We start from the raw sequence: 44,203 nt of genomic DNA on the forward strand, positions 1-44,203 counted from the left end.
GGCCTCCATGTCCTCGCCCTCCTCACTCCTGCACTGGACCCGCAGGATGATCGAGATCCGCAAACAGAACCCCGCCTTCGGACTCGGCTCCTACATCGAGCTCGCCTCCTCCAACGCCGCCGTCCTCGCCTTCCTGCGCGAGTACAAGGACGACCTGGTCCTGTGCGTGCACAACTTCTCCCGCTTCGCGCAGCCCACCGAGCTCGACCTGCGGGCCTACGACGGCCGCAGCCCCGTCGAGCTCATGGGCGGCGTCCGCTTCCCCGCCATCGGCGAACTTCCCTATCTCCTGACCCTCGCCGGGCACGGCTCCTACTGGTTCCGACTCTGCGAAAGAGCGCCTAGGACCGTGCGTTCCACAAAGTGATCGGACGTGACGTCATGTCTTCGCCCCTGCTGCTGTCGTACGGCACCAAGCCTCATCCGCTCGCCGGCCCGACGCTGGCGACCCTGCTGAGCCGCTGGCTGCCACGGCAAAGATGGTTCGCCCACCGGGAGCGTGCCGTCACCGGCGTCTCCGTGACGGCCGCGACGGAGCTGACCCCCGACGTCTTTCACCTGCTGGTGCGGGTCGAACAGACCGGACTCCCGCAGGACACCGCCTGTTACCAACTGCTGCTCGGCGCCGTCACCGACCTGCCGCCCCGCCTCAAAGGCTGCCTCCTGGGCCGGATGGAAGGCTCCCAGGGACAGGACCTGTGGGTCTACGACGCGCTCTACGACCCGCGGGCCACGATGCTGCTCCTGGACCGGATCCGGCGCGGCGGCGTCATGGGGGACCTGCGCTTCGAGTCGTTCCCCCGCTCGGCGGTCCCGGCGGGCCTCATGCCGCGCGTCCTGGACGTCGAGCAGTCGAACACGTCCATCGTGTACGGCGACGAGATCATCCTGAAGCTGTTCCGCCGCATCCAGCCCGGCATCAACCCCGACCTGGAGATCCCAGGGGTGCTGGCCCGGCACGGGTACACCCGGGTCCCGGAGCCCGTCGCCTGGTTCCACACCTCCCAGCCGTTCTGGGGCACCTTGGGCGTCGTACAGCGCTTCCTGCCCGGCGCGACCGACGGCTGGACCCTGGCCATGCAATCGGCCCTCGCCCAGGGCGACTTCTCCGACCAGGCACACGAGCTGGGCTGCCTGACCGGCGAGTTGCACGTGGCGCTCGCCGAGTCGTTCCCGGTGGCCGAGCCCACCGCGGACCACCACACGCGGCTGGCCGACCAGATGACCCACCGGCTTCTGCAGGCGGCGGCCAGTGTGCCCGCCCTGCGCTCGCACGTGTCGGGCCTGCGGGAGGTCTTCATCCGGCTCGCCGCGACGGACGGCGGCCTGCACCTGCAGCGCATCCACGGCGACCTCCACCTGGGGCAGGTGCTGCAAGCCGAAGGCCGGTGGCATGTCGTCGACTTCGAGGGCGAGCCCGCCAAACCCCTGGCGGAACGGCGCGCCGACCGCTCCCCGATCCACGACATCGCCGGCATGCTGCGCTCCTTCGACTACGCCGCCCACGTCGAGAAGGCGGCGCGCCCGGAATGGGCCGCGCGCTGCCGCACCGCCTTCTGTGACGGATACGGCGCGACCGGCCTCTTCGATCCGCAGGACATCCCGGTGCTGCTGCACGCACACGAGGCGGACCGCGCCGTCTACGAAGTTCTCTACGAGGCGACCCACCGCCCCGACTGGATCACCGTCCCCCTCCGGGCCGTCGCCCGGCTCGCCCGTCACCACTGATCGTCCGCCACTGATAGCCCGCCAAGGTTCGTCCGTCGGGTTCGAGGAGCAGTACATATGGCCGTCACCGAGGTGTCCCCAGCCGCCACCGCAACCGCCCCCGCAGCCGTCCGCGGGGCCTGCGCGCTGCCCCCACTGGCCGCCGACGACCGGGACCGGCTGCTGCGCGGCGCGCACCACGACCCGCACGCGGTCCTTGGCGCGCACCCCGTGCCCCACGGCGTACACCTGCGCTGCCTGCGCCCCGGCGCGCAGGCGGTATGTGCGGTGCTTGACGGCGTGGTCTGGGAGCTGCACGACGAAGGGGACGGCCTGTTCTCGGGCGGCATCCCGGTGCAGCCGGCCGCCCCCCACACGCTGCGGGTGCGCTACCCCGAGGCCGTCCTGGAGTCGGAGGACCCCTACGGATTCCTTCCCACCCTGGGCGAGCTGGACCTGCATCTCATCTCCGAGGGCCGCCACGAGGAACTCTGGACGGCGCTCGGCGCGCACCTGGGTGAGTACCAGGGGGTGCGGGGCACACGCTTCGCCGTGTGGGCCCCGAACGCGATCGGGGTGCGCGTCTGCGGCGACTTCAACCACTGGGACGGCACGGCGCTGCCCATGCGGTCCCTCGGGTCCTCGGGCGTCTGGGAACTCTTCGTACCCGGCCTGGGCGAAGGGACGATGTACAAGTTCGAGATCACCCGGGCCGACGGCTCCCGGACGCAGCGCGCCGACCCGATGGCGCGCCACACCCAGGCACCTCCGGCGACGGCTTCCGTGGTGACACGCAGCCACCACGAGTGGGGCGACGCCCACTGGATGGAGCACCGGGCCGACCGGCCGGTCCACGCGGCTCCCATGTCCGTGTACGAGGTCCACCTCGGCTCGTGGAGGCCCGGCGCCACCTACCGCGAGCTGGCACATGAACTCACGGACTACGTGAAGATGTTGGGCTTCACGCACGTCGAGCTGATGCCGGTCGCCGAGCACCCCTTCGGCGGCTCGTGGGGCTATCAGGTCACCGGCTTCTATGCCCCCACGGCCCGCCTCGGCACGCCCGACGACTTCAAGTACCTCGTCGACACGTTGCACCAGGCGGGCATCGGCGTCCTCCTCGACTGGGTCCCCGGCCACTTCCCCCGCGACGAGTGGGCGCTGGCCGCGTTCGACGGCCAGCATCTGTACGAGCCGCAGGATCCGCGGCAGGCCGAGCACCCCGACTGGGGCACCCTCGTCTTCGACTACGGGCGCAAGGAAGTACGCAACTTCCTTGTCGCCAACGCCACTTACTGGTGCCAGGAGTTCCACATCGACGGCCTGCGCGTCGACGCCGTCGCCTCCATGCTGTACCTGGACTACTCGCGCGAGGACGGCGGCTGGTCGCCCAACGCCCACGGCGGACGCGAGAATCTGGACGCGGTGGCCTTCCTCCAGGAGATGAACGCCACCGTCTACCGCCGCTGTCCGGGTGTCGTCACCATCGCCGAGGAGTCGACCGCGTGGGACGGGGTTACGAGGTCCACGGACTCTCCCTCGGCGGCCGGACTGGGGGGCCTGGGCTTCGGGCTCAAGTGGAACATGGGCTGGTCCCATGACTCCCTGGCCTACATCGCCCATGAACCCGTGCACCGCAAGTACCACCACGACGAGATGACGTTCTCGATGGTGTACGCCTACAGCGAGAACTACGTCCTGCCTCTCTCACACGACGAGGTCGTGCACGGAAAGCAGGCACTGGTGTCGAAGATGCCCGGCGACTGGTGGCAGCAGCGCGCCAACCACCGCGCCTACCTGGCCTACATGTGGGCCCACCCGGGCAAACAACTCCTCTTCATGGGACAGGAGTTCGCCCAGGGCGCCGAGTGGTCGGAGGCCGAGGGACCCCAGTGGTGGGTGCTGGAGGAGAACAACCCCGCCCACCTCGAACACCGCGCGATCCAGCACCTCGTGGCCGACCTGAACCACCACTACCGCACGGCACCGCCCCTCTGGGAGCAGGACACCTCCCCGTCCGGCTTCCGCTGGATCACCGCCGACGCCGCCGAGGACAATGTCCTCGCCTTCCTGCGCCACGCCTCCGACGGCAGCCCGCTGCTGGCCGTCTTCAACTTCTCGCCCGTGGTGCGCCACGACTACCGGCTCGGCGTACCCCCCGAGGCGGGCGAGGCCTGGGAGGAGATCCTCAACACCGACGCGTCACGCTACGGCGGCAGCGGCATCGAGAACGCACCGCTTCCGCGGGAACCCGAAGCGGGCCACGGCTTCGCCGCGTCCATCAGCCTGACGCTCCCACCTCTGACGGCCCTCTGGCTGCGGCCGGCCGCGGCTACCCCTGCGGGTCATGCACCTGCTGGTCCTGCTCCTGCGGATCCTCGCTCAGGAACTCCGTGACCAGCTCGGGCGGGTTCGCGGCACGGGTCAGGGCGAACATCGCGTCGCGGTCGAACATGTCGTAAAGGATCACGGGCACGGGCCGTCCGAGGACGCCGACGAGCCGGCCGTCGGCGTGCAGGCCGCGCGCGAGGTCGACGCACAGCTCGTGGAACTGTTCGGCGAGCACCTCGCCGCGCTCGTCCTCCTCCTGCTCGGAGAGGTCGTCCTCGTACCAGAGGCCTTGGGCCACCGACTCGGCCCGGTGCAGCTCGGAGCCGACCGGATCATGCGCGGGATCATGGCCGATGACGCGGACGCCGTCCAGCCCCACGGGCCCGAAGTAGGCGTAGTGCCAGCGACTCGCCCACGGCTCCATCCCACCCCCCTGGGCGAACTCCCGGGCCGCGTCGGTCTCGGTGTTGTAGCCGATCGCCAGGTACGGGAACCTCGGGTCCTGGTCGACGCTGTCGATCCGGAACGTGACCGCGTAGATCTCGGCGGTCAACTCCCGCGGGAACTCCGCCAGGACGCTCGCCGCCATCTCCGTCATGTGCTGCCGGAAGGTCGTCAACAGCTCTTCTCCTCACTGGGAACTCGCACCGATCACCCTAATTCAGCCGGTGTTTCGGCGAAGTCCCAGCCGCCGGTCAGTCGATGACCGCGGTGGCTTCGACCTCCACCAGGTGTTCGGGGACGTCCAGGGCCGCCACGCCGATCAACGTGCCCGGCGGCACCGGCGTGACCCCCAGCTTCGCGGCGGCCCTGGCCGCCCCTTCCAGGAAGAGGGGCATCTTGTCGGGGGTCCAGTCGACGACGTACACCGTCAGCTTCGCCACGTCGTCGAAGGAGGCGCCGACTCCGGCGAGGGCGGTGGCGATGTTCAGATAGCACTGCTCGACCTGGGCGGCGAGGTCGCCCTCGCCGACCGTGACTCCCTCGGCGTCCCAGGAAACCTGCCCGGCGAGGAACACCAGCTTCGACCCCGTCGCGACCGACACCTGCCGGTAGACGTCGATCTTCGGCAACCCGTCGGGATTCACCAGAGTGATGGCCATGATGTGTGCGCTCCTCGTCCTTGGAACCTGCGGGATTGATGCCACCGGGACCGGGCAAGTCGCCTTCGCTCTCCGGTGGTTACTTGAGAACCCTAGGAGAGCGTGCGTTGACGTGGAAGAACGCACTTTCCGGTGCCTCAGGAACCTTTTGGTGACCGAGGAGTTCGTGTGGGACCTCCCTCACCTCACTGCGGCGGTCCCGCAGCCGAGATCCGTACGCGGTCGCTCGCGTCGCCGGAGAGGAACGCCGCCAGCGCCTGGCCCTCCTCGGTGACCGCGGTGCGCTCGGCCCGCGAGAAGCGGCCCAGCGGGACGACCGTCACGGTGTCCGCCTCCACCGTCCAGGTGGCGGCGACCCGGCCGTCCACCAGGACGACGCGGGCTCCGGCGACGGACAGACCGCGGTGGGCGTCGTCGATGATGCGGGTGCGGTCCTGGTAACCGAGGATCGCGTTGTCGAAGGCGGGCAAGAACCGCACCGGGGCCGGCGTTTCAGGGTCCGGGCGCGGCGCTTCGGGCAGATCGAGCAACTCCCGGCCCCGCTCGTCCCTGAAGGTGATCAACTCCTCGCGCAGCGCGGCCACGGCTGCCGGCAGTCCGGCGAGACCGCACCAGGCGCGCAGGTCGGCCGATGCGGCGGGTCCGAACGCCGCCAGATAGCGACGCAGCAACGCCTGACCCACGGGGTCGGAGCCGTCCGGGGGCAGCGGGGCGACCTCGCGCTCCAGCCAGGCCGACAGCGGGACGTTGCGCACCCCGGCCTTCGTCCGCCACAGCCCCCGCGGCGGCAACTGCACCATGGGGACGACGGCCATCAGCATCTCCCCCAGCGCCCGCGGCCCCGGCTTCGGCCAGCGCTCGGCGAGGGCCCGCGCCAGCTGGGTCATGGAGCGCGGCTCACCGTCTGCCATGACCGCCCGGCCCGCTGCCGCGAGCTCATCGAGATCCATCCCTTCGAGCTCGCCGCGGTACACGCCGAGCACCCGTTGGCGCAGCATCGTGTCGTGGCGGGCACGCCAGGCCAGGGCGTCGTCGGCGGTGACGAGGTGGACGGTGCGGCGCATGAGGTGGGTACGCACCACGCGCCGCTGTACGAGGTGGTCGGAGAGCTCCGCGGGGTCGAACGCCCGCAACCGCGACCAGAGGCCGAAGAACGGCTCCTGCGGCTCCTGCGCCTGCAGACCGCCGAGGTGCGCGACCGCGTCGAGGGCCGGTACGTCGGCCCGCTCCAGCAGTAACTGCCGGGCGAGCGTCGCGCGGTTGAGCGCCCGGGTGTCCAGCACGGTCATCGGGGACCTCCTGCGGCGGGCCTTGACGCTCACGCCGTTCCTTTCCATCGGTTTCATCCTGCACCCGCGGCCCTCGCCCGGCCCCCGCGGCGGACCTCGCTCAACTCGACGTCCGACCGTCGAGTGCCTCGCGGAGGATGTCCGCGTGGCCCGCGTGCTGGGCGGTCTCGGCGATGACGTGCAGCAGGACCCCGCGCACGCTGCGTACGGCTCCCGGCTCGTGCCAGGGGGCTTCCGGTAGTGGGTGTGTCACCGAGAGGTCGGGTACGGAGGCGATGATCTCCTCGCTGCGGGCGGCGACCTCCTCGTAACGCGCGAGGATCCTGGCCAGCGTCTCGCCGGGCAGCATCCGGAAGCCGTTCTGGTGGTCGATCGCCCACTGCGGGAACTCGCGGGCTGTGCCTGCCGCGAGGTCCTCCCAGGTGACACCGTCGGGCAGGTCGTAGCGCATCGCCGACGGGCCGTCGAGGACGAAGCGCAGCCAGCCCTCCTCGATGGACGCGACGTGCTTGACGAGCCCGCCGAGGCACAGCGCGCTGACGGTCGGCTGCCGGCCCGCCTGCTCGTCGCTCAGCTCGCGCACCGTGTTGATCAGGGCCGATCGCGCGCCGGCGAGTCCGGCGAGCAGGTCGGCGCGTTCGGCGTCGAGAGCCGCGGCGGGGGTGCTGGGAGTACTGGAGGTGGTGGGCGTAGTGGGCGTCGTGGTCACGGTGGTCGCGCCTTCCGGTCGGTGGTGCTCGTTGCCTGGCTGGCAAGCACGACCTTCGCAAGAGAAGCGGTCAGGTTGTGGCCGCTTCTCGCGGCACCATGGAGACATGCCGAAAACCTCGGGGCGACTGCTCTCGCTGCTCTCTCTCCTCCAGGCGCGGCGGGACTGGCCGGGCGCGCTGCTGGCGGAGCGGCTGGACGTCAGCCCGCGCACCGTACGCCGGGACGTCGACCGCCTGCGGGAGCTCGGCTACCCCGTCGTGGCCGTCAAGGGACCCGACGGGGGCTACCGCCTCGACGCGGGCGCGGACCTGCCGCCGCTGCTGTTCGACGACGAGCAGGCCGTGGCGCTCGCCGTGGCCCTCCAGATCGCCACGACCTCCGGCGCGGGCATCGAGGAGGCCGCGGCGCGTGCGCTGACCACGGTCCGCCAGGTGATGCCCGGTCGGCTGCGTCGCCGCATCGACACCCTCCAGGTGACCGCCGTGGAGCGGCCGTCCGTCTCGCCGAACCCCCAGGTGGCCGGCCACGTGCTCATGGCGCTCAGTGCCGCCGTGCACGCCCGCGAGGTACTGCGCTTCGACTACGCCCCCGTGTCCATGCCCGGCGCCACCGACGCCGACCGCGCCGGGCCCCCTCCGCGCCGGGTGCAGCCCCATCACCTCGTCACCTGGGGCTCGCGCTGGTATCTCGTGGCCTGGGACCTGGACCGCGAGGACTGGCGCACCTTCCGCGCCGACCGGATCACCCCGCGCACTCCCACGGGCCCCCGCTTCACGCCGCGCGAGGTGCCCGGCGGTGAGGTGGCGGCCTTCGTCGCCGACAGGTTCCAGGGCTTCGACGGCTCGGGGGACTGGCCGTGCCGCGGCGAGGTGATCCTGGACCTGCCCGCGGCCGAGGTGTCCCGCTACACCCGTGAGGGACTCGTCGAGGAACTCGGCCCCGATCGCTGCCGACTCGTCCTCGGCTCATGGTCATGGGTCGGCCTGGCCGCCGCCATCGGCAGGTTCGACGCCGACATAGAGGTCATCGGCCCGAGCGAACTCAAGGCCGCCTTCGCCCACTTGGCCCACCGCTACGCCAACGCCGCGTCCCCCGAGCCCAGTTGCGAAGCCCGCCCGTCCTCCACCGATCAGGGCCGACCGACAGGGTAATCTCACTGCGGCTCTGCAGTGGGCCATGCCGTACACCTGCGAGGGAGTCCGGCTCCCGGCGCCACGCCCAGGGCGGGGGCGACGCCGGCGCCGCTGCCTACTTGTTCGGGTCCCGGAAGCGGCCGAACGCCTTGGTCAGGGCGCTCAGCGGGGAGCCGTCCGCCTTGACGTGGCCCGGAGCGGAAGGGCGGGGCACGCCGTCGCCTCCGGTCACCTCGGCCAGCGCGGCCTGCGCCGCCTCGGCCGCCTGCTGGTACAGGTCGCGGGAGGTCGTCATGGCCTCGAGGGCCTCGGCGTACCTGGTGACCATGTCCTGGGCGTGGGTCAGCTCCTCGTCCGGGGTGAGCAGGTGCCAGCCCTGGCGCAGCCTCGTCAGGGCCTGTTCGGCCTCGGCGCTCAACGGTCGCGGCAGCGCTGCGAACTCCTTGATCCTGTCGAGGAGTTCGGTCGGTTCCGAGCCGTCCAGGAACACGGTGCGCACCGTGAACCGCTCCGCGTCGTAGCCCGGCGTCGGCGGCGCCGTGGGCAGCACCACGGCGCCGCCGCGCGGCATCCGCACGCTCAGCTCCCGCTTCATCGCGAAGTCGGCGATCTGCGCCTGTTCCGGTGTGCCCCGGTGCTCGACCACCTGGTGGCGCAGGCTCGGCGGCAGGAACACGGAGAGCGGCCGCTCCCCGATGGCGTCCGGCGTCATCGCCTCGTGCACCACGAGATGGATGAACCAGCTCTGCCGAGTGCAGTCACGCAGCCGGTGGCGCAACTCGTCGTCGTCCTTCGGCAGGTGGTTCGCCGTCCGCAGGCGCACGCCCGGCACCGTGTCGTGGTCCCAGGCGACCCGGTCGCTGTCGGGCCAGAACATCAGGGCGGGCGACGGCCAGTGCATGTCCCACACCGCCTCCGCCTCGGCGGCGAGGACCCAGGTGACGCCCTCGCCTTCCTTGCGGCGGCTCTCGGGGTCGTACAGGGTCAGCTGCGCGCGCACCGTGACATCGTCGGCCACCCGCCAGCGGGCCTCGAAGAGGCGGCGGGCCGAGGGGCCGGGGTCGGCGGACTCGTCCCGCGGATGCAGGACGGTGGAGCGGGCCGCGTCGACGGGGTCGAGGTCCAGGAAGTCGTCGAGCACCCCGGCCGCCTTGAGGGCGATCAGGTTGCGCCGGACATCCTGCTCGGGCTCGGGCCCGAGGTGGCGCCCGCGCCCCAGCCACGCGGTGTCGGGGACGGTGGTCGAGGAGCTGCTTTTCTTGGCCATAAAGTCGTTCTGTGAGTGATCGGGGCCCGACCAGTATGGCCCTTGGATCTCAGGAGGGAAGCGGGACCCCGCCCTCGGCCGCGCCACGCCGGACGGACCGTACGTAAGGCGTCAAGCCGCTCCGATCCCGCCATCGCAGGTCAAATCGCAGGTAAAACGGGGCGTGAACTCCGCACACATCAGATCGATGTCGCCCGGACCGATGAGTCCTCGTGCGGCACGCTGTCTGAAGGGTGAGAGGGACGGCCGGTCCCCCGATCACGAAAGTGGTGCGCGATGAGGTTGGTACTGCAGGAGTTCCTGTCGCTCGACGGCGTCTACCAGGGCCCGGGGGCGCCGGACGAGGACACCAGTGACGGGTTCACCCGGGGTGGCTGGTTCGTGCCGCATCTCGACGAGGAGTTCGAAAGGCTGGCGGGTACGTGGCTCGGTCAGGCCGACGCGTTCCTGTTCGGCCGCCGTACGTATCTGAACTTCGCGCGGGACTGGCCGAAGATGACCGAGCATCCGTCGGCCGCCATCTTGAACGGGCTGCCGAAGTACGTGGCCTCCCACAGCCTGACCACGGCCGAGTGGGACCCGACCACGATCCTGTCCGGCGACATCCCCGCCCAGGTCGCCGAGCTGAAGCGGCAGCCCGGCCGCGAGCTGCAGATCCACGGCAGCGGGCGCCTCGGCCAGTCCCTGCTGGCCGCCGGCCTGGTCGACGAACTGCGCCTGGCCATCGCGCCCGTGATCGTGGGCACGGGCCGCCGCCTCCTTCCGGACGGCGGCGCGCCGGTCGGTCTGCGGCTCCTGAGCAATGAGACGACGCCGGGCGGACTGGCGATTCAGGTCTACGAAGCGGCGGGACGACCGGAGTACGGAACGTACGGGGCCGACGCGTAACCCTCCCGACGCCGCTCGCTCGGGTCAGCCGCCTCGCTTGAGGCGTACGACGACGGGGGCGCCGAAGGGGTCTCCCGACTGGTTGACCTGGACGTGCCCGGCGCCCAGCCACTCGTCGGTGCCCGGCACCCGGTGGATCTCCTTCAGCCACAGCGACTGGTTGGACTCCTTGCGGGCTCCCGACGACAGCGGCAGGCGATGGCGCTTGATCTTCACGCACCGGCCGTCGTCGGTCATGTACCAGTTGCCGTCGAGGAACAGGCCCTTTTCGTCCTGGCCCACCGGGGTCCGCAGCTCGCATCCACCGGGCGCGGCCTTCTGTTCGACCCACTTCGAGCCGTCCCAGCGCAGCCGGATGTACTGCTCCTCGGGTTCGTTCTCGACCTCGCCGTGGTTGAAGGAGTTCATGCCGTACGCGCGCACCTCGCCGCTGTCGAGCGCGAAGACCTGGCCGAGGCCGGCACCGGGCTCGGGCGGAAGCGGCTCCTCGAAGCGGAATTGCGGAGTCTCCACCGCCTTCCAGGAGGTGCCGTCCCAGTGCATCGACGCGGGCTGGCTGTACCCGCCACCGGAGCCTTCCAGCTCCGTGCCCGGCCCGGCCGAGCGGCTGCCGACCGCCCAGACGTCGTCCGGTCCCACCACGGTGAGGTCGGCTGCTTCGTACGGCAGCTGGGTGGCGACCCAGCGGGTGCCGTCCCAGTGCTGGGCGGTCCGCTCGCCGCCGAGGGCCCAGATGTCGTCCGGGCCCTCGGCATGGAGCTCGCCAGGGTTGCCCGGCGGTGGGCTGGGCATCGCGGACCAGCGGCTGCCGTCCCACTTGGCCCAGCGGCTCACGGCGGAGGCATCCTCCGAGCCCTGCGGCCGCAACCACAGCTCGTCTCCTCCTGCCTCTTCGAGCAACGGCGGGTAGACGCTGTCGCCGAGAGCTTCGGGAAGGGGTTCGCGCTTCCACGCCGAACCGTCGTAGTGCAACAGGCGGGCCTTGCCCCCGCCGTCGTTCTCGCTCCCGACGGCCCAGATGTCGTCCTCGCCCAGGACAGCGACATCGGACAGCTCCCCACTGAAGTCCGCGACGTGCTCGAACTCCCAGGTGAGCGAACCCTTGGGCCGGTCATCTTTCCCGGCAGAACGCGTACTCCGCGACTCACCGGGCTCGGCACCTGCCCCACACCCCGCCGCCCCGAACACAACGGCCAGCACAAAACCGACCGCCACTCCCCTACTGCAGATACCCCTGATCCCCACCACGCCGCGAATGATCGCTCCCCCTCGTCCCACGTCAGCGAGCGGGCAGCCTACCTGGTCCCCCGTCGAGCGCACGCGCGTGGCGTCCCTGCGTCAGGGCCGGGTTTCGCCTAGAACAAGCGCATGTGTCACTACTGCGGTTGTCGAGAGATTCCTCTGATCAAGGAGTTCATCGCCGAGCACGAGCGCGTCACCGATGCGGCGGGGGACGCGGTCCGTGCTCTGGAGCGGGGGGACACCGTTCGGGCGCGCACGCTCGTGGATCTCATGGCCCGTGAGCTGGAGACGCACTGGCGGGGTGAGGAGAACGGACTGTTCACGGTGATGCGCGAAGATCCCGAGTACGCGGACTACATCGCGGACCTGGAGCGCGAACACCGCGAGCTGGCAGCGCTGTTGCCCGCTCTCGACCTGGCCGATCCCGACGACGTACGCACTCTCGTCGAAGCCGTCGAGGAGCTGCACCGGCACATCGCCAAGGAGGAGGACGGTCTGTTTCCGGCCTCGCTCACCGCGCTGGACGGCGAGGAGTGGAACCGCTCCATGGCGGCCTGGCGTGAGGCGCACCCCTCGTGAGGGGGCGCCGGAGCATGACTGCGGCGCCTCACCTATCCCTCAGGGGGCAGGTGAGGCGCCGTAGCTAGGCCTCTAGGCCTAGAAGTCCATGTCGCCGCCCGGCTTGCCGCCGCGCTCAGGGCGTCGGTGCTCCTCGACCCTCTCGACGTCGGTCTGCTCGTCCTGCCTGCGGGGCTGCTGCTTGCTGCGCTCCTGGTCGCGAGCGCGGCGCTTGTCCCGGGGAGACTGACGTTTACCCATGGTCGATCCTTACTTTCGGTGCACACCCCCTTGCGTGCAGTGACCATTCCAGTGCAACCCCACCCCCGGCAGCTGGCCGTTACATCTACCGCCCCGCTCCGCGATCGGTGCGCATCAGTGCTGGTCAGGGCCTTGCGTCGCCCGCGACCGCTCCCGCTCCCGCCTGGAACGTCTTCCGGTACACCTGCGGCGACACCCCGATCGCCGCGTGCAGATGCTGCCGCAACGACGTACCCGTGGCGAAGCCCACCTCCGCGGCGATCCGGTCGATCGGCAGGTCACTGGACTCGAGTAGCTGCCGGGCCCGGTGCACCCGCTGCTGGATCAGCCATCGGCCGGGGCTCGTGCCCGTCTCCTCCTGGAAGCGGCGGGCGAAGGTGCGCGGGCTCAGCCGGGCGTGCGCGGCCAGCTCCCGCAGGGCGAGCGGCCGGTCGAGGTGCTCCAGGGCCCAGGCACGGGTGGCGGAGGTGCCGGTGGCGCCCTCGTCCGGGATCGGCTGCTCGATGTACTGGGCCTGGCCGCCCTCCCGCCACGGGGGTACGACACAGTGCCGGGCGACCCGGTTGGCGACCGCGCTGCCATGGTCGGAGCGCACCACGTGCAGGCACACGTCGACCCCGGACGCGGCCCCCGCCGAGGTCAACACATCACCGTCGTCGACGAACAGCACGTCGGCGTCCAGGTCGACGCCGGGGAACATCTTCCGGAAGTGGTCCGCGAGCGCCCAGTGCGTCGTCGCGGGCCGCCCGTCCAAAAGCCCGGCCGCGGCGAGCGTGAACGCCCCCGTGCAGATGGAGACGAACCGCGTGCCCGGCCTGACCCGCGAGAGCGCGTCGCGCACCGGCTCCGGCAGCTCGGCGGAGATGCGCCGCAGGGAGTACGGCGGCAGCACCACCGTGTCGGCGCTCGCCAGCGCCTCGGGGCCGTGCTCGACGGTGATGCTGAAATCGGCGTCGGTGGCCACCGTGCGGTCGTCCGTCGCCGTGCAGGTCACCACCTCGTAGGCCCCGGGGACCAACGGGAAGACCCTGTTGGGGATGCCCAGCTCGAAGGGGTAGACGCCGTCGAGGGCGAGTACGACCACACGGTGCGGGCGACCGGGGAGAAAGTCCATCGGATCCATCGAAGCCATGGCACGATTCTATCGCTGAATGGCAATCTTGCCATTGCCCAGGTCAGACCCTTGCCGCACGCTGGAGTCATGACCAACGACACCGTGACCATGAAGGCCATCAGCCAGGACGTCCTGGGCGAGCCCGACGTACTCAAGGAGATCGAGGTCGCCCGCCCCGAGCCCGGAGTCGGCCAGATCCTCGTCGCCGTGCACGCGGCGGGCGTGAACCCGACCGACTGGAAGCACCGCAGGTTCGGTGCGTTCCTGGGACAGCCTCCGTTCACGCTCGGCTGGGACGTGTCGGGCGTCGTCGAGGCGGTCGGCATCGGCGTCTCGCTGTTCGAGCCGGGCGACGAGGTGTTCGGCATGCTGCCGTACCCGTACGGGGCCGGTTCGCACGCCGAGTACGTGACCGGCCCCACCCGCGCCTTCGTGCCGAGGCCCGCGGGGTTGAGCCACGTCGAGGCGGGCGCCCTGCCGCTGGTCTCGCTGACCGCCTGGCAGGCCCTGGTGGACAACGCGCAAGTAGAGCCGGGCCAGCGGGTGTTGGTGCACGCGGCGGCCGGCGGCGTGGGCCACGCGGCGGTGCAGATCGCCAAGGCACGCGGCGCCTACGTCATCGGCACGGCCTCGGCCGCCAAGCACGACTTCGTGCGCGGCCTGGGCGCGGACGAGGTCATCGACTACCGCACCGCCGATTTCGTCAAGGAGGCCCGCGACATCGACGTCGTCCTCGACCCGCTGGGCGGCGAGGACCGGCTGCGCTCCCTGGAGGTTCTGCGTCCGGGCGGCATCCTGGTGTCGATCCTGCCCGGCAACTTCGGTGAAGTGGCCGAGCGCGCCGCCGAGTTGGGCGTGCGCGCCACGGACATGCTCGTGGAGCACGACCAGGCGGGCATGACGGCCGTCGCCGCGCTCGCCGAGTCCGGGCAGCTGCGGGTCCACGTGTCGCAGACGTACCCGCTCTCCGAGGCCGCCAAGGCACACGCGGAGGGCGAGACGGGTCGCGTCACCGGGAAGCTGGTGCTCAACGTCCGCCCGTAGGCACACCTGATCGCCTCGGTGCGAAGGCATCGGCATGGCACGAAGGCGGGGTGGGCGGCACCGATCCGGTGCCGCCCACCCCGCCTTGCCGCCATTGCCCTTCAGTCCCGCCGCACGGCCCGCCCGTAGAAGTCCGGGCGTTCGACCAGTTCCACCTCGACGCGGCCGCCCTCTCGCTGGGACACCACGCCCGCCTCGCACACCGCCGCGGCCGCGTAGCCGTCCCAGGCGCTCGGTCCTGTGACCTCGCCCCTGCGGGTGGCGTCCACCCAGGCCTGCACCTCACGGTCGTAGGCGTCCTCGAAACGCTCGACGTAGTCCGGGGGCATGTGGCCTCCCCACCGGCCGTCGACGCTCACCCGGGGCCCCTGTTCGTCCCCGATGCGCACGGTTCCCCGCTCGCAGACGGCCTCGGCCTGGACCTGGTAGCCGTAACCGCAGTGGCCGAAGATCTCGACGTCGACGAGCGCGCCCGCCGCGGTCTCGAACAGGACGAGCTGAGGGTCGTTCATGCCGGCCGGGGCGAGCGACGACGGAGCCGGGTGGTGCACGGTGACCGCCACGATCTCCTGGTCGAGCAGCCAGCGGGTCGCGTCCACCTCGTGGGCGACCGAGCTGGTGATGAGCATGTCGTCGGTGAACCCGGGCGGCATGGCCAGGTTGCGGTGGCGTTGGTGCAGCATCAGCGCCCGGCCCAGCTCGCCGCTGTCGAGCATGGCCTTGAGCTTCGCGTACTCGCAGTCGTAGCGCCGCATGAAGCCCACCTGGATGCGCCGGTGCCCGAGCCTCTGCTCCGCCTCCAGGATCCGCAGGGAGGAGGCCGTGTCCGGAGTCATCGGCTTCTCGCACAACACCGGCAGATCAAGGCCGAGCGCCTCGGTCAGGGCCGCCTCGTGGGCGGGACCGGGAGAGGCGATGAGTACGGCGTCCACCTCTCCCGACGCCATGGCGGCCACCGGATCGGTGTAGGCCGTACAGCCGTCGATCGTGGCGGCCAGGGACTTCGCCCGCTCCGCCTCGATGTCGGCGACGGCCGCCACCCGCGCTCCACTGATGACGTCATGGAGCCGGCGCACATGATCCGCGCCCATCTTCCCGGTGCCGATGACGGCCACACCGAGTTCTTGCTGCGATGGCATGACGGTGGTGTCTCCCCTCCTGGTGGCGGGCTCCCCCGCACTCGTCTCCGGCGAGAGAACCCTCCCTCGCGCCACACCGTCGACGCCAGACCCCCTTCACCGCCCCGCCCCGACGCTCAGGGGTGCGGGTGTCCCTGGTCGGGGTCGTCGTCGGGGGTCTGCCAGGTGGTGCCGCGCTGGGCTTCGCCGCTGGGGGGATCGACGTTGTGGGCGGGCGTGGTGGGCTCGGTGCGGCGGGCCGCGCGGCGCCGTCCGCTGACGAACATGGCGAGCAGGCCGATGACCACGGCGACGCCGACGATGATGAAGATCAGCGAGCCGCCGCCCTCGACGGCCAGAACGGTATAGCTGTGAGTGCGCATATCACTCATGTACCCCATTTGGTGAGAAAACGCGCCCGCCAGTCGCCTGATGCCCACTGACGCCGTCATGGGCCCGGGTTCCCGGCCCGTGGTCATCCATGCAGGGGAATGGGTCGCTTGTGCCTGGCGCGACGCGAGGCCCCTCTGTGGGGATGATGGAGCCGACAGGGATCACGGGCGCGGGCCGCCGATGCGGGTCGTCACCCGGCCGCACAGGTCGGGCGCCAGTAGCCCGAAGAGGGTGGGGCGCCCTTCGACCTCGGAACGGTACACAAAGATGAGCAGCCAAAAGGCATCCGCAAGCCGCAACGTTCCCACCAGCTCGGTGTTCGGCGCACCCTGTTGGGTCAGCCTGACCACGCGGGATCTGGAGTCCGCGCAGGCCTTCTACCACGCCGTACTGGGGTGGGACTGGCGCGTCGGCAAGCTGGGCGACCAGTACCGGTTCGCGAGTGTGAACGGAGTTCCGGTGGCGGGTGTGTCCGCCGTCGAGGCCATGGGGCGGGCGGCCGTGGCCTGGACCCCCTTCTTCGCCGCATCCGACGCGAACGAGACCGTGGCCCGCAGCCAGGAGCGGGGCGGGACGACCGCGGTGGGGCCCCTCTCGTTCCCGCCCGGCCGGGCGGCGCTGCTCGCCGACCGCGAAGGAGCCGTCTTCGGCATCTGGGAGGGCGAGCTGGTGTCCGACTGGGAGGCGTGGCGCCGCGCGGCCCCGGTCTTCGTGGAGCTTTACACCCGTGACGCCTTCGACGCGGCCATCTTCTACGCGGAGGTCCTCGGCTGGGCGTCCACGTCATCGGGCTGCTGCGAGGTCCACTACGAGGACGAACGGGTCGTGCTGCGCAGCCAGGGTGACATCGTGGCCCGCATCCATTCGGGCGCGGTGGAATCGGCGCCCGATCCGGAGATCCGGCCCCACTGGCAGATCCACTTCACGGTCGACGACGTGGACGCCTGTATCCGGGCCGCGCGCGCCCACGGCGGCAGCGTGCTGCAGGGAGCTCAAGGTGCCACGGAGGCGCTCCTGAGCGACCCCGACGGGGCGCACTTCGTGGTGAACTCGAAACCGGCGCGGTGAACGCGACGTCCGGTCTCACGGCCTGAGCAGTGTCTTGATCATCCCGTCTTCCTTGTCCTGGAACATCTGGTACGCCTTGGGGCCCTCTTCAAGGGCCATGTGGTGCGTGGCGAAGTCGTCGACGCCGAGCGGGTCCTCGTCGGTGAGCAGCGGCAGGATGTCGTCCACCCAGCGCCTGACGTTGGCCTGCCCCATGCGGAGCTGGACCTGTTTGTCGAACATGGTCAGGAGCGGCATGGGGTCGAGCGCGCCGCCGTAGACACCGGAGATGGAGAGGGTGCCGCCGCGGCGGACGATGTCGATCGCCGCGTGGTAGGCGCCGAGGCGGTCGACGCCGGCCCGGTCCATGAGCTTCCCGGCCATGGCGTCGGGCAGCAGGCCCATGCCCCAGTGGGCCGCCTTGGCCAAAGGCGCACCGTGCGCCTCCATTCCCACCGCGTCGATGACGGCGTCCGTGCCGCGTCCCTCCGTCAGGTCACGGATCTCGTTGCCGAGATCCTTTCCGTAGCGGCGCAGGTCGAAGGCCTTGACGCCGTCGGCGTAGGCCCGGCTCAGCCGCTCGGGCACCAGGTCGACCCCCACCACCAGGCTTGCTCCCCGGTGCAGCGCGATGCGCGCGGCCATGGCGCCGATCGGGCCCAGGCCCAGGACGGTCACCGTGCCACCGGGCGGGATGTCCGCGTACTCCACCGCCTGCCAGGCGGTGGGCAGCACGTCGGAGAGGAAGACGAACCGGTCGTCAGCGGGACCCGTCGGCACCTTGATGGGCAGGGTGTTGCCGAACGGCACCCGCAGGAGTTCCGCCTGCCCGCCGGGCACCTGCCCGTAGAGCTTGGTGTAACCGAACAGGGCGGCGCCCGTGCCGCGCTCCTTGACCTGGGTGGTCTCGCACTGCGAGTGCAGACCTCGGTCACACATGAAGCAGTGCCCGCAGGAGACGTTGAACGGCACCACCACGCGGTCACCGGCCGCCAGTTCGGTGACGCCCGGGCCGACTTCCTCGACGATGCCCATCGGCTCGTGCCCCAGGATGTCCCCGGGGTCGAGGTAGGGGCCGAGGACCTCATACAGATGCAGGTCGGAGCCGCAGACCCCGGTGGACGTCACCCGCACGATGACGTCGGTCGGCTCCTTGAGCACGGGGTCGGGCACCGTCTCGACACGGACGTCTCGTTTGCCGTGCCAGGTGAGTGCACGCATCGGACTCTCCTCCAGTAGCGGTGACTCTCGGCCCCTGCCGGTCTCCTGTGGGGGCGTCGCTATGCCTGTGTGCGTCCTCGCAGCCGCTTGGCGGCGGCGCTCACGCCGCGCGCGCGGCGGGCGAGGCCGGCCCAGGGGTCCTTGTCGAGGCGGTCCCCGAGGTCGGCCACCGTCCAGCGGCGGGCGGTCAGCCCGGGTGTGTCCAATTCGTCCCAGGCCAGCGGCACGGCCACGGGGGCGCCGGGTTTGGAGCGGACGGCGAACGGGGCGACCACAGTCTGGGCGTAGCCGTTACGCGCCACATCGAGGTACAGCCGCCCCTTGCGCGCGTCCTTGCGGGGCTCGGCCGTCAGCTCCTTGTCGTACCGCGCCACCAGGGTCTCGGCGGCGGCGCGGGCGAACGCGAGCACGTCGTCGGCGTCGTCGCGCCGGTTCAGGGGCACGACGACGTGCAGGCCGCGTGAGCCAGTGGTCATCAGGCCCGACGGCAGGTCCAGTTCTTCGAGCAGCTCGTGCAGTTGGTGGGCCGCGCTGCGCACGGGCTCGAAGTCGTCTCCTGGCGGGTCGAGGTCGAAGACCAGGCGGTCGGGGCAGCGGGGCCGGTCGGCCCGGCTCAGCCAGCGATGAGGGGTGATGCAGGCCTGGCCCGCCAGATAGACGAGCGTCGCCGTGTCCTCACAGACGACATGCGTGACCTCGCCGCCCTCCTTGGCCACCGTGACGCGCTTGATCCAGTCGGGGAAGTAGTCGGAGACCTCCTTCTGGTAGAAGCGGTCGCCGTCGATCCCGTCCGGCATCCGCTCCAGCATCAGGGGCCTGCCGCGCAGCTCGGGCAGCATGCGCGGCGCCACACGCCGATAGTGCTCGGCGAGGTCGGCCTTGGTGATGCCGTCCTGCGGGAAGAGCTCCTTCTCGGCTCGCTTGACCTCGACCTTGCGTCGTCCGACCTGCAGCTCAACAGTGGGGCTCACGTCACCGCCTCCTTGGCGCCGATGCTTCCGCGGTCCTCTCGTTCCCCCGGCCGGGTCACGGCAGCGGCGTGCCTCCGGTGGCGTTCATGATCTCGGCGGTGATGAAGCTCGCCTGCTCCGATGCCAGGAACACATAGGCGGGCGCCATCTCGGCGGGCTGGGCGGGACGGCCGATGGGGGCCTGCTTGCCGAACTCCTTGGTGTCGGGCAGCGTGGCCGGGATCAGCGGCGTCCACACGGGCCCCGGGGCGACGGCGTTCACGCGGATACCGTTCTCGACCAGCATCTGCGCGAGCCCCTGGGTGAAGGTGACGATGGCGCCCTTGGTCATGGCGTAGTCGAGCAGGTGCGGGCTCGGCTTGTAGGCCTGCACCGACGTGGTGTTGATGATGGATCCGCCCGAGGGGATGTGCGGCACGGCCATCTTGCACAGCCAGAACATGCCGTACAGATTCGTGCGTACGACGCGGTCGAACTGCTCCGTGGAGATCTCCGTGATGCCCTCGGGCTGGGACATCTGATAGGCCGCGTTGTTGACCAGCACGTCGATGCGCCCGAACTCCGCCACCGCACGCTCCACGAGGCGACGGCACTGCTCCTCCTCGCGGATGTCGCACGGTACGGCAAGCCCGCGCCGCCCGGCCTTCTCGACGAGGCGCACCGTCTCCTGGGCGTCCTCCGCCTCCGTGGGCAGATAGGTGAACAGGACGTCCGCGCCCTCGCGTGCGTAGGCCAGGGCCACGGCCCGGCCGATGCCGGAGTCGCCGCCGGTCACGACCGTCGCCCGGTTCCGCAGCAGGCCGCTCCCCTGGTACGACTCCTCGCCGTGGTCCGGGGGCGGGTCCATCGGGCCGGTCCAGCCCGGCGGCTCCTGGTCCTGCGAGGCGAACTCGGGCTGCGGGTGCTTCGTCGTCGGGTCCTGCGGGGTGTCACCCATGGGTGCTCTTCCTTCCTCGGATCCACTCATCCCAGCTTGCTCCGCACCTCTCGGAGGCGCGAACGCCTGACACCGATCACGGTGTACGACCTGCGCGAACGCGAGCCGTCGGTGCATCGGGTGTCCCGCGGGCCGCGGTCCCACACATACAAGTGCGCACAGGACGCCGGCCGGGGCCACAGGACCGGCGACCGGGGAGCGCTCGCCGTGCGGGTGGGATCGGGGGTGCATAACCTGGCCGGGGCCGAGCAGGCCCATGCCCGAACGGATCAGCGACCCGACGGAAGGGGCCCGCCGTGAGCGAGAAGGACGGTCTGCGGACCTACCGCGGCAAGCGGCACTTCGACAGGACGAGCGAGCCGAGCGGCGAACCGCCGGCGAGGCGCGCGACCGATCCGAAGACGGGCCCGGATGCGGACGCGCAGACGGATGCGGCCGATGAGCCCGTCTTCGTGGTGCAGATCCACGACGCGAGCACGATGCACTTCGACTTCCGCCTGGAGGTCGACGGCGTACTGAAGTCCTGGTCGGTCCCCAAGGGCCCCTCCACCGACCCGCACGACAAGCGGCTCGCCATCCCCACCGAGGACCACCCCTTGGAGTACCGGGACTTCGAGGGGGTGATCCCCTCCGGCGAGTACGGCGGCGGGACCGTCATCGTCTGGGACCACGGCACCTACCGGCCGACCAGCCACGACGAGCGCCACCGGCCGGTGCCGTTCGGCGAAGCCCTGGAGAAGGGCCACGCCACGTTCGAGCTGCACGGCGAGAAGCTGCGCGGGCAGTACGCGCTCACCCGCTTCCACGGCCGCGAGGAGAAGAGCGGGGGCTCCGCCGCCAAACCGACCTGGCTGCTCGTACGGACCGGACACCGCTCGGGCGGCGGAACGCCCGACCCACGGCGGGCACGGTCGGCGCGCAGCGGCCGTACGCTGCGCCAGGTCGCCGAGGCGCCGGACGCCCCGACATGGCACTCCGACAGCGGTGAGCAGGCATGACCGGCCTGCTCGACGGCCTGCCGCCGGGCCTGGACGGCCGTATCCGCGAGGCGAGGCCAGGCGTCGAGCTGGCCGCTTCCCCGATGCTGGCGACCCTCACCGACCTGCGGAACTTCCCGGACGGCTGGATCTTCGAGCGGAAACTGGACGGCGTCCGGGCACTCGCGGTGCGCGAGAACGGCCAGGTGACGCTGCGGTCCCGGTCCGGGCGACGGCTCGACGCCACGTACCCGGAGATCATCGAGGCCCTCGCGGGACAGGACACCGAGGACTTCACGCTCGACGGCGAGATCGTCGCCTACTCCCACGGCAGGACCGACTTCGGGCGACTGCAACAGCGCATGGGACTCACCCGGCCCGCCGATGTCGCGGCGAGCAAGGTCGCGGTCACGTACTACGTCTTCGACCTGCTGCGCCTGGACGGCATGGACGTACGGCGGCTGCCGCTGCGCACCCGCAAGTCCCTGCTGCGCCGCTCGATCACGTTCACGGCCCCGTTGCGATTCAGCACCCACCGCAACGAGGGCGGCCCCGAACTCCTCGCCGACGCGTGCCGCCGCGGCTGGGAGGGCCTCATCGCCAAACGGGCCGAAAGCACCTACCAGGCGCGCCGCTCGGGCGACTGGCTCAAGCTGAAGTGCTCCCGGGGCCAGGAGTTCGTGGTGGGCGGCTTCACCGAGCCCACCGGCAGCCGAGAAGGCATCGGCGCGCTGCTCATCGGCTACTACGAGGGCGAACGGCTGCGGTACGCGGGCAAGGTCGGCACCGGTTTCGACCGGCGTACGCTGCTGGCCCTGCGCCGGCAGCTCGACGAACTCCGGCTGACGGGCTCGCCGTTCGCCGACCCGGTCGCGGAGCGGACCGCGCACTGGGCACAGCCGCGTCTCGTGGCTCAGGTCGCCTTCACCGAGTGGACGCGCGACGGAATGCTGCGCCACCCCCGCTACCAGGGACTGCGGGACGACAAGAACGCGGCCGAGGTCGTCAGGGAACGACCCTGAACCTGAGCACGTCGTTGACTGTGGCCGGGGTGCCCCGGTAGTGCTTGAGCAGCAGGTACTTGGCCATAATGTTCTTTCTGATACGAGCTGATACGAGGACTGGATCGTCCCGCGACCCCGCCCGGCCTGGAGGAATGAACGTGCCGATCACGACCCGGACGGTGTCTTACGCGACCGGCGGCGGCAGCAAACTGCTCGACGTCCACGCCTCCGGACAGCAGGACGACCGGTGTGTGCTGCTGTGGCACGGGACGGGGCCCGACGAGCGGCACGTGCTGGCCACGCTGGCCCGGGAGATCGCCGCTCTCGGACCCACCGTCGTGGTCCCCGACTGGCGCTCGGACCAGCCCGACGGCGGCCGGGAACATCTCGTCGACTCCTTGCGGTACGTACACGAGCACGCCCACCAACTCATCCCCGGAACAAGCCGGTTGATCCTGGCGGGCTGGTCGGCGGGCGCCGGCGCCGCGGTGGGTGTCGCCCTCCAGCCGAAGGAGTTCGACGGCCCGCCGCCCGCCGCGGTGGTGGGCATCGCGGGCGGCTACCGACGCCCGGCACGCACCACGAGCACCGTGCCCCTCCAAGCGGTGGACCGTGCGGTGACGCCCATCCCCGTCCGACTCGTGCACGGCACCGCCGATGAGGCCGTGCCCGTCGCATCCTCGCGCGAGCTGCACGAAGCGCTGCTCTCCCACGGCTGGGACTCCCGGTTGTCCGAGCCGGTCACCAACCACGCCGGGGTGCTCGGCTGCGTGTACGACCCCACCGCGGGGCACTGCGTCCCGGCGAACGAGCCCGCCGTGTCGGCCATCGGGCGACAGACGGCTCACGTCGTCGCCGATGTGGTGCCCCCGCCCGGGCGGGCGTGAGGAACGGCGGGCACGGCTGAGGAAACGGGGAGCGCCCGGTGGACGAGTACCGGCAGTTGCTGGAGCAGCTCGACTCGGCGTGGGTGACGCTCGCCGGCGCCGACGGGCGCCGGCACGAGGTCTGGGCCGACGAACTCGGCGATCTTGTGGCGTCGCGGTGCTTGAAGCAGGCCGACGCCGAGCGAGCCGTCGGCCGGCTGGTCCAGGTCGCGGTCTCCGAGGCGGGACACGCGGTGCGGGAGTCCGCCCTGCACGCCGTCGGTGAGGCCTGCGCTCGTCACGAGATCCCCTACGAGGTCCTCGTTCCGCTGGCCACCCATGCCGACGCCTTCGCGCCTCGGCTGCTGGAGTACGTCCTGTTCAGCCTGTCGGCGACACACGACGGGCGTGCACTGCCCTTTGTCGAGCCGTTCCTGGCTCACCCCGATCCCGGCGTGCGCGAGGAGGCGAGGCTCGCGGTGGCCGAGCTCCGCACAGCCGGGGGCGACACGTCCCCTCCCTGAGACTTTGGCACCGGCCAGGTCAGGCCCTTGGTCCCCGGGATGGGTGAGGAAGGTCCCGGTATGGCGCCTCCCGTCTGCGGAATCACAGGCGAGACCGCCGGAACCAGATGGGGAGAGGGCGCTGTGCCAAGGGACATCGGTGTGAGCAGAGAGCGTGAGCAGCAGCGGCGAGAGGGGGCCGCCCCGCACGCGAGAGCCCGGGGCCGGGAGACGGAGCGCGCGGGGACCGGCGTCAGGCCGTTCCGCCGGGCGGGAGGGCTGCGCCTGGTCCCGCCGCCGGGTGAGCCGAGGGCCGCCCCGTACGGCGACGTCCCGCGGCCGGGCGCCGCGGGAGCGACGGGAACCACGGTCCGCAAGCGGGGTGCGCCGTGCTGGCTGAGCCTGGCTTCCGGTGATGTCCTGGCAGCCAAGGAGTTCTACGCCCGGGTTCTCGGCTGGTGTCACGTCCCGCTGCTGGCCCCCTCGGGCAGGGCGCGGTTTCTGGCGCTGCGGGCCGGCGCACCGGTGGGAAGCCTCAGTCAGGCCACGAGCGAGTCGGGCGTCTCGGCCGGGTGGATTCCCTACTTCGGCGTCGATGACGTGGACGCCACGGTGGGACGGCTGCGTGAGCGCGGCGCCACCGTCGCCGTAGGTCCGCTGAGCACCGAGACCGGGCGGCTCGCGGTCGCGGCGGGCCCGCAGGAAGCGGTGTTCGGTCTGCGCCGACGCGCCCCCGACCAGCGCTGGAAGGTGGGCGCGGGTCCCGTCGCCCGGCTTGAGCTGCGCACCCGGGACATCTTCGCCGCCGCCTTTTTCTACGGGGACGTACTGGACTGGGCGGGCACGTCGGGTGACTGCTGCGAGGTGGAGTACGCCCGCGGGCAGATCGAGGTGCGCGACGGGCTGCGCACGGTTGCCGCGTTCCGGGATGCCACACCGGTCGGCTGGCACCCGTGCTTTCACGTGGCCGACGTCGACCTGGCCGCTGTGGCGGCCATCGGCTGGGGCGGACGTGTCATCTCACCGCCCGAAGGCGCCCGAGACCGCCGCGAGGCCGTGCTGGCGGACCGTGAGGGCAACACCTTCACGGTCACCGCGAGCTGAGCAGTCCGGAACCAGAGAGAGCGAGGAGTCAGGCGATGTTTCTGCGGGCAGCGGCGGACGTGGACGAAGCCGCCGAGCCGGCCGAGTGGGCTCGGGGTGACGGCGACGGGCTGCGGGCGCGGGGCGGAGAGAGCGACGGGCCGCGTGCGCGGGGCGAGAGCGAGGGGCTGCCGTGGATCGAGGAGGCCGACCAGGTCGCGCCGAAGGACGCCCGGGAGCTGTCGAAGCTCTTCTTGGAGGAGCTCCGGACACTAGAGGAGGGCTCCCCCGCCTACCTCTACACGCGCAACACCCTGATCGAGATGAACCTTTCCCTGGTGCACTACGTGGCCGGCCGCTACCGCAACCGCGGCAACGGCCAGCTCGAGGACATCGTCCAGGTCGGGACCGTGGGCTTGATCAAGGCGATCGACCGGTTCGACGTCGACCGCGGCTTCGAATTCGTCTCCTTCGCCGTTCCCTACATCCTCGGGGAGATCAAGCGCTACTTCCGTGACACGAGCTGGGCCGTGCACGTACCGCGCAGACTTCAGGAGTTGCGCCTCCAACTGGTCAAGTCCCAGGAGCTGTTGTCCTCCACGCTCGGCCGCGAACCGACGGTCGCGGAGCTCGCGGCCGAGCTCGAGGTGACGGAAGAGCAGGTCCTGGAAGTGATCGTGGCGGCCAACGGCTACGCCGCCGGGTCGTTGGACAGCCCGCGCAGCGAGGGCGAGGAAGGCGGGGCCCACACCAACGGCCGTTCCCTCTCCGACACCATGGGCGAAGAGGACCCGGCCATCGCGGTGTTCGAGGATCTGCACGCCCTGGCCCCCCTTCTAGCCGACCTCGACGAACGCGAACGCCGCATCATCGAGATGCGTTTCGGCCAGGAGATGACCCAGTCGCAGATCGGAGCCGCCCTGGGCCTTTCCCAGATGCACGTCTCACGCCTCCTGTCGAGCACGCTCGCCACTCTGCGCACCGGCCTCCTGTGCCACGAAGAGGCGTAGGCGACTCAACACCTTGGGCCCGGCAGCATGACTGCCCGGCCCAAGGTGTTGAGTCCCCACGGCGGGGAGGCGTGAGGAGGAAGAGCCGCCGGTCAGGTCCGCGATTGCGGCGTGGCGAGCGCGGCCAAGTGCCGTAGTGAGTTGGTCAGATGCTCGGGGCCGAACATCGGGAATTCGAGGTACTCCCGGATGGACTGCGGCACCGCCGTCCAGTCGTAGGTGAGCGTGACCTCGGTTGCGGAGGGGCCCTGCGGCGCGAGGCCGTATCGCCAGATCCAGCCGCCGAACTCCAGGCGGCCGCCTTCCTTCTCCTCACCCGTCAGCCAGCCGATGGAGCGGGGCGGGTCGAGGACCTCGACCCTGTTGGCCACCTGGTAGTCACCCTCCGGGTGGTCGGGGTGGTACATGGCCATCCGGAAGATCTGTCCCTTTTCTGTCAACGGCGCGCGGTCGACGGGTTGTTGGACCCACCCGGTGCCGTCGATCGCGGAGTGAGTCGTCGGGTCGGCCAGTACGGCGAAGACTTCGGCGGCGGGCGCCTCGACGGTCAGGGTGGCGCTCACGTACTCCTGGTCCACGATGTGCACGCTCCTCGTCATCTCATCGGGCCTCCGCGGACGCGGAAGGGATGCTTCCCCCCTATAGACCGCCCGGCGAGGCGGAACTCATCGGCGCCCCGGCCCTACACCACCGCCGCGTCCTCGTGGTCGGCGGACTCGGCCGCGGTGTAGGAGGAGGCGAAGGTGAACGCGCGCGGGGAGGGTCCGTGCGCCCGCAGGTCAGCCAGCCGCTCCAAGGCTTCCCCGACTGTCGGGACATGGCCGGCGGGGACCCACCACAGGACCATGTGCGACTCGATGTGCCGCGCGAACCACTCGCGGCGCCGCCGCATCACCTCCAGGTGCCCGCTGCGGTAGGTGAAGTCCCACAGCGCCTCCTGGGTCTCCCACACCGACAGGTTGACGATGACGTCCTCGCCCGCTGGGCGCATGCCCGTGGCGTCGGCCGCACCTTCCTCCACCAGCCGCCACACGAAGCCGGGGGCGTTGTCGGCGGCGGCGTTGACGGGATTGAGCAGCTCGACGAACGGCGCGATGCGCTCGTCGTCGAAGGGGTGGAGGAGCGTGGCGACATTGAGCTCGGCGAGGTGGGCGGCATGCTCGGATGCGGTCATGGCCTCATCCCAGCACGCCCCGCTTTTCTATGTCAATCAGCTTTGTTTTTAGAAGAGTCGAGCACCACGCAGCACTCCCCGGGCCGGGCGTCCATCCGAGCGCGTACGGGACCGTCCGCGCCGAGCAGCCCCTCCAGCAGCGCGAGGTTCATGCCGCAGACCAGCGGCGGAAAGCGCTCGGCCACGGCGTGAAAGGGGCAGTTGCGCATGCGCACGACGGGAGCCCCGCCCTCCGTCTCCTCCGCGTCTTCCAGGTGCGGTTCGTAGCCGCGCGCGGCCAGCATCTCCATGGCCTCTTCGAGACCGCCGCAGGGCGTCGCCGCGCCTCGCATGGCTTCGCCCCGGCGCCGCGCGGCCGCACAGAGCCCGGCGTCGAGACCGGCCTGCTCGGCAGCCTCGGCGAGCAGCTCGGCGGCGGTGCGGTAGTCGCGGGCGGGCAGCGACACCGACCGTTCACCCGGCGCCCGCGTGTACACCTTGGCGGGACGCCCCGCACCCGGCCCCGAACGCCCCGTCAGACGTCGACTGCCGCTCTCCAGCAGCCCCGCGTCCGTCAGCTTGTCCAGATGGTGCGCGGCAAGCGTACGCGCCACCCCGGCCGCCTCGGCGGCTTCGTTCCGGCCGACCTCCCGGCCCTGCGCCGCCACGTACTCGTACAGTCGGCGCCGCACAGGATCCTGCAGCACCGCGATCGCATCGATGTCCTCCACCCGGCCAGTCTAGGAACAACACAGGTTGGAGATAGAAAGACGTGGCCCGTCGGAACGAGTACCGCGCGCGGGCTCAGCGCACCTGCGGGCACGTCCGCCCGTACGTCTGGCACTTGGTCTCGAAATCCGGTGGCAGCCAGTTTCCGCCCAGGAGTCGAGGGTGGGCCGGGAAAGCCGCGTGGGCGGCCAGGACGAACATCAGCGATGCCCACAGGCCGTGAAGCTGGATGAGCTGGGGCGAGCCGTTATACATGTCCCGGAAGGAACACTGGAAGACATCGGGTGCGACGAGATCCGCGGTGTCGAGGCCGCCCCACTCCAGGTCCAGCGAGCTCTGCGGATGCCCGAAGTAGGCCCGCCGGTCGGTGACCGTCACCTCTCCATGACCGTCCGCCACCCACCGCGGCCGGGCGTCCGCGGCCGCCTGACGCCGACGCGCCGCGTTGCCGAGCGCCGAACCGACCATGCTCCCGATCACGAAGCCGGGCCGTCCGACGGCCAGCGTCGTGTTGTACGCGTACGAGCCGTCCCCGACGGCACGCCAGGTGGAACGGGACGCGGGCCCCACCGCCACCGACGTCTCACCGGGCGACAGGCGGGCCATCGAAGGCACCGGCTGCCTCTCGCCGAGCTTGCCCTGCCTGAGGTCCATGACGACATGGCACGTATAGAGGAGGTGATCGTCCAGGGCGGTCCAGGGAGTCGGCCCTCCGATTCGCGGCCACGCCGTGTATGGAACGTCGTTCACAACCCACCCCGTCCGTCACCCCGCATCGATGATCGACATCCTAGGTATCGCCGCAGCACTGAGTCGACGCGTCGTCACAAATTGTTGCGGGCACGGTGACTCGACCAACTTGCGAGACGGGCCCCGTCGGTTGACCAAGTCCGTCAACCGGCGCCGTCGCGCGGCGTCCGGCCAGGGATGATGAGCGGATGACGCTGCGCATCGACATCACCGGTCTGCCGCCCGAGCGGCTGCGGTTCGCCGCCTCTCCGTTGGCCGAACTGACCGCGATGCTGCACGCGTTGGCCGCGCCCGGGCATCACCCGCATCTCGCCGACTGGGTCGCGGACGTCCGGGCCCGGCTGCGGCCGGAGCTGGCCGAGCGATTGCGGGAGGCGGAGTTCCTCTGGCGTTCCTCACAGGCCGATTTCCTGTTTCCCGCCCGCCCGCGGCCGGCGCTCGCCCAGGAACTGGACGACGTGGACCGGATCGACGACGAGACATACGTGACCGCCGCGCTGGCCACCACATGCGGCAGCAACCGGGCTCCCTTCCCCGCACCCTCACCGCTCACCGACGCGAAGGCGCGCGAGCGGGCCCTTGACCTGGCGCAGGCCCGCGGCGCCCGGCAGGAGGCCTTCGCGGAACGGCTGCTCGCGGACCCGGCCGCCGTGCGGGCGCGGGTGCGGCACACCCTCGAACAGTGCGCCGAGGCCTTCTTCGACGCCGCCTGGGCCGGTGTAGCCGAACGGCTCGCCGCCGATCTGCGCCTGAAGAACGACCTGTTGAAGCACCAGGGCATCGGGGCGGCCCTCGCATCGGTCTCCGGCGCTATCGCGCTGGCGCCCGACGGGGCCAGCATCACCGTGGACAAGCTGCAGGACAAATCAACCACCGCCCGCGGCACCGGAGTCACCTTCATCCCCAGCGCCTTCGGCAGCCCGCACCTGGTGGTGGTCCACGCGCCCGGCTGGCAGCCGGTGGTGCAATACCCGGTGGCCGAGCCGAACCCGCCGGAGCCGGTGCCCCTGGAGACGGTCACGCTACGGCTGGACGCGCTCGCCCACCCCGTACGGCTGCGTCTCCTGCGCACCCTGGCCCGCGGCCCGCACACCACCGGCGAACTGGCCCACGCCTGGCAGCTGACACCCCCGGAGGTCTCCCGCCACCTCGCCGTCCTCCGGCGCGCCGACCTCCTGACGGCCCGACGGCAGGGTCGCTACATCCACTACACCCTGAACGTGTCCGCGATGACGACACTGGGCTCGGACCTGATGTCCGCCATGCTGCGCTAGTTGTATTGACCCGTGAGGTTGGTGACGAAGCCGCGCAGTGGCCCGAAGTGCGGCTCGATCGGGTTGGCCCAGGACGCGTTGGTCGGCGTGAAGCACAGCTCGACCTTGTGCTCCGCGGCCCACCGCAGCCGCCGAACGCCGAAGGGGTCAAGGTCAGGAGAAGGACAGCGGCAGAGGGATGACTCAGGAGGCGGACGGCTCGATCTCTCCCGCGAAGACGATGATCTGGTCGATGAGGCTCCGGCGCAGATGCACGACGTCTGTTCCCGCCAGGCGGGGGCCTCCATCCGGCATGGTGAAGACCCACTGGTAGCGGGCCCACTCATCCGGCATGTCCACCGCTGAGCAGCGCACCATCGTGCCGGTCCCCGCCGGGTGGTGCCGGATGTCCAGCACGAACCGCTCGACCGCCGCGATTCCTTCGCTGCGGCCCAACGGCCCCCAGAAGACCACGTCTGAGGTCAGGGCCTGGGAGAGCAGGGCAGTCACATAGCTGTCGTCCGAGGCGTTGAACGCGGAGATGAACATGTCGATGGCGGAGCGTGCCGTCTCTTCCTGCATGCCCCAGTAATACCAGCCGTTTCGAGTTCGCTTGACCCACGAGCCACCTTCCGATCACGGTGAACCATCCCGGTCACAGCGCCAGGACGCGCTCCCTGCCCACACCATGGGGGCCCGGCCCGACCACGGGCTTGCCTGTTCGAGTTGGCCGGCGAGGCGGAAGAGGCGGTCTTCGCGCCCGTAACCGGCGGCGAACTGCATGCCGATCGGGAGCCCAGTCCCGGCGTCGGCCGTCACGGGTACGGACATGGCAGGGGTGCCCGCCACATTGATCGCCATGGTGAACGGCGAACGGTCGTTGAGCCGGGCGATCCATCCGAGGCCGTCCAGCGTCCGCGCACCCTCGCCATAGGCGCCCAGGGCCATGGGGAGCTCCGGCAAGGTCGGGGTGAGCAGCACGTCGTGGGCGTCGAAGTGCCGTGCCAGGGTGCGCGCGACCCGGTTGCGGAGCGCGAGAGCACCGAGGAGTTGGGGGCCGGAGACCCGCTGTCCGTAGTGATAGCCCGCAAGGGTCTCCGCTTCGAGGGTCGAGGTGTCGACGGGTCGGCCGAAGGCGGCCGCCAGCTCGTCCACCAAGGCGGTGAGATTTGCCGTCATGAGGCGAGCGTTGGCCAGAACGAACTCCTCCCAGTCGACCCCGAGGGCGACCTCGGCCTCCTCCACCTGGTGGCCGAGGGTTTCGAGCAGCCGCACGGTACGCGCGAGGGCGTCGGCCACCGGCGGGGCCGTGCGGCGCCCGCCCCACGCCTGGCCGAGGACCCCGATCCGCAAGGTGCCCGGATGGCGGGCGACCTCCCCCGCGTACGGCCGGGCCGGCTCCTGGGCGAAGTAGGGGTCGCCCGGCTCGGGCCCGCGTATCTGGTCGAGCAGTACGGCACTGTCGCGTACGGTCCGGCTCACGCTGCCCTGCACGGCCAGGCCGCTGAAGATCTCGTCGGCGTCGGGGCCCATGGAGACCCGTCCGCGCGTCGGCTTCAGACCGAAGAGCCCGTTGCAGGCCGCGGGGACACGCAGCGAGCCCGCGGCGTCGGTGCCGTGCGCGATCGGCACCACCCCGGCCGCGACGGCCGCGCCCGCGCCTCCGCTGGAACCGCCCGCGCTGCGCTCCAGGTCCCACGGGTTGCGGGCCGGCCCGTACAGCACTGGTTCCGTCGTGATGCTGTACGCCATCTCCGGTGTCGCGGTGCGCCCGAACGTCACGAGGCCCGCGCGTCGGAAGCGACGCATCAGGGAGGAGTCGGTCCGGGCGACGTTGCCGGCCGCGAGCCGACTGCCCAGCTCCATGCGCCTGCCCGCCATGGAGACTCCGATGTCCTTGATCAGGAAGGGGACTCCGGCCAGCGGGGAGCTGCCGGGCGAGGGTGCGTCATCGGCCGCCCATGTCTCCACGACGGCGTTGATCCGCGGATTGACCGCCTGCGCGGCCTCGCGTGCGGTTGCCTCCAGTTCGGCGGGGGTCACCTCACCCGCGGCGACCAGTTGCGCGAGCCCCACCGCGTCGAAGTCCACGTACTCGCTGACTCTCACTGTCACTCCCAGCGGAAGGAAAGATACCGTCGAGTCCCTGATGATACCGAGCGGTATCGTTCGGTACGGACTGGTACCGTAGCAGCCAATGCGGGCCCCGACGCCCCCCAACTGACCGGACGTCACGGAGTAGTCATGGCATCGACCGCCGGCAGGCCGAGCAGGGTGGCGAAACTGCCGCCCCGCGAGCGCATCCTCGACGCGGCGGAGGAGCTCTTCCAGCGCGAGGGCATCCGGCGGGTCAGCGTCCAGGCTGTCGCCGAGCGGGCCGAGACCACCAAGATGGCGATCTACCGGCACTTCGAGACCAAGGACGCCCTGGTCGCGGAGTGGCTGCGGATCGTCGCGGCCGACTACCAGGCCGCCTTCGACCGGGTCGAGGCAGAGCACCCCGGCCACCCCAGGGAGCAGATCCTGGGTCTGGCCCGCTTCATCGCCGAGGGATTGCCCGCGATCTCGCACCGGGGCTGCCCCTTTATCAACTCCCTCGCCGAGCTGCCCGATCGCGACCACCCCGCACGACGTGTGATCGAGGAGCACAAGGCGCACCAGACCCGCAGGCTGGTGGGGATGTGCACCGAGGCCGGGCTGCCCGATCCCGCCCAGACCGCGGCCGAGATCACCTTCCTGCTCGAAGGCGCGCAGGTCAGCACCCAGAACGGAAGCATCGACCGGGCGGGCGACCGGCTGCTGAGCATCATCGAGGGGATCCTCGACGAGCGGCGGCCCCGATGATGCCGGTGGTCAAGTGAGCGACTGGTGGGGCCAGTTGGAGGAGCAGACTCGTCGCGAAGTCGACGCGGACGTGTTGCGCGACCGCCCGATGGCAGCGGTCAGGTCCGTCTGGGAAGCCCTGCGCCCAGTGGGGTTGGGGCTGCTTGACGCGCAGTTGGTGGTCCAGTCGCGATACGAGGCTCTGGGCGACCAGGTGCGGCGCAGGCCCCCCGACCCGCTGGACACCCCCTCACTCGCAGCCCGTGCCGCGGCTCTCCCCGGCCGCGTGGTCGCCGTCGAGGCGCTCTGGGACGGCGACACCGTGCACGATTGGTTCGTGGATCTGGTCGCCGTCCTGGACGAACCGCAGGGGGAAGGCCACTTGGCGGTCATCTACCATCTCCCCGACCGCTCCCCCGCGGGCGTCGCCGGCGAGGCAGGCCAGGCGCTGGCCGATCACCTCGGCGTGCCCTTCCACTTCGCTTCACCGGACGTCCCTGACGACCAGGCCCCGCGCTGGCGGACACCTGGGTGACTCGCGGCCCCTGCACAGGCCGCCCTCGCGGTGGGAGGCTGTGAGTGTCCGGCCGCCGCCGCGCGAGCGCGGCAGCGTCCGGGGGGCGCGAGGACCGAGGCTCCCCCTTGATCGGCCCTCGCGCGACATGCCCCGGCGGTGCGAGGCCGCGGGAGTTGCCTCGCCGCCGCGTACGGAGGGCGGAGGCTGGGGCCGTATGGTCGGTGATACGGCCCCAGCCGACCCCGGCAGCGCCGGTGTCAGTCGGTGGAGAGCGCGTCGAGGAGCTGCCCGGCCTTGGGGTCCTGAAGGGCTCGGGCGGCATCGGCGAGGGCCACCATGCCGACGAGGCGGTGCCCGTCGATCACGGGAAGCCGCCGCACCTTGTGATGCGTCATGGTCGCAACGATCTCGTCCGCGCTGTCGTCGGCGCCGATGGTGACGGCCTCGCCCTGGGCGAGTTCACCGGCCAGGACGGTGCGCGGGTCCTTGGACTTGCCCAGCACCTTGACCACGATGTCCCGGTCGGTCAGGACTCCTTTGAGCCGGTCGTCCGTCCCACAGATGGGCAGCGCGCCCACACCCAGCTCGGCCATCTTGCGGGCGGCGTCGAGCATGGTCTCCTCGGCACCCACGCAGTGGGCGCCGCCGGTCATGATGTCGCGTGCGGTAGTCATGTCAGTTTCCTCCGCTGGACGTATGGGGCAGACCGGGTGCCCTGTGAGGGTCGGCCAAACCCGGGGGCCGAACAGGTTCAGGCCAAATCCGGCACATCGCCGCCAATTGCCACCGTGCGCGGCTGACTCCAGGGCCGGTCGTCACATCCTCCACACCTCGGGTTAAGGTCACCCCTGGTGTGTGAGCGGCGGTCCGCTTCAGCGAACGGAGGCTGAGGTGGGCGGCGTCAGACGTCGCGGCGCGGCTCACGATCGACGAGGAGTACGGACCAGGGTGCCGCCATGGGAGACAACGTGACGAACATTCCGTCTGCGCCCCCGCCGGAGGATCAGTCCTCCTCTCAGGACTCCCCCACTCTCAGGGCCGAGACCGAAGAGCTGAGAGCCACCGCCGAGCAACTGCGCGACCAGGTGTCCGAGCTGGAGGTCCAGGCGCGTACGCGCCCCAGGATCGCCATGGCCGAGGGTGTCCTCGTCGAGCGGTATCGCCTGGCGAACGCGGAGGCGGCGTTCGCGCTGCTGCGCCAGGCGTCCCAGCGAGCCAACATCAAGCTGCACCAGATGGCCGCCGCGGTGGCCCGCACGCCAGGACCGGTACCGGGTGCCAAGTCGTGGTTCGGCGGGCGGTCGCAGCAGCCTGCACCCGACCTGACCGCGCTTGAGGCAGGCCCGCTCAACCCCGCCAACCAGGGCGAGGTGCTCGGCGCCGCCCTCCAACGCGTCCTGCACATCACCGGTGCGGACATGGGCAACGTCCAGCTGATCGAGGACGGTGTCCTGCGGATGGCGAAGCACACGGGCCTGCCCCGTCAGTTCACCGACTTCTTCGCGTTCGTGGAGGGGAAGACCGCCTGCTCTCGGGCGGCCGTCGCCAGCCAGCAGGTCACCGTCAAGGATGTGGCCTTGTCGCCCGGTTTCGACGAAGAGACGCGGCGGGTGATCCTCGCGGCCGGCAGCCGGGCCTGCCACAGCATTCCGCTGATCGACGAGCAGAACACCGTGCAGGGTGTCATCTCCTCGCACCACGCGGGACCCCTGGTCGGCTTCACCCAGGCACAGTTGCAGTCCCTGGAGGCCACCGGCCGCGCCGTCGGCACCTGGATCAAGTGGCATCAGCACACCATCCTCGTCGACGCCCTGGAAGACCTGCACCAACTGGCCCTCGCCTCCCGCCAGTAGCGGCCGGAGGCGTCGGGGCGGCCGGGCCGGTCAGTCGGTGCGGGGCTTGACGAACTCCTGGATCAGCACGGGATATTGCTCGCCACCGTGGCCGGCCGCGATCGCGCGGTCGGCCATGGCCTTGATCAGGCGGGGCAGTTCGGCGTTGACCCCCACCGCCTCGCTCTCCTCGATCAGGTGCGTCATGGCCCGCACATCGGTCTCCAGGGCCGACACCTCGGCCGGAAATGACCCGTTGTCGATCTGCTCGGCGTACCCGGGCAGCCATTCGGCCACCCCGGCGGCGATCTGCCGCGCGAACGGCGCGTACGTCGCGGCGTCGACGCCGGCCGTCCTGAGCATGGCGGTGCCCTGGAGCCAGGCGTTCAGGACGCTCCACATCATGGCCAGGCCCGCCACGTCGTACAGGGACGCGAGGCCGTGATCCGCACCGAGGTAGGTGGCCGTGCCCAGCGCGTCGAGCGTCGGCCTGTGGGCCTCGAAGTCCGCCTCCGGCCCGCTGTGCAGGATCACCGCGTCGGCGGTGCCGATCCCTGGGGGGACGGCCATGATGGCGCCGTCCAGGTAGCGCGCACCGCGCTGCTCGGCCAGGCGGGCGGCTTCCCGGGCCTGACCCGAGTCGCCCGAGGTGAGGTTGACCAAATGCGTGCCGTCCAGGGTGACATCGCTCGCGCCGAGCACCTCGTGCACCGCCTGGTAGTCGGTGAGGCAGATGACAGTCAGAGGGCTCGCCTTCACCGCGTCCGCGACCGTGGGCGCCAACTGCGCTCCCCGGGCTATCAGTTGGTCGGCCTTGGAGGCCGTGCGATTCCATACGGTGGTGGGGTGGCCTGCTTTCAGGAACGCGCCCGCGAGGGCCTGGCCCATCAGGCCGAGTCCGATGACGGATACAGGTGCAGCGGTTTCGTTGTTCATGGCAGCATCGTCAACGTTCATACCGGTATGAAGGTCAAGGGAGCTTCGATGCGCATCGGGGAACTGAGTCGTCGTACGGGCGTCAACGCCCACCAGTTGCGCTACTACGAGGCCCAGGGCCTTCTGGAGGCGGACCGCAGGGCGAACGGCTACCGCGACTACGACGAGGACGCCGTGCTGCGGGTCAAGCAGATCCGGCACCTGCTGGGTGCGGGCCTGTCCTCCGAGGACATCGCGTACGTACTTCCTTGTGCGGTCGGGGAAGCACCTGAGCTGCCCGGGTGCTCCGAGTTGCTGTCCGCGATGCGGTCGCGACTGGCGCGCCTCGAGGACCAGATGCACCGTCTTGCCCAGTCCCGCGACGCCCTCGCCGTCTACATCGAGGCGGCCGAGCGAAGCGGCAGCGAGAGCTACCCGCCCTTCGACGGGGTCGGACAGGAGCCCGTCCCCGCCTGAGGCCTGTGGCGGCCGGGGCGAGGACGGGCGACCCCGGGGTCAGGGCTGGAGCGGCATCTTCCAGCAGTTGGAGCTTGCCGGCTTGCCCGATACCCGGTCGGTCAGCCAGGAGACGGCGTCGCCCTGGTCGGTGATGAGGGGCACGAGGTGGTTGGTGAGGATCTTGTCGCCGAGGTTCGGCAGCGCGATGGGTTCGTAGGTGACGTTGCCGCCCTTGCGGCACCAGTCCACGGCCAGTTGCCGGGCCTGGCCGTGCGGAACGATGTCGTCCTGGATGCCCGTCGCCAGGCGCACCGGCCCGTTGGGCTTGAGCGTGCCGATGCGCTGCTTGTCCAGGGCCGCCTTCGCCCGGGGGTCGGCGGCGATGATGTCCCCGACGGACTTGCCGTCATTGGTCCACTTGTTGCTCTTGGTGAAGCCGTAGCCGAACAGGGCGTCGCCGACGCACATCGTCGAGGCGTCCTTCAGCGCGGCCTTCCCGGCGGTGTTGATGTGTTTCTCGACGACCGCGCGGAGGTCGGGGTCGGCCTGGGCGAAGCCGGTGATCGACCAGGCGAGGGCCCCGGCCAGCGCACTGCCGTCGATGCCCTTCATGACCGAGGTCAGATCCGCGGGCGGTGCGCCGGCGTAGGTCCCGGCCAGGTGGACGCCGGGGGCGTAGGAGGACTGGAGTTCGGCCGCCGCCGCGCTGGCGCCGCCGCCCTGGCTGTAGCCGTACAGGCCGGTGCGGGACTCAGCGGTGACCGATGCCCCGGGCACGGAGCGGGCGGCGCGGGCCGCGTCAAGCAGGGCGTGGCCCTGGTCGAGCCGGTTGACGTAGGTGTGTGCGCGGTCGGTGGCTCCGAGGCCCACGTAGTCGGTGATGACCACGGCCGCCCCGGTGGCCAGGATTCGGTAGATGGCCAGGGCCTCGTATCCGACGGACACGGTTTCGCCGTTGAGGGTCAGGGGGTGCTGGAGGGCGAAGGAGGGAGCGCACTGGTCGCCCTGGCCCATGGTGCCCGAGGCCACCGCGACCAGCGGGCGCGGCCCGGGTTTCGTCCAGGCGGCCGAGGGCTCGATGTAGGCGCCGGTCACCGCGACGGGCTTCCCGGTCGAATCGGTGGACTTGTACATGAGGCGGGTCGCGGTGCCCGGCATGGGGCGCCCGTCGAGGCCCGGGATGCTCAGCCCGAGCGGCAGGGGTTCGGTGCGGATCAACGCGCCGTTGGCGGCGGGGAGTTCGGCGGGCGGATTGTAGAAGGTGGGGATGGTGACTCCCCGGGAGACGACGGGCTCCCCGTCGGCCGCGGTGGCCGGTGCCCCCGACAGGCCCACGCAGACGGTGCCGACGACGACGCCCGCCGCCAGCGAACGGGACGTGCGCGAAGGGTGTCTCTTGCGGCTCATGGTGTGCTCCTCGCTCGGGATTCAGATGACCGTGTCGATGTCGTGCGCGGTGATGGCGTCCATGGCCCGCTCGGCCACGGCGGCGATGGTCATGGACGGGTTGCACGCTCCGGTCGTGCCGGGGATCAGCGCGCCGTCGAGGACGTAGAGCCCGCGTTGGCCCCGCACGCGGCCGTCGATGTCGCACACGGCACCCATCGCCGCGCCGCCCAATGGATGCCAGGTGCTGTTGACCAGGGAGTTGGTGTCCGTGAGGACGCCGAGCCCCTTGGACACCTCCGAGACCCGCCGGTGGATGTGGCGGTGGCTTTCCGCGTCGCCGCCCGACGGCCAGTGCAGGGACACGGAGTCGGTGGAGGCGTCGTATCGGAGGCGTCCGCGGTCGGGGCTCACCCCGAAACCGACCAGCATGGTCGTCCTGGTGTCGAGGCCCAGGGGCGGGAGTGACGCCTGGATGATGGTGTTCGCGGTGGCGGGGTTCTCCCACGCCTTGCTGCCGTAGACCACCGGGCCGCCCTGCTCGCTCCCGAAGTCCTCCCGCAGGTTCGTCCACGCGTAGATGCGGTCGCCGTTGGTGCCCCACCCTTCGCCGAGCCCGTCGGGCAGGTCGGGGATGGTCCCGGTGGCCGCCGCGCGGACCAGGAGTTTGCTGGTGTTGACGCTGCCCGCCGCCATGACCAGACCGCGCGCGGTGAGGATCTTGCGCTCCCGCACCCGCCCCGAGTCATCGGTGCGGTCGACCCGCACCTCCCAGCGGCCGTCTCCGGCCCGCGCCACCGAGGTGACGTTGTGGTGCGTCGCGACGGCGACCTTGCCGGTCGCCTCGGCCTGCCGCAGATAGGTGACGTCGACGGAGTGCTTGCCGCCGTTGTTGACGCCGAGAGCGCAGTCGCCGTTCGTGTACGACGGCTTCATCTCGCCGCGCAGTTCGGCCAGGGCGTAGTCCCAGTCGATCGGCATCGGGATCTTCTCGAGGTCGTACCCGGCTCCGCGCACCCGCTCGGCGAACACCCGGGCCGCCGCGTAGGTGGGGCCGGCGATCAGTGCGTCGGGCGCCGTGGCCAACCGGAGCATCTTCGCGACCCGCGGATAGTGGATCTCGTTCATGCGGCGGTAGTCGAGCTCTTCGGGCAGCCAGGTGTTGAACACCGCCTCCGACGGCTGGAGGGTCATGCCCTGGTAGACGAGCGATCCGCCGCCGACCCCGGCCGCGCAGACGCTGAGGATGTTCTCTCCGAGGACGGGTTCCAGGAGCCCCGTGTAGGGCGCGAAGTTCAGCGGGGTTCCCAGCAGTCTGGCGAGGGGCCTGACCGCGGGCGGCAGGGTGCCGTACCAGAGCATCCGCTTGTCGAGGCCCGACGCCCGGGGGAACGTCTCCGCGTTCGGCCCCGTCGGCCAGCGCCGGCCGCGTTCGAGCACGGTGACCGGTACGCCCGCCTGCGCCAGGCGCAGCGCCGCCACGCCTCCGCCGAAGCCGGACCCGATGATCAGGACCCGGTGTTCTTCCCTGGTCAGGCGTACCGCGGCAGGCGCGGCTGAGGCGGTCGGTAACGGCAAGGCACTCGCGGCGGCGATTCCGGCGGCGCCGGTGAGCAGGGCTCGTCTGCTGGGCGGGGGCATGAGCGGCTCCTTGACGGGCGGGGCGTGAGGAGAGAGGAGGTGAGGAGACGTCTTCATCGATGGTGCGTGCGCATCGGCGCGTATTGTCGCGCACATGACATAGGACCAACGCGGGTTACCCGCTGGTTACTTACGGGAGAGTAGGGCTGGGTGTCAGTCTGTGACAAGGAGTCTGCATGAGTCATCTGAGGGCTTCTCGCTATGCTGCCGTGATCCGGGCAGAGGAGAGTCGAGAGTGCGCGAGGCGCCATCCACGGAGCGCGGGCGGACGGCGGAAGCCGACGTCAGACCATCGCTCGTCCAACGGCGGAAAGCGGCTCTCCGCTCCGAGATAGCCCGCGAGGCCGTCCGCCTGTTCACCTCACAGGGCGTCACCGCCACCACCGGGGAGCAGATAGCACAGGCGGTGGGAATCTCCGCCCGCACGATGTGGCGCCACTTCCCCACCAAGGAGAGCTGCGTACTGCCGCTCCTCTCGTCCGGCCTCGATTTCGCGATGGAGCAACTGCGCCACTGGCCGACGGACATGAGCCTGCTGGACTTCTTCACGGAGACCTGTCGGGTCGGCGAACTGCCCGCCGACACCCCCGACATCCTCGACCTGATCCGCATGACCTCCACCGACCCGGCCCTGCGCTCGGTCTGGCTCCAGGCCCACGACGAGGCACTGCCCGTACTCGGCGAGCTCCTCGCCCAGCGGTCCGGCGGCAACGCCGACGAGCTGAGTGTGAAGGTCCACGCGGCGACCCTGAACGGCGCGCTGCGCGCTGCGGCGGAGGACTTCGCCCAGCGGTACGCGGACGATCCCGAGGCATCCGGCGCGGAAATGACCGCCTGCCTGCTCGCGGCCCTGCGCGCGGCGGCGGAGGGCCTGCCTTACTAAGCCCGACGCGGGGCAACGGCCTGCGGCCGGGGTGCGCGGAAAAATAGTAGCCATGGACATAGTAGCCATGTACCGTACTTTGCTGTGAGTACAGCAACTGAAGGCGCCACAGCGGGATTTCTGGTCTGGCGCCTGTCCACGAAATGGCGGGTGGCCGTCGACCGGGCGGTCGCGCCGCTCGGCCTCACCCACGCGCAGTACGCGTTGATGGCATCGCTGTACGGCATGTCGCGCTCCGGGCTGCAGCCCAGCCAGCGTCGGCTCGCCGACCACACGGGGCTTGAGGCGCTGTACGTCTCCAAGCTCGCCCGCGCCCTGGAAACCGCCGGGCTCGTCGACCGCACCCGCGATCCGGACGACCCGCGCGCCATGCGGCTTTCGCTCACCGAGCAGGGACGTGACGTCACACGCCGCGCGATCAAGGTGGTCCAGGCTCTCCTGGACCAGTTGCTCGAACCGCTCGGAGGACAGAACAGCCCGCGCACACGGCAGTTCACCCACGAGCTGGCGCTCCTGCTCGACGCACCTCTTGATCCACACACCGAGAACAACGAGGAGCAGACATGACCACCACCGCACCCATACCGGCATCCACACCCGCACCCACACCCGCACCCGCACCCACGACCAACGGCCGGGTCGTAGCGCTGGCCCACTACGCCTCGCGCGCCCTCCTGGAGGGCGTACTGGCGCGCCATGGCGCGACGTTTGAGCAGAGCGTGACGCTCCGGGCCCTCGTGTCCGCCGGCGAGTCCATGGACCGGGAAGAACTCGTCGGCGCCGTCACCGGCTTGCTCAAGGTCGACGGATCGGTCGTGTGCGGCGTGATCGAGGACTTGACGGCCATGAAGCTGCTGCAGAAGGACCCGACGGACGTGTCCCGGGTCCGCCTGACGGCCGCCGGTCGGGAACTGCACGACAACACGGGCACCGAAGCCGCAGAGATCACCGCCCGGCTGTACGCCGGCATTCCGGCCGAGGACCTCGCGACCGCGGGCCGCGTACTGACCCTGGTCACAGAGCGCGCGAACGCCGAACTGGCGGAAGTCTGAGGCCTCACCCCTTCGGGACACCCAAGTGCCCACCGCCGGTCCAGGATTGAGGCCATGGGGACGGGCGTCGCGGCTACGCCGAGCGCGCGGCCCCGCGGCCGTACTCCTGGCCGGTCCGGGTCCTGCCGAGTTCTTCGTGTGTCGCCTGCGTGCACCACATGCACGTGTCTCCCGTGTAGACGAGGGAGTCCAACCAGTAGGCGCCGGTGAGGAGTTGACCTTGGGGCTGCGCGGAGTGCGTGTCTCTCGTGTCATCGTCCATGTTCCGCCCAACGAGGCCTCACGGCAGGGGTATTGGGGGCGCAAACCCACTGCACCCGCAAGCCGTCCATACGCCTGAAGTTCTTTCTGGGGTGTCTTCAGTCGGGGAGGAGTGGGTAGAAGGGTGGCTTTTCGCGCCAATCAGGCGGTTCGAGGGTGGTTGTGGTCCTCACCGGGGTGTCGTTAGGCCGGGCGCGCCGATTCGCGGCCACGCTGGCGGGAAACCGCTGAGTGACCATGAAGAGTTGGTCGGTGCAGGATGAACACGCCCCATCAGCGAGTACACGAAGGAGACAGCAGATGCTGTTCGGCAAAGAGCACGTCGAGCGTTACGTCGAGACCGATGGCGAGGTGGGACACGACTGGCAGAACACCACGGTGCTGATCCTCACCACCATCGGCCGTAAGAGCGGTGAGCAGCGCAGCACTCCCCTGATCTACCAGCCCTACGGCGACGACGTGCTCGTGGTGGCCTCCAACGGCGGAGCCGACCAGCCGCCCCTGTGGTTCCGCAACATCGAGGCGAACCCCGAGGTCCAGGTGCAGATCAAGGGCGACCGCTACACCGCCCGTGCGCGCACGGCGACCCCGGACGAGAAGCCGGACATGTGGCGGACGATGGCCGCGACCTGGCCGGCCTACGACGAGTACCAGAGCAAGACCGACCGGGAGATCCCCGTGGTGGTCCTGGAACGCGTCTGAGGCAGAGGCGACAGGGCGGATACGTACGCGAGTTGCCGCCGTCGCGCGGGGCGCCGGACGCGGGGCGGGCCCGATTCTCGCGTACGTATCCGTCCTGGCGCCCCGGCTACCTCAAGTGGGCGAGCAGGCCGTCCAAGGCCTCGTCGAGCGCCGCGGAGTTGGCCGGGTCGAACCACGTGGTACGGATGCGTTCGTTGTTTCCGCCCGGGGTCTCGTGGTCGGCGGCGAGTTGGCGCAGGGTGCGGCTCTCGTCGCCCAGGGCGCGGCCGACGGCCTGAAAGAGCCCGCGGACGTAGCGGTCGGCGTCATCGGAGGCGACGCCGTGGCCGACGGCCCACGAGGTGAGCGCGGCGAGGTAGGCGTAGTGCGTGGTCAGCGTGCCCGTCAGCGCGGAGAAGACGTTGAAGGCCTCCTCGTCCGCGACCGGCTGCGCCCCTCCCAGCCGTTCGAAGAGCGCGTCCGCCACCGGGTGGGAGGGGAACGTCACCGTGACGGAGCGGCGCTCGCGTATGGAGGGCAGGGGGATGGCCCGCACCAGCGCGGCCTTGGTGGCGAGTATCCGGCGCAGGTCGTCGTTGGCGACGCCGGCCATCACGTTGATCACCGTCTTGTCGTCGTCCACGCTCAGGCCCGCGAGCGCTTCGTGCCGGTCCTTCGCACGTACGGCGACGATCACCACCTCGGAGCGGTCCACCACCTCCTGGTTGTCGGCGCAGACCTGTACGCCCTCGTAACGCGCGGCCAACTCCGCTGAGGTGCGGGCTCCGCGCGGGGAGAGGAACACCTGCGGCGACTCGTCGGCGCCGTCGCGCAGACCCGTGTCGCACAGACCCGTCACGACGGCCCGGCCGATCTCGCCGACCCCGATGATGCCGATGCTCTGCACTGTCTCTTTCTCCTGTCCGGTCACGCGGCGCCCGGGACGCCGAGGAACGCGTGCCCCGGCCCGGGATGTTCGGTGAGCCTCGCAGGTGTCCCGGCCTCTCGCAGGCGTTCGGCGTCGCACCGGTCGAGATGGTGCTGCCGCACTTCGCCGACGATCCCGGCCCCGCGTGACGCGAACGGTGACGTACCGCCCACCCCGGCCCACCTGGCCGCCCGCGTGCGGCGTGCATCTGCTTGACGCGATCTGGCCCGCCTACCTGCCGCTGACGAGGGCAGGCATGCCAGCGAGGGCAGCCTCTCAAGTGCCGCGCCGACCGGGAGTCACGCGAGCTCCTGAGCACTTGGCCGAGGGAGCGGGCCTCGCCTCTCGAGGAGGGAGCACTCCAGGCGGGGCCCGCGCAGACGCACCGTATGATCCGGAGGTCTGCCCACCCCAGCACGGCACCGACTCCGCCCGGGGTGTTCCTGGAAGCAGCGTTCCACTTCTGCCGTGCGTGCGGCGCAGCATTTCGGGGCATATTCATGCGCGACGGAGGAGTAGCCGCCGACCGACCGGTCCACGTACCTGAGGAGACCACGGAACATGGCTCCCGCTTCACCCCAACCCCTGCATGTGGATGCGGTTCTGGGCCTTGAGCCCGTACTGATCCGTGTATGCGGGGACCTGGACATGGACAGCGTGCCGTCGCTGACGACGGTGCTGGAGCCCTTGCTGGCCAAGAGGGTCGAGCTGGATCTCGCCAACGTCACCTTCATCGACTCCTCCGGGGTGAACGCGCTTCTGTCGCACCACGAACGCAGCCGCACGGCGGGCGGCCGTCTCGTCGTGCTCCACCCCTCCAGGGCCGTACGGCAGATCCTTCAACTCCTCGGCGTGGACAGAATCCTTGCGGAGCAGCCCAGGACCGAGGGCAGGCGTGACCCGGGGGACGGCACCCCAGGCACGCCGTAGGGCCGGGGGCGGGCAGTCACGTTCAGCCTTGATCTAGCGCGGAACCCCGGGCCTTCAGGCCCGGGAGGAAGCGCTTCTCAAGATAGGGGTGACCCGCGCGGGTGCACGGGTCTGCACTGTGGGCCTCAGCCGGGGCATTTCTGGTTCTCGATGTACTCCTTGATGATCGCGAGGGGTGCGCCGCCGCAGGACGCGGCGAAGTAGGACGGGGACCAGAAGTGGGCGCCCCACA

Annotated in this window: 50 protein-coding genes and 2 pseudogenes; 24 read left to right on the forward strand and 28 right to left on the reverse strand. The window is 70.6% G+C overall.

Features of this window, described 5'->3' with window-relative positions:
• The 3 genes from ACWFRU_RS39260 to glgB all read left to right on the forward strand — a co-directional run.
• Positions 1-367, forward strand: a 367-nt coding sequence (locus ACWFRU_RS39260; RefSeq protein WP_453693125.1) for an alpha-glucosidase C-terminal domain-containing protein, incomplete at its 5' end; no start/stop codon positions are given.
• A 14-nt stretch (positions 368-381) separates the two neighbouring features.
• Positions 382-1,728, forward strand: coding sequence for a maltokinase N-terminal cap-like domain-containing protein (locus tag ACWFRU_RS39265; RefSeq protein WP_453693127.1), 1,347 nt, complete (start codon positions 382-384; stop codon positions 1,726-1,728).
• 57 nt (positions 1,729-1,785) lie between these two features.
• Positions 1,786-4,104, forward strand: coding sequence for a 1,4-alpha-glucan branching protein GlgB (gene glgB, locus ACWFRU_RS39270; RefSeq protein WP_453693129.1), 2,319 nt, complete (start codon positions 1,786-1,788; stop codon positions 4,102-4,104).
• Here the strand turns inward: glgB and ACWFRU_RS39275 are convergent.
• The 4 genes from ACWFRU_RS39275 to ACWFRU_RS39290 form a co-directional block, all read right to left on the reverse strand.
• Positions 4,040-4,657, reverse strand: a complete 618-nt coding sequence (locus ACWFRU_RS39275; protein WP_453693131.1) for a hypothetical protein — start codon at positions 4,655-4,657, stop codon at positions 4,040-4,042. The genes glgB and ACWFRU_RS39275 overlap by 65 nt on opposite strands.
• 76 nt (positions 4,658-4,733) lie before the next feature.
• Positions 4,734-5,141, reverse strand: a complete 408-nt coding sequence (locus tag ACWFRU_RS39280) for a RidA family protein (RefSeq protein ID WP_453693133.1) — start codon at positions 5,139-5,141, stop codon at positions 4,734-4,736.
• Positions 5,142-5,326: 185 nt separating this feature from the next.
• Positions 5,327-6,430: a winged helix DNA-binding domain-containing protein gene (locus ACWFRU_RS39285; protein ID WP_453693135.1), complete on the reverse strand. Its 1,104-nt coding sequence runs from the start codon at positions 6,428-6,430 to the stop codon at positions 5,327-5,329.
• A 100-nt stretch (positions 6,431-6,530) separates the two neighbouring features.
• Positions 6,531-7,139, reverse strand: a complete 609-nt coding sequence (locus ACWFRU_RS39290) for a DinB family protein (RefSeq protein WP_453693137.1) — start codon at positions 7,137-7,139, stop codon at positions 6,531-6,533.
• Between the two features lie 106 nt (positions 7,140-7,245).
• Between ACWFRU_RS39290 and ACWFRU_RS39295 the strand changes: the two genes are divergently transcribed.
• On the forward strand, positions 7,246-8,292 hold the full coding sequence (locus tag ACWFRU_RS39295) for a helix-turn-helix transcriptional regulator (protein ID WP_453693139.1): 1,047 nt from the start codon (positions 7,246-7,248) through the stop codon (positions 8,290-8,292).
• 97 nt (positions 8,293-8,389) lie between these two features.
• Here ACWFRU_RS39295 and ACWFRU_RS39300 read toward each other — a convergent pair whose 3' ends face one another.
• A complete protein-coding gene (locus tag ACWFRU_RS39300) occupies positions 8,390-9,541 on the reverse strand; it encodes a hypothetical protein (RefSeq protein WP_453693141.1) in 1,152 nt (383 codons plus the stop codon).
• A 276-nt stretch (positions 9,542-9,817) separates the two neighbouring features.
• Between ACWFRU_RS39300 and ACWFRU_RS39305 the strand changes: the two genes are divergently transcribed.
• Entirely contained in the window at positions 9,818-10,429 is a 612-nt protein-coding gene (locus ACWFRU_RS39305; protein ID WP_453693143.1) for a dihydrofolate reductase family protein, read from the forward strand.
• A gap of 24 nt (positions 10,430-10,453) precedes the next feature.
• On the opposite strand, the gene ACWFRU_RS39310 is transcribed toward ACWFRU_RS39305, so the two are convergent.
• The gene (locus ACWFRU_RS39310) at positions 10,454-11,629 is read right to left on the reverse strand and encodes a hypothetical protein (RefSeq protein WP_453693145.1); all 1,176 of its coding nucleotides are present in this window, start codon (positions 11,627-11,629) and stop codon (positions 10,454-10,456) included.
• 168 nt (positions 11,630-11,797) lie between these two features.
• Here ACWFRU_RS39310 and ACWFRU_RS39315 point away from each other — a divergent pair, with 168 nt between their 5' ends.
• The gene (locus ACWFRU_RS39315; RefSeq protein ID WP_453693147.1) at positions 11,798-12,250 is read left to right on the forward strand and encodes a hemerythrin domain-containing protein; all 453 of its coding nucleotides are present in this window, start codon (positions 11,798-11,800) and stop codon (positions 12,248-12,250) included.
• Positions 12,251-12,328: 78 nt separating this feature from the next.
• Here the strand turns inward: ACWFRU_RS39315 and ACWFRU_RS39320 are convergent, their stop codons facing one another.
• Together ACWFRU_RS39320 and ACWFRU_RS39325 are read right to left on the reverse strand one after the other, a co-directional pair.
• A complete protein-coding gene (locus ACWFRU_RS39320) occupies positions 12,329-12,490 on the reverse strand; it encodes a hypothetical protein (protein WP_453693149.1) in 162 nt (53 codons plus the stop codon).
• A gap of 124 nt (positions 12,491-12,614) precedes the next feature.
• Positions 12,615-13,622, reverse strand: a complete 1,008-nt coding sequence (locus tag ACWFRU_RS39325; RefSeq protein WP_453693151.1) for a GlxA family transcriptional regulator — start codon at positions 13,620-13,622, stop codon at positions 12,615-12,617.
• A 69-nt stretch (positions 13,623-13,691) separates the two neighbouring features.
• Here ACWFRU_RS39325 and ACWFRU_RS39330 point away from each other — a divergent pair, with 69 nt between their 5' ends.
• Complete coding sequence (locus ACWFRU_RS39330; RefSeq protein ID WP_453693153.1) at positions 13,692-14,648, forward strand: NADP-dependent oxidoreductase; 957 nt, start codon at positions 13,692-13,694, stop codon at positions 14,646-14,648.
• A 101-nt stretch (positions 14,649-14,749) separates the two neighbouring features.
• Here the strand turns inward: ACWFRU_RS39330 and ACWFRU_RS39335 are convergent, their stop codons facing one another.
• Positions 14,750-15,787: a Gfo/Idh/MocA family protein gene (locus tag ACWFRU_RS39335; RefSeq protein WP_453693155.1), complete on the reverse strand. Its 1,038-nt coding sequence runs from the start codon at positions 15,785-15,787 to the stop codon at positions 14,750-14,752.
• Between the two features lie 116 nt (positions 15,788-15,903).
• The gene (locus ACWFRU_RS39340; protein ID WP_453693157.1) at positions 15,904-16,149 is read right to left on the reverse strand and encodes a DUF6479 family protein; all 246 of its coding nucleotides are present in this window, start codon (positions 16,147-16,149) and stop codon (positions 15,904-15,906) included.
• A gap of 277 nt (positions 16,150-16,426) precedes the next feature.
• Between ACWFRU_RS39340 and ACWFRU_RS39345 the strand changes: the two genes are divergently transcribed.
• A complete protein-coding gene (locus tag ACWFRU_RS39345; RefSeq protein ID WP_453693159.1) occupies positions 16,427-17,227 on the forward strand; it encodes a VOC family protein in 801 nt (266 codons plus the stop codon).
• A 15-nt stretch (positions 17,228-17,242) separates the two neighbouring features.
• Here the strand turns inward: ACWFRU_RS39345 and ACWFRU_RS39350 are convergent, their stop codons facing one another.
• The 3 genes from ACWFRU_RS39350 to ACWFRU_RS39360 are packed head-to-tail and all read right to left on the reverse strand — an operon-like array spanning position 17,243 to position 20,335.
• Positions 17,243-18,427 (reverse strand): alcohol dehydrogenase catalytic domain-containing protein, encoded by a 1,185-nt coding sequence (locus tag ACWFRU_RS39350; RefSeq protein WP_453693161.1) that lies wholly within the window; start codon positions 18,425-18,427, stop codon positions 17,243-17,245.
• A gap of 59 nt (positions 18,428-18,486) precedes the next feature.
• On the reverse strand, positions 18,487-19,398 hold the full coding sequence (gene ligD / locus ACWFRU_RS39355) for a non-homologous end-joining DNA ligase (protein ID WP_453693163.1): 912 nt from the start codon (positions 19,396-19,398) through the stop codon (positions 18,487-18,489).
• Positions 19,399-19,453: 55 nt separating this feature from the next.
• Complete coding sequence (locus ACWFRU_RS39360; RefSeq protein WP_453693165.1) at positions 19,454-20,335, reverse strand: SDR family oxidoreductase; 882 nt, start codon at positions 20,333-20,335, stop codon at positions 19,454-19,456.
• A 296-nt stretch (positions 20,336-20,631) separates the two neighbouring features.
• Between ACWFRU_RS39360 and ACWFRU_RS39365 the strand changes: the two genes are divergently transcribed.
• Together ACWFRU_RS39365 and ligD (ACWFRU_RS39370) are read left to right on the forward strand one after the other, a co-directional pair.
• The gene (locus ACWFRU_RS39365; RefSeq protein WP_453693167.1) at positions 20,632-21,333 is read left to right on the forward strand and encodes a DNA polymerase ligase N-terminal domain-containing protein; all 702 of its coding nucleotides are present in this window, start codon (positions 20,632-20,634) and stop codon (positions 21,331-21,333) included.
• Entirely contained in the window at positions 21,330-22,334 is a 1,005-nt protein-coding gene (ligD, locus tag ACWFRU_RS39370) for a non-homologous end-joining DNA ligase (protein WP_453693169.1), read from the forward strand. Before ACWFRU_RS39365 ends, ligD (ACWFRU_RS39370) begins: the two co-directional genes overlap by 4 nt.
• Here ligD (ACWFRU_RS39370) and ACWFRU_RS39375 read toward each other — a convergent pair.
• Positions 22,321-22,401 (reverse strand): annotated as a pseudogene (locus ACWFRU_RS39375) (YciI family protein); the annotation flags it as partial. The gene ligD (ACWFRU_RS39370) and the pseudogene ACWFRU_RS39375 overlap by 14 nt on opposite strands.
• 73 nt (positions 22,402-22,474) lie before the next feature.
• Here ACWFRU_RS39375 and ACWFRU_RS39380 point away from each other — a divergent pair.
• The 4 genes from ACWFRU_RS39380 (at position 22,475) to ACWFRU_RS39395 (ending at position 25,778) form a co-directional block, all read left to right on the forward strand.
• The gene (locus ACWFRU_RS39380; protein WP_453693171.1) at positions 22,475-23,203 is read left to right on the forward strand and encodes an alpha/beta hydrolase; all 729 of its coding nucleotides are present in this window, start codon (positions 22,475-22,477) and stop codon (positions 23,201-23,203) included.
• Positions 23,204-23,241: 38 nt separating this feature from the next.
• Entirely contained in the window at positions 23,242-23,706 is a 465-nt protein-coding gene (locus ACWFRU_RS39385; RefSeq protein ID WP_453693173.1) for a hypothetical protein, read from the forward strand.
• A gap of 141 nt (positions 23,707-23,847) precedes the next feature.
• Positions 23,848-24,789 (forward strand): VOC family protein, encoded by a 942-nt coding sequence (locus tag ACWFRU_RS39390; RefSeq protein WP_453693175.1) that lies wholly within the window; start codon positions 23,848-23,850, stop codon positions 24,787-24,789.
• Positions 24,790-24,824: 35 nt separating this feature from the next.
• Positions 24,825-25,778, forward strand: coding sequence for a SigB/SigF/SigG family RNA polymerase sigma factor (locus ACWFRU_RS39395; protein WP_453693177.1), 954 nt, complete (start codon positions 24,825-24,827; stop codon positions 25,776-25,778).
• A gap of 92 nt (positions 25,779-25,870) precedes the next feature.
• Here ACWFRU_RS39395 and ACWFRU_RS39400 read toward each other — a convergent pair whose 3' ends face one another.
• The 4 genes from ACWFRU_RS39400 to ACWFRU_RS39415 all read right to left on the reverse strand — a co-directional run bounded on the left by ACWFRU_RS39400 (position 25,871) and on the right by ACWFRU_RS39415 (position 28,314).
• Complete coding sequence (locus ACWFRU_RS39400) at positions 25,871-26,377, reverse strand: polyketide cyclase (RefSeq protein ID WP_453693179.1); 507 nt, start codon at positions 26,375-26,377, stop codon at positions 25,871-25,873.
• Positions 26,378-26,460: 83 nt separating this feature from the next.
• The gene (locus ACWFRU_RS39405; protein ID WP_453693181.1) at positions 26,461-26,952 is read right to left on the reverse strand and encodes a DUF3291 domain-containing protein; all 492 of its coding nucleotides are present in this window, start codon (positions 26,950-26,952) and stop codon (positions 26,461-26,463) included.
• A 32-nt stretch (positions 26,953-26,984) separates the two neighbouring features.
• Positions 26,985-27,662 carry a helix-turn-helix transcriptional regulator gene (locus ACWFRU_RS39410; RefSeq protein ID WP_453693183.1) on the reverse strand — a complete coding sequence of 226 codons (678 nt, stop codon included), beginning with the start codon at positions 27,660-27,662 and terminating at the stop codon, positions 26,985-26,987.
• Positions 27,663-27,735: 73 nt separating this feature from the next.
• Positions 27,736-28,314: a hypothetical protein gene (locus ACWFRU_RS39415; protein WP_453693185.1), complete on the reverse strand. Its 579-nt coding sequence runs from the start codon at positions 28,312-28,314 to the stop codon at positions 27,736-27,738.
• Positions 28,315-28,598: 284 nt separating this feature from the next.
• Between ACWFRU_RS39415 and ACWFRU_RS39420 the strand changes: the two genes are divergently transcribed.
• A complete protein-coding gene (locus ACWFRU_RS39420) occupies positions 28,599-29,684 on the forward strand; it encodes a DUF5937 family protein (protein WP_453693187.1) in 1,086 nt (361 codons plus the stop codon).
• 26 nt (positions 29,685-29,710) lie between these two features.
• Here ACWFRU_RS39420 and ACWFRU_RS39425 read toward each other — a convergent pair.
• The 3 genes and pseudogenes from ACWFRU_RS39425 to ACWFRU_RS39435 all read right to left on the reverse strand — a co-directional run.
• Positions 29,711-29,809, reverse strand: a pseudogene (locus ACWFRU_RS39425) (transposase); the annotation flags it as partial.
• A 58-nt stretch (positions 29,810-29,867) separates the two neighbouring features.
• Positions 29,868-30,245 carry a nuclear transport factor 2 family protein gene (locus tag ACWFRU_RS39430; protein WP_453693189.1) on the reverse strand — a complete coding sequence of 126 codons (378 nt, stop codon included), beginning with the start codon at positions 30,243-30,245 and terminating at the stop codon, positions 29,868-29,870.
• A gap of 54 nt (positions 30,246-30,299) precedes the next feature.
• The gene (locus tag ACWFRU_RS39435; RefSeq protein WP_453693191.1) at positions 30,300-31,772 is read right to left on the reverse strand and encodes an amidase; all 1,473 of its coding nucleotides are present in this window, start codon (positions 31,770-31,772) and stop codon (positions 30,300-30,302) included.
• 135 nt (positions 31,773-31,907) lie between these two features.
• Here ACWFRU_RS39435 and ACWFRU_RS39440 point away from each other — a divergent pair, with 135 nt between their 5' ends.
• Both ACWFRU_RS39440 and ACWFRU_RS39445 read left to right on the forward strand, forming a co-directional pair.
• Positions 31,908-32,507, forward strand: a complete 600-nt coding sequence (locus tag ACWFRU_RS39440) for a TetR/AcrR family transcriptional regulator (protein WP_453693193.1) — start codon at positions 31,908-31,910, stop codon at positions 32,505-32,507.
• Between the two features lie 13 nt (positions 32,508-32,520).
• Entirely contained in the window at positions 32,521-33,021 is a 501-nt protein-coding gene (locus ACWFRU_RS39445) for a hypothetical protein (RefSeq protein WP_453693195.1), read from the forward strand.
• Between the two features lie 239 nt (positions 33,022-33,260).
• Here the strand turns inward: ACWFRU_RS39445 and ACWFRU_RS39450 are convergent, their stop codons facing one another.
• A complete protein-coding gene (locus ACWFRU_RS39450) occupies positions 33,261-33,677 on the reverse strand; it encodes a CBS domain-containing protein (RefSeq protein WP_453693197.1) in 417 nt (138 codons plus the stop codon).
• A gap of 282 nt (positions 33,678-33,959) precedes the next feature.
• Between ACWFRU_RS39450 and ACWFRU_RS39455 the strand changes: the two genes are divergently transcribed.
• On the forward strand, positions 33,960-34,856 hold the full coding sequence (locus ACWFRU_RS39455; protein WP_453693199.1) for an ANTAR domain-containing protein: 897 nt from the start codon (positions 33,960-33,962) through the stop codon (positions 34,854-34,856).
• Positions 34,857-34,886: 30 nt separating this feature from the next.
• Here ACWFRU_RS39455 and ACWFRU_RS39460 read toward each other — a convergent pair whose 3' ends face one another.
• The gene (locus ACWFRU_RS39460) at positions 34,887-35,771 is read right to left on the reverse strand and encodes an NAD(P)-dependent oxidoreductase (protein ID WP_453693201.1); all 885 of its coding nucleotides are present in this window, start codon (positions 35,769-35,771) and stop codon (positions 34,887-34,889) included.
• Positions 35,772-35,819: 48 nt separating this feature from the next.
• On the opposite strand from ACWFRU_RS39460, the gene ACWFRU_RS39465 reads away from it, so the two are divergent.
• Positions 35,820-36,227: a MerR family transcriptional regulator gene (locus tag ACWFRU_RS39465; RefSeq protein WP_453693203.1), complete on the forward strand. Its 408-nt coding sequence runs from the start codon at positions 35,820-35,822 to the stop codon at positions 36,225-36,227.
• Between the two features lie 39 nt (positions 36,228-36,266).
• On the opposite strand, the gene ACWFRU_RS39470 is transcribed toward ACWFRU_RS39465, so the two are convergent.
• Complete coding sequence (locus ACWFRU_RS39470; protein WP_453693205.1) at positions 36,267-37,616, reverse strand: lipase family protein; 1,350 nt, start codon at positions 37,614-37,616, stop codon at positions 36,267-36,269.
• 21 nt (positions 37,617-37,637) lie between these two features.
• Entirely contained in the window at positions 37,638-39,236 is a 1,599-nt protein-coding gene (locus ACWFRU_RS39475) for a GMC oxidoreductase (RefSeq protein ID WP_453693207.1), read from the reverse strand.
• A gap of 235 nt (positions 39,237-39,471) precedes the next feature.
• Here ACWFRU_RS39475 and ACWFRU_RS39480 point away from each other — a divergent pair, with 235 nt between their 5' ends.
• The 3 genes from ACWFRU_RS39480 (at position 39,472) to ACWFRU_RS39490 (ending at position 41,171) form a co-directional block, all read left to right on the forward strand.
• Complete coding sequence (locus ACWFRU_RS39480) at positions 39,472-40,119, forward strand: TetR/AcrR family transcriptional regulator (protein ID WP_453693209.1); 648 nt, start codon at positions 39,472-39,474, stop codon at positions 40,117-40,119.
• 84 nt (positions 40,120-40,203) lie between these two features.
• Positions 40,204-40,686 (forward strand): MarR family winged helix-turn-helix transcriptional regulator, encoded by a 483-nt coding sequence (locus ACWFRU_RS39485; protein ID WP_453693211.1) that lies wholly within the window; start codon positions 40,204-40,206, stop codon positions 40,684-40,686.
• Positions 40,683-41,171, forward strand: coding sequence for a MarR family winged helix-turn-helix transcriptional regulator (locus tag ACWFRU_RS39490; RefSeq protein ID WP_453693213.1), 489 nt, complete (start codon positions 40,683-40,685; stop codon positions 41,169-41,171). The genes ACWFRU_RS39485 and ACWFRU_RS39490 overlap by 4 nt, the downstream gene beginning before the upstream one ends.
• A 73-nt stretch (positions 41,172-41,244) precedes the next feature.
• On the opposite strand, the gene ACWFRU_RS39495 is transcribed toward ACWFRU_RS39490, so the two are convergent.
• Positions 41,245-41,433, reverse strand: coding sequence for a hypothetical protein (locus ACWFRU_RS39495; RefSeq protein WP_453693215.1), 189 nt, complete (start codon positions 41,431-41,433; stop codon positions 41,245-41,247).
• Between the two features lie 299 nt (positions 41,434-41,732).
• Here ACWFRU_RS39495 and ACWFRU_RS39500 point away from each other — a divergent pair, with 299 nt between their 5' ends.
• Positions 41,733-42,134 carry a nitroreductase family deazaflavin-dependent oxidoreductase gene (locus ACWFRU_RS39500; RefSeq protein WP_453693217.1) on the forward strand — a complete coding sequence of 134 codons (402 nt, stop codon included), beginning with the start codon at positions 41,733-41,735 and terminating at the stop codon, positions 42,132-42,134.
• 106 nt (positions 42,135-42,240) lie between these two features.
• On the opposite strand, the gene ACWFRU_RS39505 is transcribed toward ACWFRU_RS39500, so the two are convergent.
• Complete coding sequence (locus tag ACWFRU_RS39505) at positions 42,241-43,020, reverse strand: NAD(P)-binding domain-containing protein (protein ID WP_453693219.1); 780 nt, start codon at positions 43,018-43,020, stop codon at positions 42,241-42,243.
• 582 nt (positions 43,021-43,602) lie between these two features.
• Between ACWFRU_RS39505 and ACWFRU_RS39510 the strand changes: the two genes are divergently transcribed.
• Positions 43,603-43,971, forward strand: coding sequence for an STAS domain-containing protein (locus ACWFRU_RS39510; RefSeq protein ID WP_453693221.1), 369 nt, complete (start codon positions 43,603-43,605; stop codon positions 43,969-43,971).
• 125 nt (positions 43,972-44,096) lie between these two features.
• On the opposite strand, the gene ACWFRU_RS39515 is transcribed toward ACWFRU_RS39510, so the two are convergent.
• The coding region (locus tag ACWFRU_RS39515; RefSeq protein ID WP_453693223.1) for a transposase at positions 44,097-44,203 on the reverse strand (107 nt) is incomplete at its 5' end.

This window comes from Streptomyces sp. NPDC055099 (assembly GCF_053607685.1).

Bases quoted from the DNA above. Each gene is read 5' to 3' on its own strand.
- ACWFRU_RS39265 (WP_453693127.1), top strand. From the start codon at position 382: ATGTCTTCGCCCCTGCTGCTGTCGTACGGCACCAAGCCTCATCCGCTC.
- glgB (WP_453693129.1), top strand. From the start codon at position 1,786: ATGGCCGTCACCGAGGTGTCCCCAGCCGCCACCGCAACCGCCCCCGCA.
- ACWFRU_RS39280 (WP_453693133.1), bottom strand. From the start codon at position 5,141: ATGGCCATCACTCTGGTGAATCCCGACGGGTTGCCGAAGATCGACGTC.
- ACWFRU_RS39285 (WP_453693135.1), bottom strand. From the start codon at position 6,430: ATGACCGTGCTGGACACCCGGGCGCTCAACCGCGCGACGCTCGCCCGG.
- ACWFRU_RS39295 (WP_453693139.1), top strand. From the start codon at position 7,246: ATGCCGAAAACCTCGGGGCGACTGCTCTCGCTGCTCTCTCTCCTCCAG.
- ACWFRU_RS39300 (WP_453693141.1), bottom strand. From the start codon at position 9,541: ATGGCCAAGAAAAGCAGCTCCTCGACCACCGTCCCCGACACCGCGTGG.
- ACWFRU_RS39305 (WP_453693143.1), top strand. From the start codon at position 9,818: ATGAGGTTGGTACTGCAGGAGTTCCTGTCGCTCGACGGCGTCTACCAG.
- ACWFRU_RS39315 (WP_453693147.1), top strand. From the start codon at position 11,798: ATGTGTCACTACTGCGGTTGTCGAGAGATTCCTCTGATCAAGGAGTTC.
- ACWFRU_RS39320 (WP_453693149.1), bottom strand. From the start codon at position 12,490: ATGGGTAAACGTCAGTCTCCCCGGGACAAGCGCCGCGCTCGCGACCAG.
- ACWFRU_RS39325 (WP_453693151.1), bottom strand. From the start codon at position 13,622: ATGGCTTCGATGGATCCGATGGACTTTCTCCCCGGTCGCCCGCACCGT.
- ACWFRU_RS39330 (WP_453693153.1), top strand. From the start codon at position 13,692: ATGACCAACGACACCGTGACCATGAAGGCCATCAGCCAGGACGTCCTG.
- ACWFRU_RS39335 (WP_453693155.1), bottom strand. From the start codon at position 15,787: ATGCCATCGCAGCAAGAACTCGGTGTGGCCGTCATCGGCACCGGGAAG.
- ACWFRU_RS39340 (WP_453693157.1), bottom strand. From the start codon at position 16,149: ATGCGCACTCACAGCTATACCGTTCTGGCCGTCGAGGGCGGCGGCTCG.
- ACWFRU_RS39345 (WP_453693159.1), top strand. From the start codon at position 16,427: ATGAGCAGCCAAAAGGCATCCGCAAGCCGCAACGTTCCCACCAGCTCG.
- ACWFRU_RS39350 (WP_453693161.1), bottom strand. From the start codon at position 18,427: ATGCGTGCACTCACCTGGCACGGCAAACGAGACGTCCGTGTCGAGACG.
- ACWFRU_RS39360 (WP_453693165.1), bottom strand. From the start codon at position 20,335: ATGGGTGACACCCCGCAGGACCCGACGACGAAGCACCCGCAGCCCGAG.
- ligD (WP_453693169.1), top strand. From the start codon at position 21,330: ATGACCGGCCTGCTCGACGGCCTGCCGCCGGGCCTGGACGGCCGTATC.
- ACWFRU_RS39395 (WP_453693177.1), top strand. From the start codon at position 24,825: ATGTTTCTGCGGGCAGCGGCGGACGTGGACGAAGCCGCCGAGCCGGCC.
- ACWFRU_RS39400 (WP_453693179.1), bottom strand. From the start codon at position 26,377: ATGACGAGGAGCGTGCACATCGTGGACCAGGAGTACGTGAGCGCCACC.
- ACWFRU_RS39405 (WP_453693181.1), bottom strand. From the start codon at position 26,952: ATGACCGCATCCGAGCATGCCGCCCACCTCGCCGAGCTCAATGTCGCC.
- ACWFRU_RS39415 (WP_453693185.1), bottom strand. From the start codon at position 28,314: ATGGACCTCAGGCAGGGCAAGCTCGGCGAGAGGCAGCCGGTGCCTTCG.
- ACWFRU_RS39420 (WP_453693187.1), top strand. From the start codon at position 28,599: ATGACGCTGCGCATCGACATCACCGGTCTGCCGCCCGAGCGGCTGCGG.
- ACWFRU_RS39430 (WP_453693189.1), bottom strand. From the start codon at position 30,245: ATGCAGGAAGAGACGGCACGCTCCGCCATCGACATGTTCATCTCCGCG.
- ACWFRU_RS39440 (WP_453693193.1), top strand. From the start codon at position 31,908: ATGGCATCGACCGCCGGCAGGCCGAGCAGGGTGGCGAAACTGCCGCCC.
- ACWFRU_RS39450 (WP_453693197.1), bottom strand. From the start codon at position 33,677: ATGACTACCGCACGCGACATCATGACCGGCGGCGCCCACTGCGTGGGT.
- ACWFRU_RS39455 (WP_453693199.1), top strand. From the start codon at position 33,960: ATGGGAGACAACGTGACGAACATTCCGTCTGCGCCCCCGCCGGAGGAT.
- ACWFRU_RS39460 (WP_453693201.1), bottom strand. From the start codon at position 35,771: ATGAACAACGAAACCGCTGCACCTGTATCCGTCATCGGACTCGGCCTG.
- ACWFRU_RS39465 (WP_453693203.1), top strand. From the start codon at position 35,820: ATGCGCATCGGGGAACTGAGTCGTCGTACGGGCGTCAACGCCCACCAG.
- ACWFRU_RS39470 (WP_453693205.1), bottom strand. From the start codon at position 37,616: ATGAGCCGCAAGAGACACCCTTCGCGCACGTCCCGTTCGCTGGCGGCG.
- ACWFRU_RS39475 (WP_453693207.1), bottom strand. From the start codon at position 39,236: ATGCCCCCGCCCAGCAGACGAGCCCTGCTCACCGGCGCCGCCGGAATC.
- ACWFRU_RS39490 (WP_453693213.1), top strand. From the start codon at position 40,683: ATGACCACCACCGCACCCATACCGGCATCCACACCCGCACCCACACCC.
- ACWFRU_RS39495 (WP_453693215.1), bottom strand. From the start codon at position 41,433: ATGGACGATGACACGAGAGACACGCACTCCGCGCAGCCCCAAGGTCAA.
- ACWFRU_RS39500 (WP_453693217.1), top strand. From the start codon at position 41,733: ATGCTGTTCGGCAAAGAGCACGTCGAGCGTTACGTCGAGACCGATGGC.
- ACWFRU_RS39510 (WP_453693221.1), top strand. From the start codon at position 43,603: ATGGCTCCCGCTTCACCCCAACCCCTGCATGTGGATGCGGTTCTGGGC.